We start from the raw sequence: 55,069 nt of genomic DNA, 5'->3' as shown, positions 1-55,069 counted from the left end.
CGTCGAGGACCGCGCCCGGGCGAGCCGCGAAAGTGTCCCAGACGGACGGTCCGCGGCCGCCCTCGGCCACCGCGCCTTCGACCTGGTAGGACGCGGTCGCCGCGCCCCACAGAAAGCCCGTCGGAAAGGTCATACTGGTGCCCCTTTCAGGATCCCCCGGACGATGTGGCGGCCCAGCAGCAGGAACAGCGCGATCACGGGCAGCACGCCCACGGTCGCCCCGGTGAGCATGAGCGCGTAATCGGTGTAGTAACCACTGGCCAGCTGCGACAGGGCGACCTGCACGGTCGGTGTTTCGTTCGGGTCGAGTACCACCAGCGGCCAGAAGTAGTCGTTCCACGCGGCCATGAACGTCAGCATCGCGAGCACCGCGGCCGCCGGGCGCAACGCGGGCACGGCCACGTGCCAGTAGGTACGCAGGATTGAACAGCCGTCGACGGTCGCCGCGTCGACCAGCTCGGCGCTGATCGCGTTCTCGCACGCCTGGCGCATCCAGAACACGCTGAACGCGCTCAGCAGCCCCGGCACGATCACCGCTTCGAGCCGCCCGTACCAGCCGAGCTCGCCGACCACCAGGTAGAGCGGGATGACGCCGAGCTGCGCCGGCACCATCGCCGAGCCGACGACCAGCAGGAACAGCGTGTTGCGCCCGCGGAACCGCAGCCGCGCGAAGGCGAACCCGGCCAGGCTCGCGAGCACGACGTTGGACACCATGACGGTGCCCGCGACGATCAGCGAGTTGCCCAGCGCCAGCCAGAAGTCGACGGTGTCGAAGACGCGCCGGACGTTCTCGACGAGGTGCCCGCCCGGCAGCAGCAGCGGCGACGTCTCCCCGATCGCCGCATTGTCCCTTGTGGACACGACGAACGACCAGTACAGCGGGAAGATCGACGCGCCGAGGACGCCCACCAGCACCGCGTAGACCCAGCCGCCGGGGCGCCTCACGACGACCTCACGAACCGGCGCACCAGCCGGTAGTTCACGAGGGCGAACAGCGCGCAGACCACGAACATCACCCAGGTCAGCGCGGCCGCGTAGCCGGCGTCGAAGTGCGTGAACCCCTTCTCGTACAGGTACATCACGAGCGTCTGGAACTGGCGGTCGTTGCCGCCGGTCCCGCCCGACCCGCCGGTGTCGAACAGCTGCGGCTCGGCGAACAGCTGCAGGCCGTTGACCGTGCCGGCGATGGCGGTGAAGGCCAAGGCGGGCCGGATGCCCGGCACGGTGATCGACCAGAACGTCCGCCAGCGCGAAGCCCCGTCCAGCGCGGCGGCTTCGTAGAGGTCGCCCGGGACGGCCTGCATCGCGGCCAGGTAGATCAGCGCGTTGTAGCCGGTCCAGCGCCAGAGCACCATCGACGCCACCGCGAAGTGCGACGTCCAGCTCGACGCCTGCCAGTTGACCGGCGCGACGCCGAACCAGCCCAGCACCTCGTTGACGACGCCGTAGTCGCGGCTGAACAGCTGCCCGAACACCAGCCCGATCGCGACGACGGACACGACGTTCGGCAGCAGGATCCCGGTGCGCCACCAGGTCGCGCCGCGCAGCGGGCGGTCGAGCAGCGCCGCGATGCCCAGCGCCAGCAGGAACTCCGGGACGGCGGCCAGCACGAAGATGCCGACGGTGTTGGCGAGCGCGTTCCAGAAGTTCGGGTCCGCGAGCAGGTCGCCGTAGTTCGCCAGGCCGAGGTAGCCCTGGTCGCCTTCCAGCAGGTTCCAGTCGTGCAGCGACACCCACGCCGTGTAGAGCAACGGGAAGGCGCCGAAGACGACGAACAGGGCGAAGAAGGGCGCGACGAACAGCAGCGGCGTGGCCTTGCGGTCGAAACGGGCGAGCCGGTGCTGCACGCGCGCTACTTCAGGGCGGCTTGCGCCTGCTGGACGGCTTCCGTCCAGGCCCGGTCGACGCCGTCGGTCTTGTCTTCGATCCGCCCGAGGGCGCGGCCGTACTCCGGCCGGACGTCGGCGTCGCGCAGGCCGCGGTAGTTGGGCCGGAGCTGGTCCGCCGACGCGGCGAAGATCCGCCCGATCGGCGCGTCCCCGAAGTACGGGTCGGTGTGCGCGACGACCTGCGGGTCCGCGTACACCGACGGCTCGCTGGGCAGGATGCCGTCGGAGAGGAAGAGCTTCTTCTGCTGCTCCGGCGCGGTCAGCCAGCGCGCGAGCTCGTACGCCTCCTTCGGGTGCTCGCCCTGCTTCGGCACGGTCAGGAACGAGCCGCCCTGGTTGCCGCTCTTGCCGGGCACGGTCGTGACGTCCCACTTGCCCTTGTTGCCGTCGCCGCCGGCTTCCTTGATCTGGCTGAGCATCCACGCCGGGCAGGCGACGGTCGCGAAGGAGCCCTGCTTGATCGCGACGTTCCAGGCCTGCGTGAAGGTGGTCGCGGCCGCCGTCTCCCCCTTCGCGGCGATACCGCCCGCGAGGAAGAACGCAGTGCGCACGCTGGGATTGCGGTCGCCGATGAAGGAGTCGTCGGCCGCGGAGAAGTAGTTCTCCGGCGACTGGTTGAGCATCGCCGTGTAGACGGTCCCGGCGGAGTCCGCGAACTTCACGCCCGGCGTCTTCGCCGTGAACCGGTCGGCCGCGGCGGCGTAGGCGTCCCAGTCCGGGATCAGCTTCGCGACCTCGTCACGGTCGGTCGGCAGGCCCGCGGCCTGGAAGAGGTCGCGCCGGTAGCAGAGCGCGAGACTGCCCATGTCGGTGCCGAGGCCGAGGACGAACGCGCCGTCGGTGCCCTGCGCCCACTTCCAGGGCGCCCACTGCTTCTCGAGGTCCCGCGCGCCGAAGGAGGCGAGGTCGACGAACTTGTCCTTCGCCTTCCGGTACTGCGGGATGTACTGCTCTTCGATCGCGACGACGTCGGCGGCACCGTGGCCGGTGGCGAGCTGCGTCGCGAGGCCCTTGTGGTGGGTGTCGAAATCGGTGACGCGGTTCTGCACCGTGATCTCGGGGTGCAGCTTCTGGTACTCGGCGATCAGGGGCGCGTAGCCGAATTCGCCGAAGGTGGCGATGGTGAGCTTCGTCGGGCCGCCGGAGTCAGCGGGACTGCAGGCGGCGAGCGGGATCAACGCGGCGACCGCTACGGCGGTCCGGCGGACGATCGTGCGCAACGGGCTTCCTCAGATCACACCGGCCCGCACGGCGTAGGCGACCGCGTGCGGCCGGTTGCGCAGGTTGAGCCGGTTGGTCATGGCGTAGATGACGTTCTTCACGGTCCGCTCCGAGTAGCAGAGCTTGCCCGCGATCTCGGCAGTGTCCCAGCCTTCGGCCATCAGGCGAAGCACATCCACCTCGCGCGGCGTCAGCGCCGCGGTGGTGCCCTCGTGGGCCAGGGCGTCGACCTGGTCGCGCAGTGACGTCGTGCGCCCCCGTGCGGCGGCCAGCACGCTGTCGGTGAGCCGGTCGAGCGCGGTCCGCGGCAGCACGACCGAGACGTGGCAGTCGGCGAGCAGGCCGAGGTGCCCCGGGTCGACGTGCCCGGCGACCAGCACGATCGCGGCCGGCGACTCGGCGGAGGCGGCCCGCAGCGCGGCGATCGCCTCGCGGTCGACCTGCCCGACGGCGAACACGAGCACGGCCGCCTCGGCCCGCCGGGCGCGGGGGACGACCAGCAGCTCCGGCCGGGACTTCAGATGATTGGTCAGCCCCGTCAGCGCGATCGGGTCCGACGCCCACGCCGCCACTCGAACCTGGTCCATCGCGACCCCTCCCCACTGTCCGTGTTCCGGTGGTGCCAGTCTGCTGAGGTCGCCTTCACGAATTCTCTAACCGCGGTGCAGGCCTTCTTCACATCGTGAAGCCGGGCCGTCGACTACCGTCGTGGGGCACACCGACGACTGAAGGGACCGATGAACCACCGACGTCCGGCCGCCTTGGGGGTGGCGCTCTGCATCGCTGTCGTGAGTTCCCTGGTCACGGGCTGCCAATCGGACACCGTGGCCGGGCTGGCGATCCCCCGGTCACCGGTTCCTCCTCCGCCTTCACCTTCCCGGACGGCCGCACCTTCTTCCCCGGCGCCGACGTCGAGCCTGACCCGGCCCGGTGACTGCGCGTCGCTGGTCAACGGCCTCGACGTCCGCGGCCAGGTCGCGCAGCTGGTCGTCGTGGGGGTGTCCGGCGACAACCCGGGCACCACGGTGTCCATGGTGCGCGACAACCAGGTCGGCGGGATCTTCATCGGTGGTAACGCAACAGCGTTGTTGAAAGATCGCTCCCTCGACGCCGTCCAGGCCGCGGCCAAGCTGCCGGTGGCCGTGTCGGTCGACGAAGAGGGCGGCCGCGTCCAGCGCATCGACGACCTCGACGGCGAGATCCCGTCGGCCCGTGAGATGGCCGCGACGAAGACTCCCGCCCAGGTCCGCACGCTGGCCGCCGACCGTGGCCGCCAGCTGCGCGCTCGCGGCGTGACGGTCGACTTCGCCCCGGACACCGACGTCACCGACGCCCCGGACGACGACGTCATCGGCGACCGCTCCTTCAGCCCGGACCCGAACCGCGTGAAGACCTACGCCGCGGCGTTCGCGGCGGGCCTGCGCGACGGCGGGGTCCAGCCGGTGCTGAAGCACTTCCCCGGCCACGGCCACGGCTCGGGCGACTCGCACAAGGGCACGGTCGTCACCCCGCCGCTCGCGCAGCTGCGGACGGTGGACCTGGTGCCGTACCGGAACCTCGCCGACTACGGCCCGGTCTCGGTGATGGTCGGCCACCTCGACGTGCCCGACCTGACCGGCGGCGTCCCGGCGTCGATCTCGCCGGCCGCCTACCAGCTGCTGCGCACCGAGTTCAAGTTCACCGGGCTGGTCCTGACCGACGACCTCGGCGCGATGAAGGCGATCACGGCCCAGTACTCGCTGCCGGACGCCGTGCTGAAGGCGTTGCAGGCCGGGGCGGACGAGGCGCTGTGGTCGTCCGGCGGCCGCGTGGACGAGGTGCTGAACCGGCTCGTGAAGGCCGTCCAGTCCGGCGAGCTGCCGAAGGCGCGGGTGCAGGAGTCGGTGACGCGGGTGCTGCGCAGCAAGGGCGCGTGCGGCTGATCGTCCCTAGACTCCTCGGCGGAACGCCACCTACCTGAGGAGCGGAATGGCAAACCTGGGCGGCACTTTCAGCCTCGGCGGGGAAGTCCCGGTGACCCGGATGGGGTACGGGGCCATGCAGCTGGCCGGCCCCGGTGTCTGGGGACCGCCGCGTGACCACGACACCGCGGTCGCCGTGCTGCGCGAGGCCGTCGAAAGCGGCGTCACCCACATCGACACCAGCGACTACTACGGCCCGCACACCGTGAACGCGCTGATCAAGGAAGCCCTGCACCCGTACCCGGACGCGCTGACGATCGTCACCAAGGTCGGGGCGCGGCGGACGCCCGACAAGGCGTGGCCGCCCGCGTTGTCCGCCGACGAGCTGACCCAGGCCGTGCACGACAACCTCCGGAACCTCGGCGTCGAGGCCATCGACGTGGTGAACCTGCGCCTGGGCAACACCGCCGGCGACTACCCGGTGCGGATGTCGCTCGCCGAGCCCTTCGGCGTGCTCGCCGAGCTGCGGCAGCAGGGCCTGATCAAGCACCTCGGCGTCAGCCACGTCACCGCGGAACAGCTCGACGAGGCCAAGGCGATCGCGCCCGTCGTCTGCGTGCAGAACCAGTACAACCTGGCGCACCGCGAAAACGACGACCTCGTCGACAAGTGCGCCGCCGACGGCATCGCCTTCGTGCCGTACTTCCCGCTCGGCGGCTTCAGCCCGTTGCAGTCGGGCATCCTCGACGACTGCGCCGCCCGCGTCGGCGCGACGCCGATGCAGGTCGCGCTCGCGTGGTTGCTGCGGCGGTCGCCGTCGATGCTGCTCATCCCCGGGACGTCGTCGCTCGAGCACCTGCGCGAGAACCTCGCCGCGGCTTCGCTGGAACTGCCGGCCGACGTCCTGGCCGACCTCGACCGGATCGGGGCCGCCTGATGGCCGAGTGGGGCGACCTGGTCGCTTACATCAGGCAGGCGTACCGGGTGGTGCGCGACGAACCCGACGAGATCCGCATCCGGCTGAGCTTCGGCGACGACCCCGACACCGAGCAGCGGGCCCAGATCATGGTGATCGCCCACGAGATCCTCGACCAGCAGGAGGACTGGGTCCAGATCGCGACGCCGTTCGCCCGCCACGACGAGGTCGACCTCCTCGACGTGCTGACCGAGGTCGGCAACTCGACGGTCGTGGGCGGGCTGGCGGTGATGGGCGACCACCTCGTGCTGCGCCACTCGCTGCCGCTGATCCACCTGGACATCAACGAGTTCATCGACCCCCTCGAGCTGGTGGCGGGCGCGGCGGAGCTGCTGGAGCAGCAGTTCACCGGCCGCGACGACTACTGAGGGGGACAACCGCGACGGCGGCGGCCACGGTCACCCCGGCGGCGACGCCGAAGGCCGTGGTCGCCGAGCCGCTGCTCAGGTAGAGGCCGCCGAACAGGGCGACCCCCAGGGTGCCGCCGAGCTGCTGCACGGCGTTGAGCAGCCCGGCGGCCGAGCCCGTCTCGTGCGGCCGCACGCGCTGCAGCGCGGCGGTGAAGAACGGGACCGTGAACGTTCCCATCCCGAGTCCGCACAACGCCAGCGCCGGGGTCACCCCGCCGGCGACCGCGAGGATCCCGGCCAGCAGCAGGCCCAGTCCGGCGAACATCACGCGGGAGCCGAACTTCGGCACCAGCCAGGACCCGGCGACCCACGACGACACTGCGAGCCCGGCCGAAAGCGGCAGCAGCGTCAGGCTCGCGGTGCGGACGTCGACGCCCTCGCCGAGCTGCAGCCGCATCGGGACGAGGAGCATCAGCCCGGTCATCACCGCGAAGTACAGCAGTGACCCGGCGAGCGCGGCCGGGAACCCGCGGTGGGCGAACAGGCTCGGCTCGACCAGCGGCGCCGCCGTCCGGCGCTGCTGGAACCCGAACCCGACGAGCAGCGCGGCACCGGCCGCGAGCAGCGGCCACGCCGTCCCGCCCGGGCTGATCAGCGGGTAGACGAGCAGCCCGGCGCCGGCGGCGACGAGCAGAGTGCCGGTGAGGTCGAGCTTCGGGCGCGTGGCGGCCTTGTCCTCGGGCAGGAACCGCGCGGCGAGCAGGACGGCGAGGCCGAGCGGGACGTTCACCAGGAACACCGCCCGCCACGACAGCGCCTGCGTCAGCAGGCCGCCGACCAATGGCCCGGCGACCGCGGACAGGCCCATCACCGGGCCGATGCTGCCGAGCGCCTTCGCGAGTTCGGCGCCGTCGAAAAGCGCCCGGATGAGCCCGATCGTCTGCGGGATGATCAGCGCCGCGGCCGCGCCCTGCAGCGCGCGGGCGCCGATCAGCAGGGCCGCCTCCGGCGCGGCCGCGCAGGCCAGCGACGCGAGCACGAAGGCCGTCACGCCGATCTTGAACGTCTTCGCCCGGCCGAACACGTCCCCGAGCCGGCCGCCGGTGATCAGGAGGGCCGCGAACGGCAGCGTGTAAGCCGCGCTGAACCACGGGATGTCGGCGGCCGGTCCGGGCAGGCCGTCGTGGATCACCGGGCCGGCGACCTGGACGATCGTGGCGTCGAGCAGGTTCATCGCTTCGGCGGTGAGCAGCACGGCGAGCGCGGCCCAGCGGGGCCGGTAGCGGGTCGTGGTCGGCATGAGGTGCCCCCCTTTCGTCGGCACCGACCTTGTCCCGCCTCCGGCTTGGACTTCCACTTCTCGCGGACGGCTGGCTGATTTCTTCCACGCCGTACGCTTTGATGAGGGATATGACCATCCTCGACGACGTCGATCGCGCGGTGATCCACGCGCTGCATCTCGACGGGCGAGCGCCGTTCACGAAGATCGGGGACGTCCTCGGCGTCTCGACGCAGACGGTGGCGCGGCGCTACCGCCGGCTACGCGCCGAAGCGTCGCTTCGCGTCGTCGGCTTGCCGGACCCGCAACGCGCCGGGCAGGCCGAGTGGATGGTCCGGCTGACGGCGACCCCGAACACCGCGCGCGACGTCGCGCTCGCCCTCGCGCGGCGCGCCGACACCGCGTGGGTCAAGCTCGTGTCGGGCGGCACCGAGATCTGCGTGAACGTGTCCATGCCGGCCGCGAGCGACCATTCGCTGCTGCTGCGGGACATCCCGCGCTCCGCGAGCATCACGGCCGTGTCGGCGCACCAGCTGCTGCACCGCTACCTCGGCGGCCCGACGGCGTGGCTCGGGCGCGCGAACGCCCTCGACGCTTCGCAGGTCGCGGCGTTGACCCCGGAGTTCTCCGGCGACGGCAAGCCGCTGACCGGCGACGACGACGCGCTGATGGCCGCGTTGCAGCGCGACGGCCGCGCGAGCCTGGCCGAGCTGGCGACGGCCACCGGCTGGTCCGCGGCGACCGTCGCGCGCCGGCTGGCCGACCTCCAAGCCGGCGGCACGGTGTTCTTCGACCTCGAAATCGACCCGGCCCCGCTGGGCGCCATCACCCACGCGCTGCTGTGGATGTCGGTCGCCCCCGCCCACCTCGACGCCGTGGCCCGGGAGCTGGCCACCCACCCGGAGCTGGCGCTCGTCGCGGCGACGACCGGGCCGGCCAACCTGGTCGCGCACGCGCTCTGCCCCGACGCGGCGGCCCTGCACCACTACCTGACCCGGCGGCTGGGGGCGCTCGACGCCGTCCGCACCCTGGAGACGGCGCCGGTCCTCCGGACGATCAAAGCGGCCGCGTCCCGCTGAAACGCCGCCTTTCCCGTGAAAGCTCCGTCAGCGCGTCTGCGGGATCCGCACCCTGGCGGCCGGGGACAGCTGCACGATGCGCTGCAACCGGGCCCGGCCCAGCCGGTGGAGCATCTCCCCGAGCTCCTCCGGCGCGATACTGCTTTCGAGGTCGAGCCGCGTCACCTTGACGACGTGGTCGATCTCCGCGGCGGGGAGCCGCCCCACGAACTCCCCCGCCAGCCACACTCCGACTTCTTCGACGACGTGGTCCGCCCGGTGGCTCCGTACGGTCATCGCTCTCTCGCTCTCCTCGTTCCGGATCGCCTTCGCCCTGGTCGAGGCCGGAAAATTCCGGTCTGACGCAGGTCGGACGAACCCGCCCGCGACCCATGACGCGGAAACCCCGAAATTAGGGGCGGAAAAGCTTTCCGTGTCCGGACCGGTGAGTACCGTGACGATCAGCTTTCACTCACATGGGCTGTTCGCCGCCCCAAGTTGTCGGCCGATCGGGTGGAAAACCGGAGAACAGTGCCGGTGCCGCGTCCGCGTCTGGACTCTGGAGACGTCCGGTAGTGCGGGCGTTCCCTTGCGGGACGCGGAAACGGAGACGCGATCCATGGCCCGGTACGACCGGACCGACCTCGGGGCCTACAGCCTGGGGTTGCTCGACGCCGTCGACACGGCACGGGTGGAGCGGCACCTTTCGGCGTGCCCGGACTGCCGGCAGGAGGTCCGGGAGTTCGAGGCCGTCCGCTCGATGCTCGACCACCTCGGCCGCGCGGAGTCCACTTAGGACGGATCGCGGAAACTGTCGGTGCCCGCCGGTACCGTGCGCGCCGTGACCGACTTCCTGACCACCACCCGCCACGCCTACTCGATCGTCGCCGAGAGCTACGCCCGGCTCTCGCCACCGATAGCCGAAGACGTCCAGGACCGCGCGCTGCTGACGGCGTTCGCCGACCTCGTCCGCGAGGACGGCGGCGGCCCGGTCGCCGACCTCGGCTGCGGAACCGGCCGCGTGACGGCGTACCTCGCCTCGGCGGGGCTCGAAGTGGCGGGCATCGACCTGTCGCCGGAGATGCTCGCCGTGGCCCGCCGCGACCACCCTGAACTGCGGTTTTCCGAGGGGTCCCTGCTCGGGCTGGACCTGCCGGACGGTGGTCTCGCGGGCGCGGTGGCCTGGTACTCGATCATCCACACGCCGCCGGCCCGGTTGCCGGAGGTGTGCGCGGAGCTGTTCCGGGTGCTGCGCCCGGGCGGCCACCTGCAGCTGGCGTTCCAGGTCGGCGACGAGCGGCAGCACCTGACCGGCTGGCAGGGCCACGACGGCCTCTCGCTGGACGCCTACCGGCAGCCGGTGGAGCGGGTGAGCGAGCAGGTGGCCGGCGCCGGGTTCGAGATCCTGACCCAGGCGCTGCGCGACCCGGAGGCGCGGGTGCCGCACGGGCGGGTGCTGGCGCGGAAACCGTCCGGAGACTCCGCGGCGGAGTAGCGCCGGCACCGAAGGTTCGCGCAAGTCCGGTGCCCGAGGCGCCGCTTTCGGCGGCGATGGCCGAATTCCGCGCGCGACCGGGCACCGAAACCCGCCGCCGAAGGCTCACGAGTCCGGTGCCCGAGGCGCCGCATACGGCGGCGATGGCGGCCGAGTTCCACGCGACCGGGCGCCGAAGGTTCACGCGGGTCCGGCACCCGGAGCACCGCATTCGGTGGCGGCGACCGGATTCCGCACGCCCGAGCGCCGGAACCCCGTCGCCGGAACCCCGTCGCCGCACGGTTCAACTCGGGAGTCGTTCGCGCACACCCCTTGCCCGCTCCGCCCGAATCCTTGACTGGACTAGACCAATCTGCTCTAGTGACCGGTGTCACCCTCGTTCCGGCCGGTCGAGCACACCCCCTCCGACACCGGGCGCCCCCGCGTCCGGACTCCGTCGTGGCCGAAGGAGTGAGCCAGTCTTGAGAAGACGTCTTGTCGCGGTCCTGTCAACATTCGCCGCCGCCGCCGCACTCGTGCTCGGCGTGCCCGCCGCCACCGGTCAGGTCCCGCAGGCGGCCGCCGCCGCCTGCAGCGGGCCCAACTGGGTCGCGGGCCAGTGGTACGACGTGGGCGCGGTCGTCAAGTACACCAACGGCAGCTACTACCGCGCCAAGAACGCCAACCCGGGCTACGACCCCATCATCAGCACCTGGTACTGGGAGCCCTACAGCTGCGACGGCGGCGGCGGAACCACCTGCAACGCCCCGAACTGGGTCGCGGGCCAGTGGTACGACGTCGGTGCGATCGTGAAGTACACCAACGGCAGCTACTACCGCGCCAAGAACGCCAACCCGGGCTACGACCCGATCATCAGCACCTGGTACTGGGAGCCCTACTCCTGCGGCGGCGGCACCGACCCGGGCAACCCGGGCAACCCCGGCTCGTTCGTCATCAGCGAGGCGCAGTTCAACCAGATCTTCCCCGGCCGCAACGGCTTCTACACCTACAGCGGCCTGACCGCGGCCCTCTCCGCCTACCCCGGCTTCGCCAACACGGGCAGCGACACGGTCAAGAAGCAGGAAGCCGCGGCGTTCCTCGCCAACGTCAACCACGAAACCGGCGGGCTGGTCTACATCGTCGAGCAGAACACGGCGAACTACCCGCACTACTGCGACTACGGCCAGCCCTACGGCTGCCCCGCCGGCCAGGCCGCGTACTACGGCCGCGGCCCGATCCAGCTCAGCTGGAACTTCAACTACAAGGCCGCCGGTGACGCACTCGGCATCGACCTGCTCGGCAACCCCTGGCAGGTCGAGCAGAACGCGGCCGTCGCGTGGAAGACCGGCCTCTGGTACTGGAACACCCAGAGCGGCCCCGGCACGATGACCCCGCACAACGCGATCGTCAACGGCCGCGGCTTCGGTGAGACCATCCGCAGCATCAACGGCTCCATCGAGTGCAACGGCGGCAACCCGGCGCAGGTCCAGAGCCGCGTCGACAAGTACCGCCAGATCACGTCCATCCTCGGCGTCGACCCCGGCGCCAACCTCTACTGCTGACCTGAAGCGAGCGGCTCACCTTCCCGACCGGTGAGCCGCTCGCCCAGCAGGCGGCTCACCTCCCCGAGGTGGTCGTTCAGGTAGAAGTGGCCGCCCGGGAACGACTTCAGCTCGAAGCGGCCGGACGTGTGCGCCGCCCACCGCCCCGCCTCCGCTTCGGTGACCGTCGGGTCGCGGTCGCCGATCAGCGCGAAGACCGGGCAGCCCACGTCGGGGCCGGGCCGGTAGCGGTAGGCCTCAGCCGCCTTGTAGTCGTTGCGCAGCACCGGCAGCACCATGCGGACGAGCTGCGGGTGCTCCAGCACCCGGACGTCGGTGCCGCCCAGCTGCCGGACATCGGCGAGCAGCTCGTCGTCCCCCCGCTCGTGGACCCGCCCCACGCGGGACGCCGACGGCGCGCGGCGCGCGGACACGAACAACCCCAGCAGCCCGGTCTCGAGCCGCCGCGCGACCTCGAAGGCCAGGCTGGCGCCCATGCTGTGCCCGAAGAACGCCACCGGTCCGGCACCCTCGGCGGCGAGGACGTCCGCCAGCCGGTCGGCGAGCAGGAACAGGTCGTCCACCAGCGGTTCGGCGTGCCGGTCCTGCCGGCCCGGGTACTGCACGGCCAGCACGTCGACCGCGGGCGCCAGCGTGGCCGAGAGCGGGTGGAAGTAGCTCGCCGCGCCGCCGGCGTGCGGGAAGCACACGAGCCGCGGCGCGCCGGGCGCCGCCGGGTGGAAACGCCGGAGCCACCCCACGGAGTCCGTCATACCGCTGAATGTCCCAGGCCCGCGCGGACCGGGTCGACGCCTGTCGTGCGGAAGCCGGGCGGGCCCCGGTGCCGGGACCCGCCCGTTCCCTCCCTCCTCAGGGGGTCACTCCGCCCGCCACAGCGCGGGAACGGCCGGGGGTTCCCAGCCCGGCTGGGCGGTGTGCCCCTGCAAGCACACGTAGCCCCGGCCGCCGTAGGTGACCCGGGCACCGGCCGCGTAGGCCGTGCCCGCCGCCCAGGTGGTGCCCCCGGGCGGCGGGGAGGTGGGCGGCGCCGACGTCGTGGACGTCGGGTTCTGCGGGACGTTCAGCACGAAGTCGAACGCGGCTTCCTTCGCGGAGCCGTTGTCCCGCACGGTCATCAGCAGCCGCGCGTCGAAGATCGTGTCGGTGTTGTTGCGCGGCTCGTTCGGGAAGTAGAGCTGGGTGGTCAGGATCGGCCGGCCGGGCGCCTGGACCTTGACGTGGATGTGCCGGGTGCGGCCGGGGTAGAGGCCGGGCACGATCGTCGAGAGGCGGAACGCGCCCTGGGCGTCGGTGTACTGGTGGCCGCGGAACGCGTAGCCGGCGCTGTCGTACGCGCCGTTGACGTCGGCCTGCCAGAAGTCCAGCAGCACGCGGCCCACCGGCAGGCAGGCCCGCCCGAACACGTAGCCGGACACCGTCAGGCGCGTGCCCGGGGTGCCGGGCGTGACCAGGTCGGTCCGTTCCGGCGAGTTCGGCTTGAAGTAGGGGCCTTCGGTCTGCTCGATCGTCGGTTCGTCGCCGTCGTGGCACGCCGGGGTCAGTTCGGGGGCGGCGCCGGTGGCGGCGGTGGTGCGGGCGAGCGCCGGCCCGCCGATCAGGGCGACCGGCGCGGCGACGCCCGCGGCCAGCGCGGCGCGCAGCACCGTCTTGCGGCTGAGCTTGGTGTCCTCGTCCATGCCTGCTCCTCGTGGGGGCGTCGGGAATCCCCTCGAACGTAGGCAGCGCACCGGGTGCGCGACGATGGACTGGGCCGGTCAGTCGTGGTGATTCTCCCCGCCGCGGCGGAAGTCGCCCGGGCTCAGCCCGGTCTCGCGGCGGAAGAACCGGCAGAAGTAGGCCGGGTCGGCGAACCCGACGCGGGTCGCGACCTGGCGCACGGTGAGGTCCGTCCGGAGCAGGAACCGCTGGGCTTCCCGCGTCCGCGCCTCGCGCAGCAGCTGCGCGGCGGTGCGGCCGGTCGCGGCCTTCACGGCCTCGGTGAGGTGGCCCGGCGTGACGCCGATGCGCGCGGCGTGCGCGGACACCGACCACAGCCCGAGGTCCGGGCGGCCGGTGAGCCGGGCGAACTCCGCCGCCACCGTCCCGGCGGGCGCGGGCGGCGGCCCCAGCAGCCGTCCGGCCCGCGCGACCAGGACGTGGAGCAGCGCCCGCAGGACCGACTCTTCGCCGTGGCGGAGCTCCTCCACGAGGTCCGCGACCAGCCGCGTGACGCCGGCGTCGGCGTCCGGGTCCAGCTCCAGCAGCGGCTGTTCGCTCAGCCGTCGCAGCAGTTCGCGGTCGGCCGGGTGGTCGAGGAGGAACTCGTCGGTGAACAGGACGACGTGACCGGTCAGGCCGCGCACATCGGCCCACTGGTGCACCTGCCCCGGCGCGATGACGCCGAGGTGCGGCGGACGCAGCGGCCGGCGCGTCAGGTCGACGACGTGCGCGCCGGTGCCGCCGGTGACGTGCACCAGCTCGTGGAAGGTGTGCCGGTGCGGGAACTCCGCGCGCGAGAGCGGCCCGATCGCGTCGAACGTGCCGACGGCGAGCGGCGGCGCGTGCGGGGCCGGCACCTCCAGCCGGTGCATCGGCAGCTCCCCCGCCCGCGGTGGCGGGCAGGGCGTCCCGGGCGGAACGGTCGTACCGCGCATGACGTCGTCCCTTCGCCGTCCGGGCGAAAAGTCTAGACCAATGCACGGGCGGTTCGCCGCTTTTGCCCCGATGATCGCAATCCGATGGTCGGGTCCCTGACGCACGAAAACGGGGCCGGTCCACAGTGGACCGGCCCCGTTCCGGGTACTGACTGGTACTTATGCGCGGCTGCGACGCCGGTTCACCAGCAGCATCAGCGCGCCGCCACCGAGCAGCAGGCCGCCGACGGTGAACGGAACCGCGGCGTCGACACCGGTGTTGGCGAGCTCGCCGCCCCCGCCGTTCGAGCCGGCCGGAGTGGTGCTCGGCGCGGTGGTCGGGACGCCGGCCTCGGTCCAGCTGGCGGGCGCGTTCGCGGTCACCTCGGTCTTCTCCGAGTCGGCGACGATCAGCGACTGCGCCGGCTTCTTCGCGTAGTTGTCGGCGACGAACAGGCGTCCGGTGTCCAGCTCGCCGGTGGCCTTGAGGGTGAAGGCGCCCTTGCCCGGCGTGGTGCCCGCCGGGACGTCGACGAACAGCTTGCTGCCGTCCTTGACGTCGGTGCCCTTCAGCTCCTTGCCGTCGGCGTCGGTGATCTTGACGCCCTCGGGCAGCTGGCTGGTCAGCGAGGTGACGTCCCCGCTGGTGGCGACGCTGTACGGGCCGATCTTGCCACCGGCCGTGCCCTCGGTCTTGTCCGCGGCGATGTTCAGCGTCGGCTTCGGCTGCTCGCCGATGCCCTTGTTCTGGTCACCGGTGAAGTACGCGTAGAGCGCGGCGACGTCGGCGTTGGCGTCGGCCGAGTTCTCCTCGGCCAGCGGCTTGGTGGCGTCCAGGTTCACGCCGTCGCTGAAGTGCCACACGGCGGCCTGCGTCGCGGCGATGGCCTCGCGCTCGGAGACGCCGTCGTGGACCTCGACGCCGGCCTTCTTCAGCGCCTTGCCCAGCGCGTCCAGGCCGGTGCCCGGGTAGCCGTTGTGCAGCACCCAGTTGATCTTCGCGCTGTTGGCCGTGAACGGCCCCTCGGCGGGGTACTTGTTCCAGGGGCGCTCGACCATGTCGACGTCGGTGCGCAGGCCGACGGTGATCTGCACGCAGTAGAGCTTCAGCGTGCTGCCGTTCGACAGCTTCATCTCGAACAGTTCGGCGATGTAGTCGCCGCCCTTGCCGAGGTTGAGGCGGTAGCCGACCGTGCCGGCGTGCTCGTCGACGCGGCCGCGCGCGGCGCCATCGTCGGCGAGAGCGGCCGGAGAACCGATCATGACCGCGGCGGCCGCGGCGAGAGCCGCGATCCCGCCACGCACAAGAGTGGACCTGACCTGCATAAATCTCCTATCCGAGCCCGAACCACGACGGGGTAACCGCACACCCCCGCAGGCGGTCACCGATTCGGGTGAGCGATCACCCGGTCAAGCGAGACGGGAGCTTACACGGACCCAACAAGCGCTACGCGAGGTGTCCCCATTAACTCGAAAGAGTTGGAGAATCGTGTAAATCGGTCAGTCAAAAAGTGCAATTGACGATTTATCGCGCGGTCACTTCACCGACGGCCGGACGCAACCCGGAGGCCATCCGCCCGATGACGGCGGCGTACTCCGCCTTCAGTCGCGGCTTGTCCACATCGGACGCCTCGGCCAGCGCCATCCCGGCCGTGCCGAGCATGCCGAACACCAGGCGGGTCGTGGTCTCGAGCGGCTGGTCGTCGATGTCGCCGCCGTCCACCAGGGCCTTGATCAGCTGCTCGACGAGCCCGTACGCGTACTGCTCCTCGGCCGCCTGCCAGCGCAGCCAGCCGAGCGCGAGCGGCGCTTCCCGCCAGACGAGCTTGCCGTAGCCGGGGTCGCAGCAGTGGTCGAGGAAGACGTCGAGCGCCGCGAAGGCCGCCGACCAGGGATCCGTCCCCCGCGCCGCCGCGGCCGCGGACAGCTCCATCGCCTCGGTCTCGAGCTGCGCGAAGACCGCCTCGAACAACGCCGTCTTGCTGGCGAAGTGGTGGTAGATCGCGCCGCGCGTGGCCTGGATGTCGCCGGCGATCTCTTCCAGCGACGTCCCGGCGAAGCCGTGTTCGGCGAACCGGCGCGTGGCCGCCGCCAGCAGAGCGGCCCGGGTGGCCTCGGAGTACTGCTCCCGCCGGCTCTTGAGGGTCGACATGCGCAAAGCATAGGACATACACTGCGTATGTCACCGACACGGCGCATGTGGGGGTTGCCATGACCGACGTAGACGAACTGCTGTTCAACCCGTTCGAGCCCGGCTTCTTCGAAAACCCGTACGCGCAGTACAAGAAGCTGCGCGACGGTGACCCGGCGCAGGAGCACCCACTGGGCTTCTGGTTCGTCTCGCGCTACGAAGACGTCTCGGCGCTGCTTCGCGCCGGCCTGTCCGTGGAGGTCACGAACCTGGCGGAGTCGCCGTTCGAGTACTTCGCCGCCGATGAAGACGCCGGCGCGCTCAACCGGTCGATGCTCGACCGCGACCCGCCCGACCACACGCGGCTGCGCTCGCTGGTGACGAAGGTGTTCACCCGCCGCGCGATCGCGGCGCTGGAGCCGAAGATCGCCGGTCTCGTCGACGCGGCGCTGGACCGCATGGCCGAGAAGGGCGAGTCGGACCTGGTCGAGGAGCTGGCGTTCCCGCTCCCGTTCGCGGTGATCTCCGAAATGCTGGGCATGCCCCCGACGGACCACTCCCGCGTCCGCGAGCTGAGCGGAACCCTGGTGCGCTCCCTGGAGATCGTCGCCGACGAGGAAACGGCCCGCGCGATCATGGCGGCGGACGCGGAGCTGACGGCGATCACGCGCGAGGTGATCGAGTGGAAGCGTCACAATCCCGCGGACGACTTGCTGACGGCCTTGATCGCAGCGGAACACGACGGCCAGGTCCTGGACGGCGACGAGCTGGTGGCCCAGGTGGTGTTGCTGTACGTAGCGGGCCACGAAACAACGGTCAACCTGATCGCGAACGGCGTCAACGCACTGCTGCGGAATCCGTCGCAGCTGACCCTGCTCCGAGACCGACCGGACCTGGCGTCGAACGCGGTGGAGGAGTTCCTGAGGTACGACTCCCCGGTCCAGCAAACCCGCCGCGTGACGACGTCCCCGTACGCGGTGGCGGGTCGCGAGATCCCCCCGGGGACGTTCGTGCTGGCGTGCTTGGGCTCGGCGAACCGGGACGAGAGGTTCTTCGGCCCGGACGCTTCGGAGCTGCGGCTGGACCGCCCGGAGGCACGTCACCAGGTGTCGTTCGGGGCGGGTCCGCACCATTGCCTGGGCGCGGCGTTGGCCCGGCTGGAGGGTCAGGTGGCGGTGAGCCGGCTGGTGCAGCGGTTCCCCGAGTTGGGTTTCGCGGGCAAGCTGGAGTGGAACGGCCGCATCAACCTGCGCGGGCCGTCGAAGTTCCCGGTAACGGTGCACCCGACGGCATGACTGACAACGGCCGCCAGAAAGGTCGCACGTCGAACACGAAGAGTAGCTCGTACGATACGAATAGCGCCTCGAAGCGCCCCCTGATCCACTTCCTCAGAGTTGCCGAATTCAACAACCTGATCGCACTGAGTGACGCCCAGTACGTCGCGCCCCGAGTGCAACTCGACCGTGGAGCCGCAAAAGTGCAGCTAACGGCCACAATGCCGCGAACACCCGAACTGTACGGGTAACAGCAAGGGCGGGATTCGTCACTCAGTGCGACAGGGGCCAGACGAGCGAATACCATCGAAATCCGCCCGGCCGGTGGCACACTGAAGGAAGCCGCTGCACGTGCAGCAGCTTCAGCGGCAAGCCCATACGGGAGGCGGTGATCAATTTTGCCCGGCAGATCTGAATCAGTTTATCCGGCGACTGGATCACCGTTGCTCGACCGACGGTCACACTTGTATCTCGCCGTAACGAGCACGCCGAGCCGCACGACTGTGCAGTCGTCGGCGGCGCTCGAATTCGATCTTCACGATTCTGGATCGATGACAGCGCCGGAGCCTCGGCGAATCCGCCACCCGGCCCGTGCGGCGGCGATTCGACCGCATGCATCGGGGTGGTGGGTTGAGTTGCGTGTCCTGGCTGTGATCCTGATAGCAGCGGTCACCTGGGCCACATTTTTCAATATCACCAAGAGCGCCCAGAGCTTGAACGGCTACAACCTGACCGCCGCGATCATCGTTGCCGTCGCCGTTGGCGCTCAGCGGATCTCCGCCGTCCAGCGCTGGCTGACCGCGCCGAAGAGCAAGCGTCAGGAGTTGATCGAGGGCGTCGCCCAGCGAACTCTCGTCAACCTGTGCCGCAACTGCGTTGTCACCGATACGCTCCTGGAACTACGGGTCCATATTTGGGAAGTTCCACTGTGGTACCGGAAAATATTTCCCTATAGGTTTCGCGTTTGGTGGAAACATCTTCCGGTCTGGGACAGGTTGACCCGAGTTGCAATTCGCCCAGCCTTGAAACGAACCGCAGCGGTAGGACTGATGAAGCATGCACCGTCAGGCGTGAAGTTCCGCAAGGGACGAGGACTCGTTGGCGTGTGCATCGCCAACAATATCCGCGCCGAGATTCTGATCTTGGATGCGAACGACGAGACGTACCAGCAGGCACTGGCCGCAGGCAGCGAAGAAGAGTGGCAAGAAAAAGGCGTCGATATCACCAAGAACTTGTCCTTGGAGGACGCGAAGCGACTCGCGGCGCTGTACGGGTTCGTCATCGCACGCGTTCTCCAGGACGGCACCTCGGGCGAAGCGACCGGCTGCGTGACCATAAGCGTGACGAACGCCAATGACCCAGACTTCGACTTCTCTCGAAACGAGCGATTCAAGGAGGCTTTGGTCGACTGCGCGATGACCGTTTCACTTGCATAGAAAGCTGAATGACATTCAACGAACGAAAGGAGCACCATGGTTCGGATCGAAAAGATGCTACCGGGCGAGGCCGAGGGCAACGTGAGGCCTGAGGATTACGGCTTCGGGGTGATCAAGGTCGAGGAGCCGACCGGCCCGGAAGCAGCCGAGCGCATCGGCAAGTTGTACGAGGAAGCCAAAGAGCAAACCGGTGTCGCCGACCCGCAGATCGAGCACTATCTCGGCGAACTGGCAGCCGGCCAGGCGCGGAAGCCACGCCGTCGTCTCCGAGGACGTCTACACAGGATCGAGAAGGCGGCCAAGCGCTCGTAACCCTGATGGGCTAATGTGCCCGTGCTATGACGAACCAAGTGGACCAGTCACGGTGGTCATTTGGGGGGCGGACTGGCCCTGACCTGCAGACTCACACCTCGAGTACGACCATCAGCGCGTCCACTTCCCACCCACACGCCTGCCTCGACACCGGTCCGGTTCGGACACTGCTGGCCAAGCACACCCACGAGGTGCGCCCGAGGCGCCGCTTCGGTTCGGCGGATCTGGTGATCGACCCGAACGTCTTCGACCCGACGCTGACGAGCGTCTCACCATTCCTTTTGCAGTCGTTGCAGTTTCAGGTCGGCGAACGCGTTCTCGACATGTTCTGCGGCAGCGGCGCCTTCGCAATCAACGCCGCACTCCGCGGGGCAAAGGTGGTCGCCGTCGACGCGTACCCCGAACCCGTTGCCTGTGCGCGTGCCAACGCCGCGCTGAACAACGTCACTGACGCCGTCGAAATTCGCCTGGGAACCTTCGGCGAGAGCCTGCGTCCAGACGAACGCTTCGACGTGATCGTCGCCAACCCGCCGCTTCTTCCGATCACTCCGTACGACACGTTGTCGGCGGCGGTCATGGACACTGACCTGCTCGCGACGTCATCGTTCATCGCCGGGCTTCCGACGCACCTGGCCGACCGCGGCCGGTGCTACCTCGTGACATCGAGTGTCTCCGAGCGGATCGGCTTCGATGTCGACCGGCAGTGCCGGGCCGTGGGACTCGAATCAAGCGTGATCGCAAAGTTGGAGCGTGGGTACGAGTCCTACCGCATTCACGAGTTGAGGCTCGACCCGAGCCCGCCTCGTTGAGGCTATCTGCACAGGAGTCCATCTTTGCTTGGGCCTGGTGGTGCCCCCGACGGGGTTCGAACCCGCACTGTGTCGATTTTAAGTCGACTGCCTCTGCCGGTTGGGCTACGGGGGCACCGCACACTCTAGGTGATGGCCGCTAGTGCAGCGTCCACGACTGGTTCGCCGCGCCCGTGCAGGTCCAGATCTGCAGCGGTGTTCCGTCCGCTGAGCTCGGGCCCGTCGCGTCCAGGCACTTGCCCGAGGCCGGGTTCACCAGCTGGCTTCCCGAGGCCGTCCACTGCTGGGCGCCCGTTCCGTTGCAGTCGTACAGCTGCACCCGGGACCCGTTCGCCGTGCCCGCCGAAGCCACGTCCAGGCACTTGCCAAGCGCTCGCAAAGTACCCGAGGAAGCAGTCCACTGCTGCGCACCAGTCCCGTTGCACGTGTACAGATCGACCGTCGTCCCGTTGGCGGTCGAAGCACCCGCCACGTCCACGCACTTGCCGCCGTAGCCCGTGATCGTGCCGCCGCCGGCGGGGGGCGGAGTCGTCGTGCCGCCCGTGATCGCGTTGAAGATACGAGAGTACGCATAGCCCGTCGCGCGGTCGTAGTCCTGCAACTCCCAGAATGACAGCTCCGCCACCCCGTTCGACGCCGCGAACGTCTCCAGCTGCTGCGCGTCCGACTGGCTGAACTGGGCGCCGTCGTCGTTGCGGCCCGCGATTGGGGTCAGGCCCATCATCGCGTACGCCGCCGAGGTCGAGATTCCGTACAGGCTCGACAGCTGGGACGCCGATGCGCGCGCCGCCGAGAGGGCGTCGCTCAGGACTGGCTGGCCGTCGTAGAAGTCCATCACCATCAGGTTGACCACGCTGACCTTGACGCCCTTGTTCTTCGCGTCGCGCAGGAGATCCAGCTCGTTCGACGGGATGCCCGTCGGGTCGACCGCCAGCGTGTAGTCGACCTGGACCGCGCCGTTCTGCTGCTGCAGCGCCGCCAGCGCGGAGTTGCGGCGCTGGTTCGACGCCGTGTCGTTCAGGACGCCGCCTTCGATGTCGAAGTCCAGGCGGGGCGTGCCGTAGGTGTTGACGACGTTGGCGTACGCCGCGGTCAGGCTCGACGTGTTCGTGCAGGTCTGGGCCAGCTCGCCGCCCTCCGCGCCGCCGAACGACGGGATGACGTTGCCGCCCGCCGACTGCAGTGCGGTGATCTGGGACTTGAACGAGCCGACGCCGGTGCCGTTCGCCTCCCACACCGGCGTGCAGCCGGACTGCGGGGTCAGGAACGCCAGCGTGAAGAACTTCGTGCCGGTCGCGTTCATGTCCGCGGCCATCTGGCCGGCGTCGCCGTCGCTGATCTGCAGGTACGGCGCCGCGTAGTGGGCGGGGAAGGCGGGCGTGGCCGCGGCGGCGGTGGACGGTGTCAGGGCGAGCGCGGCGACGACGGGCAGCGCCGCTACGAGTGCCGCTTTGGTACGGGAAAAGGGCATGGCAAAGCTCCAAGGGGGACCGTGGGGAAAGGAGCCGGAGCGGACTTATTCCGCGTTGTGAAGAAAGGGTTTACCCGCTCACCGGCCCAGTTGTCCAGACCATGTCGCTCACCGGCACACAGCCGGATTTTTCCCCGCAATAACCCCAAAAAGCCCTTATCCGCCGCTTTTCCCGGACGACTCGTCGGCGCGGCGGTACTCCAGCCAGCGCTGCCCCACGAGATCCCAGACGCGCTGGTAGTCGTCGAACTTCGCGCGGATCACCTCGACGTCGAGCTGCTCCGGCGGCGTCGACGCGACGTAGAAACCGAGGTCGTCGCGCAGCCGGTAGAACCGCGACTGCACCTCTTCCATCAGCACCCACAGCGACCGCCAGGCGAAGAACGGCTCCAGCGCGCTCACCACGGTGACGATCGCGACGAGCGCGAACGCCGTCCCGGTCCACCCGTCGAGGTTCTGCAGCCCGAGGATGATCGTCGACGTCGCCGAAAGCGCCAGCGCCACCAGCCGGATCGACACCGCCCGGCGCCGGAAGCGGGACTTCCGGTTTCGCGCGTACTCGTTGGCCTTCTCGATCCGGGCCAGGACGTCCTGGGCGAGCTCGAGCGGCGACAGTCCCGGCGTCGGCGGGTCGGACTGGATCGGCGGTTTCACCGGCCGAGAATACCGGCCGGGCACGCAAAAGAGCCCCGGTCACCAGGACCGGGGCTCTCCGCGAAAGAACGTCAGGACTTCGAGACGCGCGCGAACTCGTCCTTCGGGTTGTTGATCTGCCCGAGCGAGATCACCTCACGCCGGAACAGCCCACCGAGGATCCAGTCGAACAGGATGCGGATCTTGCGGTTCCACGTCGGCATCGCCTTGAGGTGGTACGCGCGGTGGAACAGCCACGCCGGGAAGCCCTTGATCTTCAGGTTCAGCGCGTCGGCCACGCCCTTGTGCAGGCCGAGGCTCGCGACCGCGCCGAGGTTCTTGTGGAAGTAGTCCTTCGGCTTGCCGCCGCGGATCACCTTGATGATGTTCTTCGCCAGCAGCCTCGCCTGGCGAACCGCGTGCTGCGCGTTCGGCGGGCACGTGGCCGTCGGGTCCTCTTCGGTGCGCGAGAGGTCCGGGATCGCGGCGTTGTCGCCCGCGGTCCACACGTCCGGGTGACCGACGACCTGCATCGCGGCCGTCGCCTCGAGGCGGCCGCGCTTGTCGAGCGGCAGGTCCGAGTTGGCCAGCACCGGGTTGGCCTTCACGCCGGCGGTCCAGATGAGCGTGTCGGTGTCGAACTCCGTGCCGTCCGAAAGCACGACGTGGCCGTTCTCGAACGACTTCGCCGCCGTCGACAGGTAGACCTCGATGCCGCGCTTCTCCAGCTGCTCGACCGTGTACACGCCGAGCGTCTCGCGGACCTCGGGCAGGATGCGCCCGGCGGCCTCGACGAGCACCCAGCGGACGTCGGCCGGCTGGATGTTCGGGTAGTAGTTCTCGACCGCGAACCGGGTCATGTCCTCGAGCTCGGCCAGCGCTTCGATGCCGGCGAACCCGCCGCCGACGACGGTGAACGTCAGCAGGCGCTTGCGCAGCTCGGGGTCCAGCGTGCTGGCGGCCTCGTCGAGCTTGGTCATGATGTGGTTGCGGAGGTAGATCGCCTCGCCGATGGTCTTGAAGGCGATGCCCTGCTCGACCAGGCCCGGGATCGGCAGGATGCGCGCGACGGCGCCGAGCGCGACGACCAGGACGTCGTAGCCGAGCTGCTCGATGTGGCCGTCGGCGGCTTCGACCGTGACGGACTTCTTGTCGTTCTCGATCTTGGTGACGCGCGCGGTAAGCACGTGGCAGCGCTTGAGCACGCGCCGCAGCGGCACGACCACGTGCCGGGGCTCGATCGCGCCGGCCGCGGCCTCCGGGAGGAACGGCGCGTAGGTCATGTGGGGCTGCGGGTCAACGACGGTCACGGAGGCCTCGTTGGCCCGGAGCATCTTCTGGAGGCCGTACGCCGTGTAGAGCCCGACGTACCCACCACCGAGGACGAGGATCCGAGTCGGTTCCGACTTCGACTTCGCAGCAGCCATGTCCTCATGGTGACACCTTCCGGAGCGCCTCGCTCGGGGACCCCATCTCGCTGTGACCAGCGTCGCTGCGGTTTCCGTAACGATTCAGTTCGGCGCAGTCACCGAGGCCGCGGCCCGGAAGACGCCGGCCACCATGGCGTGGGTCACGAGCCGAGTCTGGACATTCCGCGGCGACACGTGATAACAGCCGAAAAGGCGCAGGTCGTCCAGTTCCACGACCGCGCCGTGCGCGAACGCCGGACGCGGCCGCGGCACCGGCCAGCCCGCCTCGGCGAGCACGGGCAGTAACGCCTGCCACCCGAAGGCGCCGAGCACGACGATCGCCCGCAGTGTCGGACGTAACAGCACCAGTTCCTCGGCGAGCCACGGACGGCACGTGTCGCGCTCGGCCGGCGTCGGCTTGTTCTCCGGCGGCGCGCAGCGCACGGGCGAGACGAGCCGGGTGCGGTACAGCTCGAGGCCGTCCCCGATCCGCTCGGACGTCGGCTGCGACGCGAGCCCCACCTCGTGCAGGACGCGGAAGAGGAAGTCACCCGAAGGGTCGCCGGTGAACATCCGGCCGGTGCGGTTGGCACCGTGCGCCGAGGGCGCGAGCCCGACGACGGCGATCGACGCGTCCGGCGGCCCGAAGCCCGGCACCGGCCGCGCCCAGTACTCCTCGCCGCGGAAGGCCGCCTTGGTGCCCACGACACCCTCGCGCCAGGTCACGAGGCGCGGGCAGGCGCGGCACCCGGCCACGGCGGCGTCCAGCTCGGCCAGTGACCTCATCGCAGCGCCACCCGGGACAGCCGGTCGGCCAGCCGCGTCGTCTCGGGCAGCCGGTAGCGCGGGGCCAGCGCCAGGGTCAGCCGGCAGGCGTGGGCCAGGGCGATCCGGTGCCCGGCCGAGACGTACACCGGCTTGACGCCGTCCTGGGTCCGCAGCACCGCGCCGACCTCCTCGCCGGCGTCGACCAGCGGCTCCGCCGAGCCCCGGGACGGCCCCGGCTCGGCGTGCGAGCCGACGAACCGCGTCTTGCCGACGCCGAAGGCGGGCAGCCCGGTCAGCACGCCGAGATGGCACGCGAGGCCGAAGCGCCGCGGGTGGGCGAGGCCGTGGCCGTCGCAGACCAGGACGTCCGGCTCGCGGTCCAGCCGCTCGAGCGCGGCCAGCAGCGGCGGCAGCTCGCGGAAGGCGAACAGGCCCGGTTCGTACGGGAAGACGGCCCGCGCGCGGTGCGTCCGCTGCTCGACCACGGTGAGCCCGGTGGTCTCGAGGGTGACGACGGCCGCGGCGATCCCGTCGGCACCGTCGTAGGCGACGTCGAGACCGGTCACCGTCGGCGGCAGCTCCGCGAGGTCGTCGACGAGGTCGACCAGGCCGCGCAGCCGTTCCTGCACGGCGAGCGCGTCCTCGGCCGTCTTCGGCCAGTCCCCGGTGTGCACCAAGTCACCCTGCCACAACTAGGTTGGGTCCATGGCGGACACGACCCCCGAAGAGGCCCCCGAGAAGAAGGCTCCGGAAGCGACGGAGATCCCGGCCGAGCCGACCGACGACATCGTCACGACCCAGCACACGATCACCGTGAAGCGGAAGAAGCTCGCGTACACGGCGAAGGCGGGCCGGATCGTCCTCCGCAAGGAGATCGTCAAGGACGGCAAGTCGGAGGGGCACAAGGCGAAGGCGGAGGTGTTCCTCACCTCCTACACCCTCGACGACGCCGACCCGGGCACGCGGCCGGTGACGTTCGCCTTCAACGGCGGCCCCGGCTCGTCGAGCATCTGGCTACACATGGGCCTGCTGGGCCCGCGCCGGGTGCTCTCGGGTGACGTCGACGACCTCGTGCCGCCGCCCTACGGGCTGGCCGACAACCCCGAGACGCTGCTGGCGCACAGCGACCTCGTGTTCATCGACCCGGTGTCGACCGGCTACTCGCGCGCGTCCGACGGCGGCGAGACCAAGGACTTCCACGGCTTCAAGGGCGACATCGAGTCGGTCGGCGAGATCATCCGGCTGTGGGTGTCACGCCACCAGCGCTGGCTGTCGCCGAAGTTCCTGGCCGGCGAGTCGTACGGCACGCTGCGCGCCGCCGGGCTGGCCGCGCACCTGCAGGAGCGGCACGGGCTCTACCTCAACGGCCTGCTGCTGATCTCGTCGGTGCTCGACCTCGGCACGCTGCGGTTCACCGAGGGCAACGACCTGCCGTACTCGCTGTACGTGCCGACGTACGCGGCGATCGCGCACTACCACGGCCTGCACGGCGACCGGCCGCTCGACGACGTCCTGGCCGACGCCGAGGACTTCGCCGCGAAGGACCTGCCGTACGTGCTTTCGCGCGGCGCGCGGCTGTCCACGCAGGACCGCGCGGAGGCGGTCGCCACGCTGGCGTCGCTGACCGGGCTCAGCGAGTCCTATGTGGACCGGGTGAACCTGCGGATCGAACACGTGCGGTTCTTCACCGAGCTGCTGCGCGACCGCGGCCTGACGGTCGGCCGGATGGACGGCCGCTTCACGACCTGGGAGCCCGACGGCGGCCGCGAGCACATGAGCGACGACCCGTCGATCTCGCGCGTGATCGGCGCGTACGCGGCGTCGTTCAACCACTACGTGCGGGCCGAGCTCGGGTACGAGAACGACCTGCCGTACGAGCTCATCCACGAGGACACGTTCAAGGCGTGGTCGTACTCGGACTTCGAGGGCCGCTCGGTGTCGGTGGTCGACTCGGTGAGCGCGGCGATGCGCGCGAACCCGCACCTGCAGGTCCACGTGGCGTTCGGCCACTACGACGGCGCGACGGCCTACTTCGCGGCCGAGCACGTGCTGGCCCACCTGCAGATCCCGGAGGAGCTGCGCGACAACATCGACACGGCGTACTACCCGGCCGGGCACATGATGTACGTCCACGAGCCGACCCGGGTGCAGCAGGCGAAGGACCTCGCGAAGTTCGTCAAGAAGGCCTCGAACCGCTGAGCCTCACCGGTCCCTGGAGAGGCCCGGCTCCAGGGACCGGTGGAGTTCGTCGTCGCTCCGGCACCTTCAGCGGGGTTCCGGTGGAGACCAGTCGACGGCGGTCCCGCGCGGCAGCGGGTCGCCGTACCGGCCGGGTGGCAGTGGCCGGCGGCCCCGGACGTACGCGACCAGCTCCGTGACCACGACCAGCGCGACGTACGCGACCAGCCACGGCCCGTACGCCGGCGGCAGCCGGTGCGTGACGACGTCCAGGAGCGGCGGGACCGCCGCGAAGGACGGTGACGCCGCGTGGAGGTTCTCCGCCAGCAGGCCGCGGTAGACCGCGAACGAAGCCTCGTCCTCGGCGAGCACCGGAGCCCGCAGGAAGCTGGTCAGGATCGCGCCCGCGCAGAGCGCGCTCACCCCGAGCAGCGTCAGCCAACCGGCGGCGCGGGCCGCCGGGAGCAGGGAAACCGCGAGGGCCGCGCCGCCGCCGTAGGCCAGCACGGCGGACGCGACGAACCAGCCGTCGAGAGGCTTCGCCGGCGGGCCGGGCCACGGGCTCGTGTGCTTCGCCAGCTCCCGCTGCCGGGACCTGGCCGCCCGCCACATCGTCAGCTGGGCGACGAAGCACACGACGTACGCGGGCAGGCTCGCGGTCGCGCCGAAGAGCTGGGCGTGGGCGATCCCGGCGACGAGCGCGAGGACCCCGAACAGCAGGAACCACGGCAGGACGCGGATCGTGCCGGCGTTGCGCGTGGCCAGCAGCGCGCCGATGTACGGGGTCGGCCTCGCCACGGGCCGGCCGCGGCTCGCCAGCCAGCGCAGACTTGATTCGTGCTCGGTCATCCGGTTTCCCCGTAGTAGCCGCCGGCGGGCAACGCGGGCGCCCGGCGCCGCTGGACGAACCACGCGACGGCGTGCGTGGCCACCGCGAGCGCGACGTAACCGAGGAACCACGGGCGGCCCGGCAGGTCCTCCGACACGAGGTCGGGGACCACCGGCACCGCGAAGACCGACGGCGGGGCGAGGAGCACGTCTTCCCGCCGCGTCACGGCGTCGACCGCCAGCGAGCCTTCGTCCTCGGCGAGGACGGGCCGCCGGAGCACGCCGGTCAGGATCACCGCGTCCACGACCGCGCCGAGCGCGAGCAGGCCGAGCCAGAACAGCGCCCAGACCGAACCCCGGGCCGCCAGCGCGACACCGAGGACGGCACCGCCGCCGAAGGTGATCAGGAGGGCGATGAGGTACCAGCCGCTCACCACCTCCGGCCACGGCGGGGGCGGCCGGTCCAGGCGCCGGTCCCCCAGCTGCACCGCCGCCCGCCGATCGCCGGCGCGGACGTGGAGCCACGCCCGCAGCGAAGCCCACGCGGCGATCAAGGAGCAGAACCCGCCGTCGGGCAGGTCGCCGTGGTCCACTCCGGGCAGGAGCCGCAGCATCTGGTAGCCGAAGATCCCGAGGAACGTCACCGCGCCCAGGACGAAGACGACGGTGAAGGCCTCAGGCGCCGGCTTCCCGCCGCGGACGCTCAGCCGCGCGGTCAGCACCGTGGTCGGCTCGGCGACCCGGACGCCGCGGCGGCCGAGCCACTTGGCCGCCACCCGCTCTTCCGCCGACACCACGATCATCAGGCCGCACCCCTCCCCTGTCGCGCACTACACGCGCGAGGTGCCGAAAGGGTTTACCGGCCGTAGAAGCCCGGCGGCAGCCGCCGGTACCGGCGGCGGACCAGCAGCCAGCCGGTCAGCTGCAGCCCCAGCACGACGACCAGGTAGGCGAGCGCGAACCACTCCAGCGGGCCGGGCTCCAGCCAGTCGACCACCGGTAGCGACGCCACCACCAGCACGTACGGCGCCGGCGACGCGAACCGATACGCGTCCTCCGCGCGCAGCAGCCCGTCGACCAGGTGGGATGCCGCGTCCTCCGCGATGACCGGGGCGCGCAGCACCCGGCCCAGCACCAGTGCCGTCGCTCCCGCACCGGCCGCCAGCGCGAACGTGTGCGCCGCGACCGCGATCGCCGCCGGGTACCGCGTGGGGACAGCCGGCTCGGTCATGAACGCGGCCGCGCACAACGCCGCGCCGCCGACGAACGTGACGGCCGTCGAGGCCAGGTACCAGCCTCCGACGAGCTTCGCCGTCGCGTTCAAGGGCGGCGGAGACGTACCCGCCCACCGCTCGGCCACCTGCTCGCGGCGTTGCGCGTGCCGCCAGCGAACCACCTGGTAAGCCGCGCAGAGCACGATGAGGAAGGCGGCCTTCCCCGGCAGCTCGACCGACTCGAGCTACACCCAGCAGAACGGCCACAGCGCCAGCAGCACGATCCCGTAGCCCGGCCCCCGGGTCCGGGCGTCGCGCGCGCCGAGGCGCAGGGCCAGCACGCGGGTCGGCAGCCAGACCAGCACCCCCCGCCGGGCCAGCCACATCCGCGCGACGCCCACCTCCGCGAGCGTCGGCTCGCCCGGCAACCTCGGGTCCACCGGCAACGCCGGCTCACGCACATCCACCCCGGAATCCCCCCTCGATCCCGGTGTACACGCGGAACGCCCCGGGAAGGTGGGCTTCCCGGGGCGTTCCCTGAACCTTTCTTTACTTCAGGTACTGCGACCCGTGGGTCACCGCCGCGTAGGCGTCGACGGCGCCGTGGCCGTAGAAGCCGTTGAACGACGGGTCACCCACGCACGTCGCCGTGAACTCCGGCCCGCGGCCTTCGTCCAGGTAGTCCACCGTGCGCGGCACCGGGCAGGCGATCTGGGACGCCGTGCCCTCGAGCACGCGCTGGACCTTGTCCGGGTCCAGGCCGAACTCGCCGTGGGTCTTCTTGCCGTACTGGGAAACGATCAGCGCCGACACGCCCGTCGCGTGCGGCGTCGCCATCGACGTGCCCTGGAGCCACTGGTAGTAGCCGACCCGGCCGTCGGCCGCCGTCGCCTTCTGGACGCCGAGCGCGACCCCTTCCGGCGTCACGTTGCCCGCCGCGTCGATGTTGCCCTCGGCGACACCCACGTTCTTCGGGTACGTCGACAGGATCTCGTTCTCGACCGTGCGGAACCACGGGGTGCCGAAACCGTCGCGGAAGTACCCGCCCGGCCCGGAAACCGAGATCTGCTCGGTGCCGTAGTTCGAGTAGTCCGCCTTCGCCTGCGACGGCCCGAACGCGCTGACGCCGATCGTGTGATTGCCCTCGACCGGCAGGCTCAGGCAGGAGCTGTTGTCGACCTGACGCGGGTGCGTCGTGTTCGCCGGGTAGTCCGGGCTCGTGGTGTCCGGCTGCGGCGCGCCGAGGTCGGTGTGCTGGTTGCCCAGCGCGACGACCATGGTGACGCCCTTGCGGTGCGCGTAGTTCAGCGCCCGCTGGGTCGCCTCGATGATCGTGCGCTGCTCGGCCTGCTCCGCGGCCGAGTCGGCCGGGTTCGCCTGGCAGTTGTACAGCCACGGGTCGGTGTAGAACGACATGTTGACGACGTCGATGCCGGCGTCGCCGGCGTAGGTCAGCGCGTCGACGGTCGGCTGCAGGAAGAAGTAGCCCGAGTCCTGGCCGGCGCGGATGTTGACCAGCGTCACGTTCGGTGCGACACCGGAGACGCCGAAGCCGTTGGCCGCGGCGGCGATGGTGCCGGCGACGTGCGTGCCGTGGCCGCCGTCGTCGTGGTTGGCCGGGTCGACGCAGCCGCGGAACTCGCACGGGCCGTCGACCTCGACGCCGTTGACGTCGAACGGGATGTCCTTGGTGAAGTTGCGCGAGTCGGCCGCGTCGAAGTTCGGCGCGATGTCCGGGTGCGTGCCGTCGATGCCGGTGTCGATGACGCCGACCTTGACCTGCTTGCTGCCCGGCTGCTTGGTGCGCGAGAGGTCCGAGCGGACGGACTTGAGGCCCCAGAGCTGGTCGTCCAGCGGGTCCATCCCGACGGCCTTGTTCGCGGCGGCCTTCTTCGACGCCGTGCCGCGGCCTTCCTTCTCGGCGTTGTCGCTCTTGGCCTTCTTGCCGTTCTTCGGCAGCGAGCCGATGACCTGGGCCTTGGCCGCGCCGAACACGGCCCGGTTCGCCGAGACGCGCTCGGTGAACCCGGTGGCCGGTGCGCTGGCCTTGACGAGGCCGACGGCGGTGTTCGTCTCCAGCACGGTGCCACCCGCGGCCTTGATCGCCTGCTGGACGGCGCCGATGCTCTGCGTGTCCTTGGCGAGCACGGTGAATTCGGTGGCCGGGCCGGACAGCGCGGGCTGCGCCGACGCGACCGGGACCGCGACGGCCGAGATCGCCCCGAACAGCGGGACGGCCATGGCCGCGGCGAGAAGCCTGGGTCTCTTCACGATTCTCCTCCTCGGGAAAGCGGTTCCTGCACCGTATAGATCGGACATTGTGCTTACAACGGCCAAACGTACGTTACGGAACAACCGACTTCTGCTCCGCGAAGTGACAAGCTGACAAATGCCCGTCCGTCCTCGGCACCAGCTCCGGGACTTCGGTGGCGCACCGGTCCTGCGCCTTCCAGCAGCGCGTGCGGAACCGGCACCCGGACGGGGGATCCAGAGGACTCGGCACGTCCCCGGTCAGCCGGATCACCTGCCGCTGCCCGCGGACCGACGGGTCCGCCACCGGCACCGCGGACAGCAGCGCCTGGGTGTACGGGTGGGACGGTCGTTCGTAGATCTCCTCGTCCGTCCCGATCTCGACGATCTTGCCGAGGTACATCACGGCGACCCGGTTGGACAGGTGCCGCACCACCGAAAGGTCGTGCGCGATGAACACGTAGGACAGCCCGAACTCGTCCTGGAGGTCGCCGAGCAGGTTCATCACCTGCGCCTGGATCGAGACGTCCAATGCGGACACCGGCTCGTCGCAGATGATCACCTTGGGCCGCAGGGCGAGCGCCCGCGCGATGCCGATGCGCTGGCGCTGGCCGCCGGAGAACTGGTGCGGGTAGCGGTTGAGGTGCTCGGGGTTGAGCCCGACGACCTCCAGCAGCTCCTGCACCTTCTTCGCGCGTGATCCCTTGGGCGCCACGTCGGAGTGGATCTCGAACGGTTCGCCGACGATGTCGCCGACGGTCATCCGCGGGTTCAGCGACGTGTACGGGTCCTGCAGCACGATCTGGATCTCGCGTCGCAGCTTCCGCAGTTCGGTGCCGCGCATCGCGAAGATGTCGCGGCCTTCGAACTTCGCGCTGCCGCCGGTCGGCTCCTCGAGGCGCATCAGCACCTGGGCGAGCGTCGACTTGCCGCAGCCGGACTCGCCGACGACACCGAGCGTCTCGCCCGGCATCAGGTCGAAAGAGACGCCGTCGACCGCCTTGACCTGGCCGATCGTGCGCTTGAACAGGATGCCGGTGCGCACCGGGAAGTACTTCTGGAGGTCGGTGACGGAGAGAATGGGTTCCGCCGACGTGCTCTTCTCAGCGGAGGCGGAATCAGATACTGCCACGGGAGTTCACCACCTCTTCGGCGAAGTGGCACGCGCTGGTGCGGCCGAAGCCGATGCCGTGCGGGGCCGGGACTTCTTCGGAACACCGGGCTTCGGCGCGCTTGCAGCGCGGGTGGAACGGGCAGCCCGGCGGGATGTCGAGCAGGCTCGGCGGCAGTCCCTTGATGGTTTCCAGCGTCTGTCCCTTGAGGTCGAGCCGGGGCAGGGAGTCCATCAGCGCGGCGGTGTAGGGGTGCGCCGGCGCGCGGAACAGCTCGACGACGTCGGCCTGCTCGACGATCCGGCCCGCGTACATCACCGCGATCCGGTCGGCGACCTCGGCGACGACGCCCAGGTCGTGGGTGATGAGCACGAGCCCCATCTTGCGTTCGGCCTGGATCTCGGCGAGCAGGTCCATGATCTGGGCCTGGACGGTGACGTCGAGCGCCGTGGTCGGCTCGTCGGCGATGAGCAGGTCCGGGTCGAGCGCCAGGGACATCGCGATCATCGCGCGCTGGCGCATGCCGCCGGAGAACTGGTGCGGGTAGTCCCGGATCCGCCGGTCCGCGGCCGGGATGCGGACGATGTCGAGCAGCTCGATCGCGCGCCGCCGGGCGTCCTTCTTGGACATGCCGAGCCGGACGCGCAGCTGCTCCTCGATCTGGAACCCCACGGTGAACACGGGGTTCAGCGCGGACAGCGCGTCCTGGAAGATCATCGCGACCTCGCTGCCGCGCACCTCGCGGCGGCGTTCCTCGGACGCGGTGAGCAGGTCTTCGCCGCGCCAGCGCACCGCGCCGGCGGTGATCACGCCGGGCGGCATGTCCAGGATGCCCATCACGGTCTGCGCCGTGACGCTCTTCCCGGACCCGGATTCCCCGAGCACGGCCAGGGTTTCCCCGGCGTGCACGGAGTAGCCGACGCCGTTGAGCACCTTGGCCACGCCGTCGGAGGTGCGGAACTCGACGTGCAGATCCTCTACTTCGAGCAGGAGTTCGTTGTCGGACAAGGGGATCTACCTCGACTTCGGATCGAGCGCGTCGCGGATGCCGTCACCCAGCATCACGAAGGCCAGCACGGTCAGGGTGACGAAGGCGCCGGGGAACAGCAGCATGTGCGGGTCGACGCGGAAGTAGTCCCGCGAGTCGCTGATCATCACGCCCCACGAGATCACCGGCGGGCGCACGCCGATGCCGAGGTAGGCGAGCGTCGCCTCGGCGCCGATGAACGCGCCGAGCGCGATGGTCGCGTAGACCAGCACCGGCGCGACCGTGTTCGGCAGCAGGTGCCGGAAGATGATCCGCGGGGTGCTCGCGCCGAGGCCGCGCGCGGCCTTGACGTAGTCGAGCTGCTTGGCCACCAGCGTCGCCGAGCGCATGATGCGCATGGCCACCGGCCAGCTCAGCACCGCGATGGAGCAGACCACCTGGACGATGATCGTGACCGCGCCGGGGTTCGAGCCGGGTGCGTTGAACGTCGTCAGGATGACGATCGCGCCGAGCACGAACGGCAGGCCCGCGAAGATGTCGCCGAAGCGCGACAGGACGCTGTCGACGAACCGCCCGTAGTAGCCGGCGAAGATGCCGACGAGCGATCCGAAGAGGACGGTCAGCAGGGTCGAGAACACGCCGACCAGCAGGGACGCGCGGGCGCCGTAGATGGTGCGGGCGTAGACGTCGTAGCCCTGGTTGTCGTAGCCGAACCAGGCGTCCGCGGACGGGCCCTCGTTGGCGTGGGTGAGGTCGCTGAACCCCGCTTCCCGGGAGCTGAACAGGCCGGGCGCGATGGCGATCAGCACGATCAGCAGGATGATCACGGCCGAGATGACGAACGCCGGTTTGCGCCGCAGCTGGCGCCACGCGTCGTTCCAGAGGCTGCGGGGTTTCTGCGGGCCGGTGCCGGAGTCGTCGATGCGGGACAGCTCGGCCGCGTCGGCCCCGCCGCCACCCACCAGGTTCGGGTCAGTCATAGCGGATCCTCGGGTCGAGAACGGCGTACAGCAGGTCGACGATCAGGCTCATCAGCAGGTACACCAGCACCAGCAGGACGACCACGCCGACGACGGTCGCGCTCTCCCGGTTCTGGATGCCGCGGAAGATGAGCCCGCCGAGGCCGTTGATGTTGAACACGCCTTCGGTGACGATCGCGCCGCCCATCAGGGCGCCCAGGTCGGTGCCGAGGAACGTGAGCACCGGGATCACCGAGTTGCGCAGCAGGTGGACGCCGACGACGCGGCTCTGCGGCTGCCCCTTCGCGATGGCCGTGCGGACGTAGTCGGCGCGGCGGTTTTCGGCGATGCTCGTTCTCGACAGCCTCGCGACGTAGGCCATGGACAGGCTGCCCAGCGCGATGCCGGGCACGATCAGCTCGCCGACGCCGGGGTTGTCGGACACGCTGGCCTCGATCAGGCCGAGGCCGTTGCTGCCCAGCGCGAGCTGCAGCACGATCGCGGTGACGAACACCGGCAGCGAGATCAGGAACGTCGTCGAGACCAGGACGAGGTTGTCGAGGAAACCCTTGCCCCGCAGGCCGGTCAGCACGCCGGCGGTGAGCCCGATGAGGGCCTCGATGACCACGGCGATCACGGCCAGCCGCAGCGTGATCGGGTACGACGTCGCGATCAGCTCGCCGACCGAGGTGCCGTTGAAGGTCTCGCCCCAGTCGCCGGTGAACAGGCTCCCGAGGTACTTGAAGTACTGGACGAAGAGGTTGTCGTCGAGGTTGAACTTCTCCGTCATCTGGGCGATGTAGGCCTTCGGGCAGGCGGTCTGGCCGCACTTGCCCGAGAACGGGTCGCCGGGCACGGCCCAGACCAGGACGTAGATGAGGAAGGTGGTGCCGAAGAACACCGGGATCAGCTGGAGCAGCCGTCGCAGGACGTAGCGGATCATGACGAGTTCCTAGTGCGCGCCGGGCGTCGTGGGCGGGAAGGTGCTCCCGCCCACGACGCCGTGGTGGTGGTTGCGGCAGATCAGCGCGGCACCACTACTTCTTCAGGACCTCGATGGACGGGTAGTCCGGCATGCGCCGGAAGTCCAGGGCCGCGGACTTGAGGTTCTTCGACTTCGCCGCGACGCCCTTCTCGTCCCACGTCGGGATCGACGGCAGGTCCTTCGCGATCAGGTCCTCGGCCTGCTGGTACAGCTTGACCGCGGCGTCCTTGTCGGCGGTGGCGTCCGCCTGCGCGAGGAGCGCGTCGACCTGCGGGTTCGAGTAGTTCGAGTCGTTCGAGGAGCCGCCGGTCTTGTAGATCGGGTTGAGGAAGTCCTCGATGGACGGGTAGTCCGCGGACCAGTCGGAGCGGCCCATCCCGGTCAGCTTCTTGCCGGTGACGATGCTGCGCCACTGGCCGAAGTCGGTGGCCGGCACGAAGTCGCATTCGACGCCGAGGGTGTTCTTGATGCTGTTGCACGCCGCGACCAGCGGTTCCTTGCGGCCGCCGTCCGCGTTGGACGCGATGGTCAGCTTGCCCTTGAAGCCGGACTTCGCGAAGGCCTCCTTGGCCGCCGCCGGGTCGAACTTGCAGAACTGGCAGACACCGGAGCGGGCACCGGTGATGCCCTGGGCGACGTACCCGTCCAGCGGGACGTAGGTGTCGTTCATGACGGTCTTGGTGATCTGCGCGCGGTCGATCGACATCGAGATGGCCTTGCGCAGCTCGAGGTTGTCGTAGCCCGGCACGTAGTACGGCACGGCGATGGTGCTGACGCCGAGCAGGTTGCCGGTCACCAGGCGATCGCCCAGGTCGGCCTTGTACTTGCCGCCCGCGACCGCCGACGGCGGCAGCGCCTCCATGAAGTCGAGCCGCCCGCTCAGCAGGTCCTGGTAGGCGGTCTCCTGGCTGGAGTAGATCTTGATGTCGAGGTCCTTGAAGTGGACCTTGTCGTCACCCTTGTAGTCGTCGTTGCGGGTGAGCTTGATGTCCTGGTTCGGCGTCCGCGAGACGAACTTCATCGGGCCGTTGCCGATCGGGTGCTGCTCGAAACCCTTGGGGTCCTTGAAGAACGCGTCGGGCAGCGGCGCGAACGCCTGGTAGCCGACCTTGATGTCGAACACCGAGAACGGCGCGTCGAGCGTCACCTGGAACTCGTAGTCGCCCTTCTGCACCAGGCCGGACATCTTGTCGGTGGCCGGCTTGGCGTTCTCGTCCGCGGGGTGGACGTCCTTGTACCCCTGGATGTTCGAGTAGAAGTCGGTGTTGAGCTGCCCGTTCGGGGCGTAGGCGCCGTAGTTCCAGGCGTCGATGAAGTTGTGCGCCTTCACCTCGGTGCCGTCGTGGAACTTCCAGCCCTGCTTGATCTTGATGTCGTAGACCTTGGAGTCGGTCGTCGTGATCGAGTCGGCCATCAGGTTGAACGGCTTGGCGTCCGCCCCCTTGAAGCCGACCAGCGTCGCGAACATGACCTGGATCGCCTTGGTGCCGCCGAGGTCGTTGATGTTGGTCGGGACCAGCGCGTTCTGCGGCTCGGTGCCGTAGACGCTGACCGTGCCGTCCGGGTTCGTCTCGCCGGCGCCCGCGGAGCTGCCCGAACCGCCGCCGCAAGCGGCGAGCGCGAGCGCCAGCGAGGTCATCACCACCGTGGGTCCCCAGAACCTGCGCGAACGACGCATGTCCCCTCCATCTCCGTCTGTCCGAAAGGTGAGACGCACGCTATCGGGGGCGATGAAGCTGATCACAGGACTGCGGTGTTGCAAATCAGTGACGACCGTCGGGACCACCTGGTTGGAGCACAACCAAGGTAGGAAACCGGGTACTCCGGACGGCGTAGCGCGGACAGGTGGTCATCACGCGCTCACGGTGGGTTCGTGTTCGATTCCCGTTGCGGCACAACCTCTTTCGGATGTCCGAACGGGCCGGTGGGGTGGTTGTCAAGCCCCTCTCCTGGCCGGAACCGGAAAACCGGCGCGTCCGTCCGAACCGGATCAGGCGAGCGAGAGGGCGATGCCGTCCAGGATGTCGTGCTCGCTGACCACCAGCTCGGTCGGGCCGCCGCGGGCCGCGAGCTGCTCGGCGAGGGTCTGGACCACCACCGCGCCGCCGGCGATCACGTCGACGCGGCCCGGGTGGATCACCGGGTTCGCCGCGCGGGTGGCGTGGTTCTCGGCCAGCAGCTTCGTCGCGAGCCGGTCGATGTCCGCGGGGCCGAGCTTCGACAGGTGGACGCGGTCACTGTCGTACTCCGGCAGTCCGAGCGCGATCGCCGAGAGCGTGGTCACCGTGCCGGCGACACCCACCCACGTCTTCGCGCGGGCCACGTCGACGACGTCGAACGCCTCGGTCAGGACCTTGCCGGCCAGGTCGCGGGCGGCGGCGATCTCCTCGGCGGTCGGCGGGTCGCTCTTCAGCGCGCGCTCGGTGATCCGGACGCAGCCGATGTCGACGGACTTCGCCGCGATGACGTCGGCCTGCCTGCCGTCCCAGGTGCCGAGGACGAGCTCGGTCGAGCCGCCGCCGACGTCGGCCACGACGAACGGGCCGTCGTCCGGGTCCTGCTCCCCGACCGCGCCGGTGAAGGACAGCCGGGCTTCCTCGTCGCCGCTGATCACCTCGGCCTCGACGCCGAGGGTCTCGCGCGTCATGCGGAAGAAGTCGTCGCGGTTCTTCGCGTCGCGGGTGGCGGAGGTGGCGACCATCCGCACCTTCTCGACACCCTTGCGCCGGGCGGCGACCGTGTAGTCGGCGAGCGCGGCGCGGGTGCGTTCGAGCGCCTCGGGCGCGAGTTCGCCGGTGGCGTCGACACCCTGGCCGAGCCGGACGATCCGCATCTCGCGGTGCAGGTCGCGCAGGTCGACCGTGCCGTCATGGCGCGGCGTCAGCTCGGCGACGAGCAGGCGGATGGAGTTGGTCCCACAGTCGATCGCGGCAACACGAGGCATGCGATCACCCTAACCGGCGGGTGTTGTCGTCCCGACGGTCGTGGTCGTGGTCGTGGTCGTGACCGAGGTGGCCGTCTGACCGCAGGTCGGGGGCGGCGGTGTGGTTGTCGACTCCGGCGTGGTGGTCGTGGTCGGCGGGGTCGTCGTCGGCGGCGGGGTGGTCGTCGTGCTGATGACCGTCGTCGTCGTGGGTGTCGTCGTCGGCGGCTTCGTGCACGACGGCGGCGGGGTGGTCGTCGTCGGCGGCTTCGAAGTACCGGTCGTCGGTGGCGCGCTGGTCGGCGTCGTCGTCGGGACCGGGGGCGGCGGTACCGACGGCGCGGGCGGGCCGGCCGCCGCGTTCGGGGCGCCGATCGGGACCGTGCTGTCCGGCACCTGCATGATCCCGTTGCGGTAGGCCTCGGCCCAGAGGATCACGGTGTTCACGTACGTGTCGGAGTTGTTGTAGCGGTAGATCGCGCCGCGCAGCTGGTCCGGGTTCGCCAGGTCGAAGCCGCCGGAGCAGAGGTAGCGGCCGGTGGCCAGTGCCGCGTCGAAGATGTTGTTGGGGTCGGACTTGCCGTCTCTGTTGCCGTCGGAGGCGTAGGCGCGCCAGGTCGCCGGGATGAACTGGGTCGGGCCGACCGCGCGGTCCCACACCGGGTCCGTGTCGAGCTCGCCGTGATCGGTGTCCGGGATCGCGGCGAACGCGCCCTGGCCGTTGAGCTCCGGGCCGAGGATCGGCTCGCGGGTGGTGCCGTTCGCGTCGACGTAGCCGCCGCGCGCGTGGTTGGACTCGATCCGGCCGATGCTGGCGATCAGGGCCCAGTCGATGTGGCACGCGGCCTGCTCGCGGCCGAGGATGTCGGCGGCGTTCTTGTACGCGGCGAGCGCGCTGGCGGGGATGCCGAGGGGGCCGTCGGGGAGTTCGTAGGCCGGGAGCGGCAGCGGGGTGGGCGCGCCGGGGAGGGTGCCGTCGACGGCGATCTGCTGGATGGCGGCGTGCCCGGGGTCGTAGCCCTGGCCGAGCGCGGCGTCGCGGGTGTGGTCACCGGTGCCGCCGAGCCAGCCGAGCGTGACGCCGCCGGCCAGCAACGCCGGGATCACGGCCAGGATGCCGGTGATCAGGGGGTACGCCGTGCGGTGGCGGATCCCGAATCTTCGGGTGTGGCTCCCGACTGCGTCAGGCAGTCGCCGCACGCGCATAGCTCGAAGCCCTCCTGGCCGGATCGGTCACCCACCCTCGGGTGACAGCCTGCCGTACCCGGGGCGCGGTTTCACCCCTTCGGGAGTCTGGATCTCGCCGGACGGGGGTTTTCGCTCACCCAGCCCAGTTATCTGTTTACGCGGCGCGAGCGTTACTCGGCACAGTCTCCCGTGGGCCACCCGTTCGCCTTAAGCAGCTCCAGCGTCTCGTCACCGAACGGATTGACGCCCGGTCCGACCGCCAGCGAGTGGGCGACGTGCACGTGCAGGCACTTGACGCGGCCGGGCATCCCGCCGGCGGTGACCTGGTGGCCGAGCGGCTCGATCGCGTCGCGCTCGGCGAGGTAGGTCTCGTGGGTGCGCTGGTAGTGCGCGGCCAGCTCGGGATCGGTGGAGAGCCGCTCGGTCATCTCCTTCATGATCCCGGACGCCTCGATGGTGCCGATCATCGAGTTCAGCTTCGGGCAGGTCAGGTAGTAGAGCGTCGGGAACGGCGTCCCGTTCTCCAGCCGCGGGCTGGTCTGCACCACCGAAGGGTGGCCGCTCGGGCACCGCGCGGCCACCGCCCGCAGCGCTCGCGGCGGCCGTCCGAGCTGCTCCGCGATGATCTCGCGGTCGGCGTCGGTGACGGGCTCGAACCGGTGCTGCTGCGTGCTGTTCACGCGCACCAGGTTAGTTCAGCCGCCGGAGACCTGGTTCCAGAGGTTCTCGTACCAGGAGCCGTCCGGGACCTGCTGCTGTCCCGGCTGCGGGGCCGCGTCCGGGGCCTTGTCCTCGGGCAGCTGGACGATGTACGGCGTCTCGCCCGGCTTGACGTACCGCAGCCGGCGCCGGGCCTCGGCCTCGATCTGCGCCGGGTCGCTCAGCTCCGCCTTGCGGCCCTCGAGCTGGGCGACCGTCTGCTGCAGCTGGGCCTGCTGCGCCTGCTGTTCGCGGATCTCGGTCCGCTGGGCGAGGTACGTGCGCAGGGGCACGGCGATGGTGAACGCCAGCGCGCACACCACGATCGCCACCACCGCCGCGCGGCGGGTGGTGGACATGCCGAGCACCTTCGCCGCACCGGACGCGCGCTTCGCCGCCAGGCTCCGGCGCAGCCGGGTCCGGGTCGTCTCCACGTCGCCGGTGCGGCGGCGCACCGCCTCGGGACGGCGGGCCGGCGCGGGCCGGTTGGCCCGCGTCGCCCCGCCGCCGCCTCGGCGGTTGCGCGTCGTCCTCCCCCGGTCCGCCATCGGCGATCAGCCCTCGGCGCTGAACCGCGGGAAGGCCAGCTCGCCGGCGTACCGGGCGGCGTCACCGAGGGTCTCCTCGATGCGCAGCAGCTGGTTGTACTTGGCGATCCGCTCGCCGCGGGCCGGGGCACCGGTCTTGATCTGGCCGACGCCGGTGGCGACCGCCAGGTCCGCGATGAACGTGTCCTCGGTCTCGCCGGAGCGGTGGCTCATCATCGACTTGTAGCCGAACGAGGTCGCCAGCGAGATCGCGTCGAGCGTCTCGGACAGGGTGCCGATCTGGTTGACCTTCACCAGCAGCGCGTTGGCGGCGCGGCGGGTGATGCCCTCCTCGAGGCGGTCCGGGTTGGTGACGAACAGGTCGTCGCCGACGATCTGGACCTTCTCGCCGATCTCGGCGGTCAGGGTGACCCAGCCGTCCCAGTCGTCCTCGCTCAGCGGGTCCTCGATGGAGACCATGGGGTAGTCGCGGATCAGCTCGGCGTAGTACGCGGACATCTGCTCCGCGCTCTTCTTGCTGCCCTCGAAGGTGTACGCGCCGTCGGCGAAGAACTCCGTCGCGGCGACGTCCAGCGCGAGCGCGACGTCGCGGCCCGGGGTGTAGCCGGCCTTCTCGATGGCCTGCAGGATCAGGTCGAGCGCCTCGCGGTTGTTCGCCAGGTTCGGCGCGAAGCCGCCTTCGTCGCCGAGACCGGTCGACAGGCCCCGGCCCTTCAGCACCGACTTCAGCGAGTGGTAGACCTCGGCGCCCCAGCGTAGGGCCTCGCGGAAGGTCTCCGCGCCGATCGGCGCGATCATGAACTCCTGGACGTCGACGTTGCTGTCCGCGTGCGAACCCCCGTTGAGGATGTTCAGCATCGGCACGGGCAGCACGTGCGCGTTCGGCCCGCCCAGGTAGCGGAACAGCTCCAGCTCGGCCGACTCGGCGGCGGCCTTCGCGACGGCCAGCGAGACGCCGAGGATGGCGTTCGCGCCGAGGCGGGACTTCGCCGGCGTGCCGTCGAGGTCGACCAGCTTCTGGTCGACGATCCGCTGGTCGACGGCTTCGATGCCGACCATCTCGGGGCCGATCTCGTCGAGCACCGCGGCGACCGCGCGCTCCACGCCCTTGCCGTTGTAGCGGCCGGTGTCGCCGTCACGGAGCTCGACAGCCTCGTGTTCGCCGGTGGACGCTCCCGACGGGACCGCGGCCCGCGCCAGGGTGCCGTCGTCGAGGGCCACCTCCACCTCGACGGTCGGGTTGCCACGCGAGTCCAGAATCTCGCGCGCGCCTACCTGCTCGATGAGAGCCACGCCATGCTCCTCGGTGCGTCGTGCCTGCGGTAACGCGCCCAGCCTAGCCGTCACCCGGGTTCACCCGTTGGAGGACTCACCGCCCGCGCGGATCGCCTGCCAACCCGGCGGCAGCTCCACGGTCTCGGACGTCTGCTGCCAGAACGTCCAGCTGTTGCCGCCGAGATCGGCGACGGTGAACACCCGCGCGCCGTAGGGCTGGTCCTGCGGCGGGTCGAGCTCGCCCTCGTCGCCGATCGCCGCCGCGATCCGCGCGTAGGCGTCGTCGACGTCCTCGACGTAGAGGATGTTGAGCTGGCCGACCGGCCCGTCCACGCCCTTGGCCTGCCAGTAGTCCGGCCCGACGCCGGCGATCTGGATCCGCGCGGCGCCCGCGCACAGGGTCGCCTGGAAGACCTCGCCGGCGCCGTCGCAGAACCGGACCTCCTCGGTGAACCCGAAGACCCTGGTCAGCCAGGCGAGCGCCGCCGTGGCGTCGGAGTAGTACAGGTAGGGCGCCAGGCCCCGGTACGGGCTGCTCATGGCGGCACAGTCCATCACGTCCCGTCCGGAGGCGTGTGCGCGGTACTGCGCCGATGGTCACCGATCCGGCCACAGTCACGGCCGAATGGCTCCGTAGCAGCGATCACGCGCCGCCCGAAGGGTTGGCCTACTTTTGGCCGGATTGGTAACGTGGGATGACCATGACGGACGCCGCAGCTGCTTCGCAGCCTCCCGAAGAGTCGCGGTTCCATGCCTTCCGCCAGGCCGAAGATCTCGTCACCCGCCGCCGTCCGCTGGACGCGTTGAAGGCGTTGCAGCCCCTGCTGGAATCGGAGACGGACAAGCCGTCGGTCCACCTCCTGGCCGGGCGCGCGTACTTCCACTCCGCCCAGCTGCGGCGCGCCGAGCAGGCGTTCACCCGGGTGCTGGAGCTGGACCCGACGGACCACTACGCCCGGTTCATCCTCGGCCGCACCCTCCAGCGGCTCGGCCGGTTCGTCGAGGCACTGGCCCAGATGCGGATGGCGTCGGCGATGAACCCGGTGCCGGAGTACCTCGAGGCGATCAGCGAGGTCAAAGCGCACATCGCGCTGCGCGAATCCTGATCGATCCGGCCACCAGGGCCGTTCGGCCCGCCGGAGATCAGACTTTCGGCCGATCGGGCCGGGCCCCTCGGCCGATCCGCGGCACCCCCTCTTCCGGCGAAGCTGGTTCCAGACCGAATCAGGGAGGAACCGGAAATGTCGATCTTCGCCACACTGGGTGCTTACGCCGGCTTGCTGCTGCTGGTGCTCATGGCTGTCACACCGCTGTTCGCCGACCGGGAGCTCTGACTCACGGCGCGACGCTCGCCTCCGCGTAGGCGTCCGCCGCGCTGAAGACGTCCTGGCCGTACGCGATTCCCGAGTTGTAGAACAAGATCGCGCGCCACCAGCCCGCCGGGGCGCCCAGGTCGTCGCCGCCCGAACACAGGTAGCGCGCCGCCGTGAACGACGCGTCGTCCACGTTCTGCGGGTCCGGGGTGCCGCCGTCGCCGTTGGCCCGCTCCTGGTACTTCTTCCACGTCGACGGCAGGAACTGCAGCGGCCCGATCGCGTGGTCCCACGACTTGTCGCCGTCGAGCTTGCCGCCGTCGGTGTCGTGCACCGCCGGGACGCCGGGCGAGCCGTCCAGCGGCGGGCCGACCACCGGCTTCGCGACGCGGCCGTCCGCGCCGATCGCCGAAAGGTCGAAGTCCCCGCGCCCGGCCTCGACCCGGCCGATGCCCGCGAGGGTCGCCCACGACAGGTGGCACGTCGGCTTCTGCCGCTGCATCCACATCTCCGCCCGCCCGTACGCGGCGAGCACGCGCCCTGGGAGGTGCGTCTTGTCCGCGACGCGCTTCGCCCACGCGTCCAGCTCGGCCTGGTCGGACACCGCCGGCCGGTCGACCGGCGCGGCGAGCCCGGCGCGCGGCGACTCGGCGCCCGGCTGCGGCCGCTGCTCCGGGATGGCCAGCGCCGGTTGCGCCGGCGGGGGCGCGGCCGGGGTGTCCGGGTTCCGGATGCCGATCGTGACGACCAGGACGACGCCGGTGACCACGAGCGCCAGCGCGAGGGCCGCCCGGCTCAGATAGCGCCGCGGCGGACCGCCCGGAGGCGACTGCGGGGGCGTGACGGTCGGCTGAGCGGTTTCGGCCACCCGATCAGGTTACGGAGCCACTCAAGAGTGAGGCTTATTCTGGTCAGCCCGGCGCTGCCCACGCGCAAACCGGAGGTCCACGCGAGAGCCGTGCGGCGGGCGACGGCTGAATAAGCCTCATCGGACCCTCGGTCGCCTGACCAGGGCAAGCGGAGGGTAAAAACAGGTCCGCTGCCAGCGACGTCACAAAATTCGTTATCGAGTCGACGCGCAAGGCCCTGACCTGCGGTTACCCTAACCTAACTTCCGCACTGAGTCCCATTTGTCCGTTTGCATCGTTTCGACGGGACGTACGCTCGCTGGACTTACAGGTGAGCCTTACCTAAAAACTTCCTGGTACCAGAAACTCAGGGAGGCGGAACCGGTGTTGTTCTCGAGCGCGCTGATCGGGCTGCGGGAAGGCCTGGAGGCCGCCCTGGTCGTCAGCATCCTCGTGGCCTTCCTCGTGAAGACCGAGCGCCGCCACGCGCTGCGCTGGGTGTGGCCGGGCGTCGGCGCCGCGGTGCTGCTGTCGGTCGCCGTCGGCGCGATCCTCACCTACACGACCGCCCAGCTGTCGTTCGAGCACCAGGAGCTGCTCGGCGGCAGCCTGTCGATCATCGCGGTCGTGTTCGTGACGGCGATGATCTTCTGGATGCGCAAGGCGTCCAAGAGCATCGCGGCCGAGCTGCGCGGGAAGATGGACGACGCGCTGGACGTCGGCCCGATGGCCGTGCTGCTGCTGTCGTTCCTCGCGGTCGGGCGTGAAGGCCTGGAGACCGCGGTCTTCTTCTACTCCGCCGTCCAGACCGCGCAGTCGGACACCGTGCAGCCGCTGATCGGCTTCGCCGTCGGCATCGTGGTGGCGGTGCTCCTGGCGTGGCTGCTCTACAAGGGCGCCGTCCGGTTCAACCTGGCGAAGTTCTTCACGATCACCGGCGTCCTGCTCGTGTTCGTCGCCGCGGGCGTGCTCGGCTACGGCCTGCACGACCTGCAGGAGGCCGCGTTCCTGCCGGGCATCGACACTCTCGCGTTCGACGCGTCTAACGCGCTGCCCGAGACGTCCTGGTACGGCGCCCTGCTCAAGGGCATCTTCAACTACTCGCAGCAGACGACCGTGCTGCAGGCCGTCGCGTGGGTCGCCTACGTCGTCATCGTGCTTCCCCTGTTCCTCAAGCCCAGCAAGAAGACCGCGCCGGCACCCGTCGCCGCGGCCGCCTCGAAGGAGTGACCGTGCGCAAGACCACCCCGCTGGCCGTCGTGGCCGGCGCCGCCGCCCTGGTGGCGCTGTCCGCCTGCGACAGCAAGAGCGACACCGCCGGTGCCGCGGCGGCAGGCGGCCCGATCAAGGTGTCGGCGTCCGACACCGCGTGCGAAGTCTCGGCGAACGCGGCCGCCGCGGGCAACCTGACCTTCGAGATCACCAACAAGGGCAGCAAGGTCACGGAGTTCTACCTCTACGCCGAAGGCGACCGGATCATGGGCGAGGTCGAGAACATCGCGCCCGGGCTGAACCGGCGGCTGATCGTCGAGGTCGCCGACGCCGGCAAGTACCAGACCGCGTGCAAGCCGGGCATGGCGGGCAACGGCATCCGCGGCGACTTCACCGTCACCGGCGGCGCGCCCAAGCAGAACGACGCGAACGCGCAGAAGGCCCAGGCGACCAAGAGCTACAACGACTACATCGCGAACAACACCGCCGCCCTCGAAGAGGAGACGGCCAAGTTCGTCGACCTCGTCAAGGCCGGCAAGGTCGACGAGGCGAAGGCCGCGTACGCGCGCACCCGCACCTACTACGAGCGCATCGAGCCGGTCGCCGAGAAGTTCGGCGACCTGGACCCGGCCATCGACGTCCGCGAGGCCGATCTCGAGCAGGGCCAGCAGTTCACCGGCTTCCACCGGCTCGAGAAGGACCTGTACGTGACCGGCCTGAAGCCGGACAGCTCGCAGATCGCGGACAAGCTGCTGACCGACGTCAAGGACCTCGTCGCGAAGTCGAAGACGCTGCAGCTGACCGCGCTCGACCTGGCCAACGGCGCCAAGGGCCTGCTCGACGAGGTCGCGACCGGCAAGATCACCGGCGAGGAAGAGACCTTCTCGCACACCGACCTGTGGGACTTCCAGGCCAACGTGGACGGCTCGAAGGGCGCGATCGCCTCACTGCGGCCGCTGCTGCAGGAGCGTGACGCCGCCCTGGTGTCCACTTTGGACAAGGAGTTCGCGAACGTCCAGGGTCTGCTGGACAAGACGCGCGTCGGTGACGGCTTCAAGTTCTACAACCAGCTGTCCCAGGACGAAATCAAGGCGTTCGCCTCGGCCGTCGACGCGCTGGGCGAGCCGCTGAGCAAGGTCGCGGAGGTCGTGTCGAAGTGACGTCGGCAGAGGGCACGCGGGTTTCGCGGCGGAAGCTCTTCGGCCTGGCGGGCGCGGGGGTCGCGCTCGCCGGGGCGGGGGCCGCCGCCGGGATCGGGATCGACAAGGCGACGGGCAGCGCCGAGGCGGCGGTGAACACCGTCGAGTTCGAGGGCGAGCACCAGGCCGGGATCGTCACGCCCGCGCAGGCGAACCTGCACTTCGCGGCCCTCGACGTCACCACCAAGGATCGCGAGAAGCTGCGGCAGCTGCTGAAGACGTGGACCGACGCGGCGCGCCGGATGACGGCGGGCCAGGAGGTCGTGCCGAACGGCGCGGTGGGCAGCGGCGACTACGCACCGCCCGGTGACACCGGCGAGGCGCTCGACCTGCCCGCGTCGCACCTGACGCTGACGATCGGCTTCGGCCCGTCGCTGTTCGACGGCCGGTTCGGCCTCGCGGGGAAGCGGCCGCCGCAGCTGATCGACCTGCCGCTGTTCCCGAAGGACAAGCTCGACCCGGCCCGCGGCGGCGGCGACCTGTGCATCCAGGCCTGCGCGGACGACCCGCAGGTGGCGGTGCACGCGGTCCGCAACCTGGTGCGGCTCGGCTTCGGCGTCACCGAGGTCCGCTGGTCGCAGCTCGGCTTCGGCCGCAGCTCGTCGACGTCGCGCGCGCAGCAGACGCCCCGGAACCTGTTCGGGTTCAAGGACGGCACGAACAACATCAAGTCCGAGGACACCGACTTCCTGCGCGACCAGGTGTGGGCCACGGCCGCCGACGGCCAGGCGTGGATGGCCGGCGGCTCGTACCTGGTGGCCCGCCGGATCCGCATGCACATCGAGACGTGGGACCGCGAAACCCTCGACGGCCAGCAGCGGATCGTCGGCCGCACGAAGGGCACCGGGGCCCCGCTGGGCCAGACCGCGGAGTTCGACGAGCTGGACCTCGACGTCGGCGGCGCGGGCGGCGAGAAGGTGATCGCCGAGGACGCGCACGTCCGGCTGGCGTCGCACCAGGCGCTGAACGGCGTGCGGATCCTGCGCCGCGGCTACAACTTCGTCGACGGCTCCGATGGCGTCGGCCACCTCGAAGCGGGGCTGTTCTTCCTGGCGTTCAACCGGGACACGCGGAAGCAGTACGTGCCGATGCAGCAGGCGCTGTCGGCGAAGGACGCGATGATGGAGTACGTCCAGCACACGGGTTCGGCGCACTTCGCCGTGCCGCCGGGCGTCTCGAAGACCGGCTACTGGGGCGACGGGCTGTTTGCCTAAAGCCTTTAGGCTAATCTACACTCTCTTTAGGCAAAGGAGGGTGTAGTGATGGTTCGTGCCGGATTGACCACGGACCGCGTGGTCCACGCGGGCGCCGAGCTGGCCGACGAGATCGGGTTCGAGGCGGTGACGCCGTCGGAGCTGGCGCGGCGGTTCGACGTCAAGGTCGCCAGCCTGTATTCGCACGTCAAGAACGCGCACGACCTGCGGACGCGGATCGCGCTGCTGGCACTGGACGAGCTCGCCGACCGGGCCGCCGCCGCGTTGGCCGGCCGGGCCGGGCGGGAAGCCTTGGTCGCCTTCGCCGGCGTCTACCGCGACTACGCCCGCGAGCACCCCGGCCGGTTCGCCGCGGCGCAGCTGCGGCTCGACCCGGAGACCGCGGCGGCGAGCGCGGGCGTGCGGCACGCGCAGCTGATGCGCGCGATCCTGCGCGGCTACGACCTGACCGGGCCGGACCAGACGCACGCCGTCCGGCTGCTCGGCAGCTTCTTCCGCGGGTTCGTCGCCCTCGAAGCCGACGGCGGCTTCGACCACAGCGCGCCCGCGGCGGCGGACAGCTGGGCCCGCCTCCTCGACGTCCTCGATTCCCTTCTCCGCGATTGGCCACGACCGTGATCACCACCCCGCTGACCGCCGGCATCGTCCGCGGCGCCCTCGAACTCGAAGACACTCCCCGCGGCCTGGTGCCGCACCGGCTGCCCGCCCGCGCACGGGCGCAGAACACCGACGAGCGGCTCGCGATGGCCGAGGCGCAGCCGGCCGGCGTCCGCCTGCGGTTCCGCACGACGGCTCGCGTGATCGAACTCGAGACCGTGCCGACCAAGATCGAGTACCCGGGCGCGCCGCCGCGTCCGGACGGCGTCTACGACCTGCTGGTCGACGGCAAGCTCGCGGCCCAGGCGACCGCGCCCGGCGGCGTGCGGTTCGCGGACCTGCCCGGGCACGACAAGGACGTCGAGATCTGGTTGCCGCACAACGAACTCACAGCGCTGGTCGCCCTGCGGACGGACGCGCCGGTCTCGCCGGCCGGGGCGGCGGGCCGGGTGTGGCTGCACCACGGCAGTTCGATCAGCCAGGGTTCGAACGCACTCAGCCCGTCGACGACGTGGACCGCGCTGACGGCGGCGTCCGCCGGGGTCGAGCTGGTCAACCTGGGGTTCAGCGGCAACGCGATGCTGGATCCGTTCGTGGCCCGGGCCATGCGGGACACCCCGGCCGACGTGGTCAGCGTCAAGATCGGCATCAACATCGTCAACGCCGACGTGATGCGCCCGCGCGCGTTCGGCCCGGCGGTGCACGGGTTCCTGGACACGATCCGCGACGGTCACCCGTCGGCGCCGCTGCTGGTCGTCTCGCCGTTGTACTGCCCGATCCACGAGCAGACACCCGGCCCCGGCGACTTCGACCACGCGGCGCTGGCGTCGGGGATCGTGCGGTTCCGGGCGACCGGCGTCCCGGGCCCCGACAAGCTGACGCTGGAGGTGATCCGCGCGGCGCTGGCGCAGATCGTCGCGCAGCGCGAGGACCCGGCCCTGCACTACCTGGACGGGCTTTCACTGTACGGCCCGGCGGACTACGCCGAGTTCCCGCTGCCGGACGAGCTGCACCCGGACGCGGCGGCGCACCGGCTGATCGCGTCGCGCTTCACGGAACTCGCTTTCGGCGGCCCGTTCGCTTGACTTCAACCTCCCTTGAAGTTGAATTCTGGGGAGCATGTTCACCGAAGCAGAGCTCGCGTACCTCGACGCCCAGCCCCTGGGCCGGCTCGCCACCCGGCAGCCGAACGGAACCCTGCAGGTCAACCCGGTCGGCTTCCGGTACAACCCGGACGAGAAGACGATCGACGTCACCGGCCACAACCTGCGCGGCAGCAAGAAGTTCCGCAACCTGACGGCCGACGACCACGTCGCATTCGTGGTCGACGACCTGCCGTCGACGAACCCGTGGCGCGTGCGCTGCCTGGAGATCCGCGGCCGCGCAGAGGGGCTGACCGGGGTGAACCTCCCGGACAACCACTTCGACGACGCCGTGATCCGGATCCGTCCGTCGCGGATCTTGGCGTTCGGGGTGGAGGACTGGGACCGGGAGCCGCTCGATCTGGTGGCGAACATCCGCGACGTGTGAGGTCGGAGGCGGGCGGCCGCCACGGGATCTGGGGGTTCCCGTGGCGGCCGCCGCCGGTCGGGTGGCTCCGGCTGGAGCGAGCTGAGCCGCGGCGGCCGGGCATCCGCGGCTACCCGATCCCGGCCCGCCCGCTGTGAGCGGAGGGGCATCTCGCGTGATTGGCCCGGCTCTCGCGTGACTGGGCGGGCATCTCGCGTGACTGGCGGGGCATCTCGCGTGATTGGGCGGGCATCTCGTGTGTGGAGTTGCCCCGGTGAGGCGGACACGGGGTTTTAGGCAGCTGAGGCTTGAGCGTAGTAGGTGGTTCTGGCTTCGGCCGGGGTGTTCTGGCCGATGGTGGAGTGCAACCTTGCGTGGTTGTAGTAGCGCAGATAGCGGAACACGTCCTGGCGGGCCTGGGCCCGGGTGCGCCAGATCGTGGTGCCGATTTCGGTCTTCAACGTGGCGAAGAAGGCTTCGGCGACGGCGTTGTCGTAGCAGGACCCGACCCGCCCGACCGATGGCCGGATCTGGTGTTCGGCGAGGGCGGTGCGGAACTGGCCGGAGGTGTATTGGACGCCGCGGTCGGTGTGAAACACCGCATCGGGCTGGATGAGGCCGCGGGCCGCAGCGAGGTCGATCGCGTCGCAGACCAGGTCGGTGCGCATATGGCTGGCCATGGCGTGGCCGACGATTTCGCGGGTGTGCAGGTCGATGACGGTGGCCAGGTAGAGCCAGCCTTGGAAGGTGGGCAGGCAGGTGATGTCCCCGACCAGCCTTGTCCCTGGGGCGGTGGCGGTGAAGTCGCGGCGGATCAGATCACCCACCGGGGTGACCGGGCCGGCCGCGGGCCGGGTGGTGACGCGGCGTTTGCGGCGGGTGATCCCGGCCAGACCGTGCTCGCGCATCAGCCGCTCCACCCGTTTGTGGTTGATCGTGTGGCCGCGGCGGTGCAGTTCCGCAGTCACCCGCGGAACGCCGTAGGCGCCACGGTGCTCGGCGTGGATGCTGGTGATCAACCTGACCAGTTCGACTTCAGCCTCCGCCCGCCGGGCCCGATCTGACTCGGCCGCGACCCACTCGTGGAAGCCTTGCCGGCGCAGCCCGAGGACCTGGCACAACCGCTGGACACCGAAGGTGGTGCGGTGTTCGGAGATGAACCGGTAGCGGTAGATCATCGATCCATCTCGCGCGCAAAATAGGCGGCCGCTTTCCGCAGGATCTCCTTCTCTTTCTGCAGCTCAGCGACCTGCTTCCGCAACCGCTGGACTTCATCGGTCACCGCCGGATCCTCCACCATCGGCCCGGCCGCAGTTTCCTGCTTGGCCACGTTCACCCACGACCGCAGGGTCTCGTGGTTGACCCCCAGTTCGCGGGCGATCTGCCGCAACGGACGATCACTCGAGTTCACCAACTCGATGGCGTCACGACGGAACTGCTCCGGGTACTTCGACCTGCGAGACACCAGGACATCCTCCCTCCAGACCACTGTCTGGAATCAAGGTGTCCGGCCCCAAGGGGCAACCCCATGTGATTGGCGGGGCATCACTCCGGTCGGCGTCGGAACGGCTGGGTCAGCGGCGGCCGCCCCGTGCGGTGTACGTCGCCGCGCCGGTGACCGCCAGGGTCAGGGCTGTCCAGGTTGCTGCTGGGGTGCCGGACGGCTGGAGCAGCCAGGCTGCGATCTGGCTTGTTGTCGAACCGTCGTGCGGGACGAAGGGTGCTATGGCCGCCCAGAGCAGCGGGAGCGTCCAGCCGAACTGGCCGCCCACGATCGTGGCCGCCAACCCCGCCAAGCCCAGCAGGCCCGCCGCGTCACGGGCGATGATCGATAAGTCGACAATGTTCGGGCCCAGTTCCTGGACCGCCAGGACCGTTCCCCCGGCCGCCACGCCGATCAGGGCCAGGTGCGCGAAGCGGCGGAGCGGCCACGGGATCGCCGCCGTGCGGTCGAGGTCCGGGTCCTGGCCGCTGAGCCCGATCGCCGCCACCGCGATCGCCGCCGTCAGGGTCAGCATGACCGGCAGGGGCGACCACGAGTCGCGCGCCAGGAACCACATGCCCGCCGTCGCCGTCAGCAGGGCGATGATCGCCGCCGGGACCTGGCGCGAACGCGCGTAGAGCGTCACCCACCTCATCGCAGCGCTCCCGGGACCAGCGTGTCCAGCGGGTCGCCCTGGCAGGTCAGGAGAACCTGCCGCACCGCGACGATCCGTGAGAACTGCTCATCCGCCGGGAGCGCGTGGAACTTCTGCCACGCCCGCTCGATCCGGCCGGACGACTGGCGGAACCAGCCGCCGCCGTACTCGGGCAGCCGCTTCAGCTCGCCGGTGAAGTACGCCGCCGCGATCACGCGACCGCCCAGGTCGGACAGATCGCCGTAGCTCGCCGGCTCGCAGGCGGGCAGCCCGGTGCCGGACAGCACCGCCGTCCGCAGCGTGCTCGCGTCCGCCGTCCGCAGGTCGTCGTTGGTCTGGAAGTCCAGGTAGACGACACCCGCATCACGGGAAGGCACGGTGTTGACGGCCGCCGGCACCGTCCGCTCCTCGATCCTGGTGGGCGCGCCGGGCAGCTTCGCCAGCATGGCCAGCGCCTCCCGCCCCGGCCCGGCCAACGCGGCCAGCCTGTCTTCGTGCGCCCGGCTGACGCAGATCGGGCCGTCGCAGAGCCTCTGGGCGGCGACGCTGTCGGGGGTCAGGAGCCCGTCCTCGGAATCCGGGAAGACCGGTAGCGCGATCGCCGCCCCGGCCACCACGGGCAGCAGGCCCAGGGCCCTGGCCCGCGCGGAATTCGCCGCCAGCACCAGGAAGCCCGTCGCCGCGAGGCCCGCGAACCACGCCGCCTGTCCGAGATCTACCGAAGCGGCGGTCGTCGTCAGCACACCCCGCGGCTCCGCGAGGACCGGCGTCAGCAACCCGAGTCGGCTGTACATCGCGGAAAACGCGCCCGACGCCCAGGCCAGCACCGACACGGCCAGTGTCAGCACGGCCAGCGCCGGCGCGGTCAGCGGGTGCGGCAGCAGCCGCCCGACCGCCAGCCCCACCCAGCTCCCCGCCACGACGGCGAGCAAGCCGACCAGGAGGACCGGCAGGAAGCTCGCCGACACGAACCCGCCGTGCCCGAGCACCTCCACCAGGCCGACGGCGAACACCAGCAGGAGCCCGAGCCCGCTCAACGCCCCCACCGCGCCGGCCAGCCTGATCGCCCGGTGCCAGCCCGGCCGCGACGTCGTGGACAGCAGCTCGACCATCCCGGAACGGCTGTCGCGCATGCCCTGGATCGCCCCGGCGCCGACGGTGATCGGCCACAGGAACACCAGCAGGAACCGCAGCCACAGCACGGTGGTCGTCGTGTTGCCCGTCCACGGCGCGGGCACCTTCCACCACGGCCCGGACAGCAGGAACAGGAAGCCGAGCGCCACCACGAGCAGCGCCAGCCCGGCCCAGGGCGCGATCGAGCGCCGCAGTTCGATGCGCAGGATCATCACCAGGCCCCCTGCCCCGGCTCGTGCTTCAGCAGCGCCGAGTAACCACGCTCGATCGGGCTGTCGCCCACGTGCTCCGCGGTGCCCGCCTCGGCCAGCTCACCCGGCGTCCCCTGGAACACCAGCTTGCCCTCGGCGAACAGGACGACGTCGGAGCACGCCGTCCCCACGTCCTCGACCAGGTGCGTCGAGATCAGCACGCACGAGTCCCGGCCGAGCTCCTGCACCAGCTCGCGGAACCGCACGCGCTGCGCCGGGTCGAGCCCGGCGGTCGGCTCGTCGAGCAGCAGGATGTCCGGGTCGTTGACGATCGCCTGCGCGATCCCGACCCGCCGAACCATGCCGCCCGACAGCGTCTTCATCCGGTCGTCCGCGCGGTCGGCCAGCCCGACCCGCTCGAGCGCGCGCTGCACCGCTCCCGGGATGTCCTCTTTGGACACTTCCTTGAGCCACGCCATGTACTCGACGAACTCCCGGGCGGTGAACCGCTTGTAGAACCCGAAGTTCTGCGGCAGGTAGCCGATCCGCCGGCGCAGGTCGCGCTGCCCGGTGTGCCCCCCGGCCGGCGCGCCGAGCAGCGACAGGCTCCCCGACGCGGGCCGGAGCACCGTCGCCAGCGCCCGGATCAGCGTCGTCTTGCCCGCGCCGTTGGGCCCGAGCAGGCCGTGCACCCCCTTGCCGAGCGACAGGTCCAGCCCGTCCACGGCCATTTTCCGCCGTCCGACCCGCACCTTCAGCCCTTCGGCCTGGATTTCCCAGGCGTAGGCCGTTGGCGCGACCTCGGCGGCCCCGACAGCACGCATGTCCGTCCTCCCTAGTTGCGCGCGCCGAGCCGGGTGAACGCGCCCTTGTGCAGGGCGACGACCACCGTCGTCAGCGCGAAGATCCCCGCCCACACCGGCACCGCGCCGGTACTGAGCGCAAACGTTTGCTCCTGGGCCGCCAGCGTGGGCAGCACCAGGCCCGCGACCCACACCGTGATCAGTGCGTACGCCGCCCGGGTGACGCCGATCAGCCCGCCCAGCGCGAGCGTCCCCGTGGTGAAGGCCAAGCTCGGCAGCAGCCAGAGCGCCAGAGCCGTACCGGTCAGCCAGCCGGCGACCCCGAGCACCGGCAGGACGACGACGAGCACCGCCAGCGTCCGCCGCGTGATGAGGTACAGCCCGGCCCGCGGGGTCGCGACGACGACCTCGTACGCCGGATCCAGCCCCCTCGCCCACGACGCCGCGACGCCGAGCACCGGCAGCACCGGCGCGAAGAGCTGCACCGCCGTCACGTCCAGCGCCGAGCGCCAGATCTGGTCGAACGCCACCGCGAGCAACGTGACCAGCACGATCATCCCCAGCCACGGCAGCATCACCGGCGTGACCCACGTGTCGAGCCACCGCCGCCGGCGCCGGTACGGAACCGGCTCGGGCGCCGGCGGCCCATGGGCCGGAACGGCCGAAAGCCGGATCTCGAAGCCGAGCCGGTTCCAGACGGCGTCCACCACCGGCTGGACGGGCGCGACTTCGGCGAGCCGCGCCCGGCACCCCCGGCACGTCTCCAGGTGCGCTTCGAGACCCCACAGCCGGTCGGCCGGGAGGTCGAAGCCCGCCACGTACTCGGCGATGAGCTCGTCCGACGCATGGGTCATGACAGTGCCTCCCGCATCGCGAACCGCGCCCGGCGAGCCCGGGTCTTGACGGTTCCTTCCGGCAGTCCCAGCAGGACGGCGGTCTCCCGGACGCTCAGCCCGTCGAGCACCATCGCCTGCAGCACCGCCCGCAGCTCGGGCGCGAGGTCGCGCAGCGCGTCACCGATCTCGTCACCGATCGTCGCCGCCAGGGCCACGTCCTCCGCCGCTGGCACCGGCGCGACGTCCAGAGCCACCTCCGACGGCAGTTCGGCGTGGTGCGCCCGGCGCCGGAACGCGTCGACCAGCCGGCGCGCCGCGATGGTCCACAGCCAGCCGACCGCGGTGCCGCCGGTCGCGGCCCCC

Annotated in this window: 61 protein-coding genes and 1 tRNA gene (2 of these 62 cut by a window edge); 20 read left to right on the top strand and 42 right to left on the bottom strand. The window is 70.4% G+C overall.

All coding sequences use genetic code 11. The features are described 5' to 3' along the window. The 5 genes in view from AA23TX_RS02485 to AA23TX_RS02465 are tightly spaced (at most 9 nt apart) and all read right to left on the bottom strand, a layout consistent with a single transcriptional unit that may run on beyond the window. Positions 1–133 carry the 5' portion of a GH1 family beta-glucosidase gene (locus AA23TX_RS02485; protein ID WP_155540974.1) on the bottom strand. The gene continues 1,232 nt to the left of window position 1, outside the view, so 133 of the gene's 1,365 nt are visible here — the first part of the coding sequence; the start codon lies at positions 131–133; its stop codon lies off the left edge, out of view. Then, positions 130–945 (bottom strand): carbohydrate ABC transporter permease, encoded by an 816-nt coding sequence (locus AA23TX_RS02480; protein WP_155540973.1) that lies wholly within the window; start codon positions 943–945, stop codon positions 130–132. The genes AA23TX_RS02485 and AA23TX_RS02480 overlap by 4 nt, the downstream gene beginning before the upstream one ends. Next, the gene (locus AA23TX_RS02475; protein WP_155540972.1) at positions 942–1,847 is read right to left on the bottom strand and encodes a carbohydrate ABC transporter permease; all 906 of its coding nucleotides are present in this window, start codon (positions 1,845–1,847) and stop codon (positions 942–944) included. Before AA23TX_RS02475 ends, AA23TX_RS02480 begins: the two co-directional genes overlap by 4 nt. Positions 1,848–1,852: 5 nt before the next feature. Then, positions 1,853–3,109, bottom strand: coding sequence for an ABC transporter substrate-binding protein (locus tag AA23TX_RS02470; RefSeq protein WP_155540971.1), 1,257 nt, complete (start codon positions 3,107–3,109; stop codon positions 1,853–1,855). Between the two features lie 9 nt (positions 3,110–3,118). Continuing rightward, on the bottom strand, positions 3,119–3,697 hold the full coding sequence (locus AA23TX_RS02465) for a helix-turn-helix transcriptional regulator (protein WP_155540970.1): 579 nt from the start codon (positions 3,695–3,697) through the stop codon (positions 3,119–3,121). 150 nt (positions 3,698–3,847) lie between these two features. On the opposite strand from AA23TX_RS02465, the gene AA23TX_RS02460 reads away from it, so the two are divergent. Genes AA23TX_RS02460 through AA23TX_RS02450 form a run of 3 tightly spaced genes read left to right on the top strand, consistent with a single transcriptional unit; the run spans position 3,848 to position 6,355 of the window. Further along, a complete protein-coding gene (locus AA23TX_RS02460; protein WP_155540969.1) occupies positions 3,848–5,032 on the top strand; it encodes a glycoside hydrolase family 3 N-terminal domain-containing protein in 1,185 nt (394 codons plus the stop codon). 46 nt (positions 5,033–5,078) lie between these two features. Then, entirely contained in the window at positions 5,079–5,948 is an 870-nt protein-coding gene (locus AA23TX_RS02455) for an oxidoreductase (protein WP_155540968.1), read from the top strand. Further along, the gene (locus AA23TX_RS02450) at positions 5,948–6,355 is read left to right on the top strand and encodes a type III secretion system chaperone family protein (protein WP_155540967.1); all 408 of its coding nucleotides are present in this window, start codon (positions 5,948–5,950) and stop codon (positions 6,353–6,355) included. Before AA23TX_RS02455 ends, AA23TX_RS02450 begins: the two co-directional genes overlap by 1 nt. On the opposite strand, the gene AA23TX_RS02445 is transcribed toward AA23TX_RS02450, so the two are convergent. After that, positions 6,333–7,637 (bottom strand): MFS transporter, encoded by a 1,305-nt coding sequence (locus tag AA23TX_RS02445; RefSeq protein WP_155540966.1) that lies wholly within the window; start codon positions 7,635–7,637, stop codon positions 6,333–6,335. The genes AA23TX_RS02450 and AA23TX_RS02445 overlap by 23 nt on opposite strands. A gap of 110 nt (positions 7,638–7,747) precedes the next feature. Between AA23TX_RS02445 and AA23TX_RS02440 the strand changes: the two genes are divergently transcribed. After that, positions 7,748–8,695 carry an Lrp/AsnC family transcriptional regulator gene (locus AA23TX_RS02440; protein ID WP_155540965.1) on the top strand — a complete coding sequence of 316 codons (948 nt, stop codon included), beginning with the start codon at positions 7,748–7,750 and terminating at the stop codon, positions 8,693–8,695. 27 nt (positions 8,696–8,722) lie between these two features. Here the strand turns inward: AA23TX_RS02440 and AA23TX_RS02435 are convergent, their stop codons facing one another. Beyond that, positions 8,723–8,971, bottom strand: a complete 249-nt coding sequence (locus AA23TX_RS02435; protein ID WP_155540964.1) for a hypothetical protein — start codon at positions 8,969–8,971, stop codon at positions 8,723–8,725. Between the two features lie 322 nt (positions 8,972–9,293). On the opposite strand from AA23TX_RS02435, the gene AA23TX_RS02430 reads away from it, so the two are divergent. The 3 genes from AA23TX_RS02430 to AA23TX_RS02420 all read left to right on the top strand — a co-directional run bounded on the left by AA23TX_RS02430 (position 9,294) and on the right by AA23TX_RS02420 (position 11,710). After that, positions 9,294–9,470: a zf-HC2 domain-containing protein gene (locus AA23TX_RS02430; RefSeq protein WP_155540963.1), complete on the top strand. Its 177-nt coding sequence runs from the start codon at positions 9,294–9,296 to the stop codon at positions 9,468–9,470. Positions 9,471–9,515: 45 nt separating this feature from the next. Continuing rightward, the gene (locus AA23TX_RS02425; RefSeq protein WP_155540962.1) at positions 9,516–10,169 is read left to right on the top strand and encodes a class I SAM-dependent methyltransferase; all 654 of its coding nucleotides are present in this window, start codon (positions 9,516–9,518) and stop codon (positions 10,167–10,169) included. 515 nt (positions 10,170–10,684) lie between these two features. Beyond that, the gene (locus tag AA23TX_RS02420) at positions 10,685–11,710 is read left to right on the top strand and encodes a chitinase (protein WP_155544204.1); all 1,026 of its coding nucleotides are present in this window, start codon (positions 10,685–10,687) and stop codon (positions 11,708–11,710) included. Here the strand turns inward: AA23TX_RS02420 and AA23TX_RS02415 are convergent. The 5 genes from AA23TX_RS02415 to AA23TX_RS02395 form a co-directional block, all read right to left on the bottom strand. Further along, positions 11,701–12,462, bottom strand: a complete 762-nt coding sequence (locus AA23TX_RS02415; protein ID WP_155540961.1) for a thioesterase II family protein — start codon at positions 12,460–12,462, stop codon at positions 11,701–11,703. The two genes, AA23TX_RS02420 and AA23TX_RS02415, sit on opposite strands and share 10 nt — an antisense overlap. 105 nt (positions 12,463–12,567) lie before the next feature. Further along, entirely contained in the window at positions 12,568–13,386 is an 819-nt protein-coding gene (locus tag AA23TX_RS02410) for a dioxygenase family protein (protein WP_155540960.1), read from the bottom strand. Positions 13,387–13,464: 78 nt separating this feature from the next. After that, a complete protein-coding gene (locus tag AA23TX_RS02405) occupies positions 13,465–14,343 on the bottom strand; it encodes a helix-turn-helix transcriptional regulator (protein WP_196425153.1) in 879 nt (292 codons plus the stop codon). 159 nt (positions 14,344–14,502) lie between these two features. Next, complete coding sequence (locus AA23TX_RS02400) at positions 14,503–15,648, bottom strand: thioester domain-containing protein (protein WP_155540959.1); 1,146 nt, start codon at positions 15,646–15,648, stop codon at positions 14,503–14,505. A 199-nt stretch (positions 15,649–15,847) separates the two neighbouring features. Continuing rightward, on the bottom strand, positions 15,848–16,474 hold the full coding sequence (locus AA23TX_RS02395) for a TetR/AcrR family transcriptional regulator (protein WP_155540958.1): 627 nt from the start codon (positions 16,472–16,474) through the stop codon (positions 15,848–15,850). 59 nt (positions 16,475–16,533) lie between these two features. On the opposite strand from AA23TX_RS02395, the gene AA23TX_RS02390 reads away from it, so the two are divergent. From AA23TX_RS02390 to AA23TX_RS02375, 4 genes are all read left to right on the top strand, one after another. Then, a complete protein-coding gene (locus AA23TX_RS02390) occupies positions 16,534–17,748 on the top strand; it encodes a cytochrome P450 (protein WP_155540957.1) in 1,215 nt (404 codons plus the stop codon). Positions 17,749–18,278: 530 nt separating this feature from the next. Next, positions 18,279–19,163 carry a hypothetical protein gene (locus AA23TX_RS02385; RefSeq protein ID WP_155540956.1) on the top strand — a complete coding sequence of 295 codons (885 nt, stop codon included), beginning with the start codon at positions 18,279–18,281 and terminating at the stop codon, positions 19,161–19,163. Between the two features lie 36 nt (positions 19,164–19,199). Next, positions 19,200–19,475 carry a hypothetical protein gene (locus AA23TX_RS02380; RefSeq protein ID WP_155540955.1) on the top strand — a complete coding sequence of 92 codons (276 nt, stop codon included), beginning with the start codon at positions 19,200–19,202 and terminating at the stop codon, positions 19,473–19,475. A 227-nt stretch (positions 19,476–19,702) separates the two neighbouring features. Beyond that, positions 19,703–20,284 carry a methyltransferase gene (locus AA23TX_RS02375; RefSeq protein ID WP_196425152.1) on the top strand — a complete coding sequence of 194 codons (582 nt, stop codon included), beginning with the start codon at positions 19,703–19,705 and terminating at the stop codon, positions 20,282–20,284. A 38-nt stretch (positions 20,285–20,322) separates the two neighbouring features. Here AA23TX_RS02375 and AA23TX_RS02370 read toward each other — a convergent pair. The 6 genes from AA23TX_RS02370 to AA23TX_RS02345 all read right to left on the bottom strand — a co-directional run bounded on the left by AA23TX_RS02370 (position 20,323) and on the right by AA23TX_RS02345 (position 25,239). Continuing rightward, positions 20,323–20,399 (bottom strand) — tRNA-Leu (locus tag AA23TX_RS02370). Between the two features lie 24 nt (positions 20,400–20,423). After that, on the bottom strand, positions 20,424–21,755 hold the full coding sequence (locus AA23TX_RS02365; protein WP_155540953.1) for a lectin: 1,332 nt from the start codon (positions 21,753–21,755) through the stop codon (positions 20,424–20,426). Positions 21,756–21,911: 156 nt separating this feature from the next. Then, on the bottom strand, positions 21,912–22,409 hold the full coding sequence (locus AA23TX_RS02360; protein WP_155540952.1) for an SLATT domain-containing protein: 498 nt from the start codon (positions 22,407–22,409) through the stop codon (positions 21,912–21,914). 71 nt (positions 22,410–22,480) lie between these two features. Further along, entirely contained in the window at positions 22,481–23,815 is a 1,335-nt protein-coding gene (locus AA23TX_RS02355) for an NAD(P)/FAD-dependent oxidoreductase (protein ID WP_155540951.1), read from the bottom strand. Positions 23,816–23,899: 84 nt separating this feature from the next. Beyond that, positions 23,900–24,583, bottom strand: coding sequence for a uracil-DNA glycosylase (locus AA23TX_RS02350; RefSeq protein WP_155540950.1), 684 nt, complete (start codon positions 24,581–24,583; stop codon positions 23,900–23,902). Beyond that, positions 24,580–25,239, bottom strand: a complete 660-nt coding sequence (locus tag AA23TX_RS02345) for an endonuclease V (protein WP_155540949.1) — start codon at positions 25,237–25,239, stop codon at positions 24,580–24,582. Before AA23TX_RS02345 ends, AA23TX_RS02350 begins: the two co-directional genes overlap by 4 nt. A 31-nt stretch (positions 25,240–25,270) precedes the next feature. Here AA23TX_RS02345 and AA23TX_RS02340 point away from each other — a divergent pair, with 31 nt between their 5' ends. Beyond that, positions 25,271–26,764 carry a S10 family peptidase gene (locus AA23TX_RS02340; RefSeq protein ID WP_155540948.1) on the top strand — a complete coding sequence of 498 codons (1,494 nt, stop codon included), beginning with the start codon at positions 25,271–25,273 and terminating at the stop codon, positions 26,762–26,764. Positions 26,765–26,830: 66 nt separating this feature from the next. On the opposite strand, the gene AA23TX_RS02335 is transcribed toward AA23TX_RS02340, so the two are convergent. The 16 genes from AA23TX_RS02335 to AA23TX_RS02260 all read right to left on the bottom strand — a co-directional run bounded on the left by AA23TX_RS02335 (position 26,831) and on the right by AA23TX_RS02260 (position 42,252). Then, positions 26,831–27,592 carry a hypothetical protein gene (locus AA23TX_RS02335; RefSeq protein WP_155540947.1) on the bottom strand — a complete coding sequence of 254 codons (762 nt, stop codon included), beginning with the start codon at positions 27,590–27,592 and terminating at the stop codon, positions 26,831–26,833. Next, on the bottom strand, positions 27,589–28,374 hold the full coding sequence (locus AA23TX_RS02330; RefSeq protein ID WP_155540946.1) for a hypothetical protein: 786 nt from the start codon (positions 28,372–28,374) through the stop codon (positions 27,589–27,591). The genes AA23TX_RS02335 and AA23TX_RS02330 overlap by 4 nt, the downstream gene beginning before the upstream one ends. A gap of 53 nt (positions 28,375–28,427) precedes the next feature. Beyond that, a complete protein-coding gene (locus AA23TX_RS02325) occupies positions 28,428–28,988 on the bottom strand; it encodes a hypothetical protein (RefSeq protein WP_155540945.1) in 561 nt (186 codons plus the stop codon). 42 nt (positions 28,989–29,030) lie between these two features. Further along, positions 29,031–29,252: a hypothetical protein gene (locus AA23TX_RS02320; protein WP_155540944.1), complete on the bottom strand. Its 222-nt coding sequence runs from the start codon at positions 29,250–29,252 to the stop codon at positions 29,031–29,033. An 82-nt stretch (positions 29,253–29,334) separates the two neighbouring features. After that, positions 29,335–31,026 (bottom strand): S8 family serine peptidase, encoded by a 1,692-nt coding sequence (locus AA23TX_RS02315; RefSeq protein WP_196425399.1) that lies wholly within the window; start codon positions 31,024–31,026, stop codon positions 29,335–29,337. Between the two features lie 103 nt (positions 31,027–31,129). Continuing rightward, a complete protein-coding gene (locus AA23TX_RS02310; RefSeq protein WP_155540942.1) occupies positions 31,130–32,167 on the bottom strand; it encodes an ABC transporter ATP-binding protein in 1,038 nt (345 codons plus the stop codon). Continuing rightward, on the bottom strand, positions 32,154–33,155 hold the full coding sequence (locus AA23TX_RS02305; RefSeq protein WP_155540941.1) for an ABC transporter ATP-binding protein: 1,002 nt from the start codon (positions 33,153–33,155) through the stop codon (positions 32,154–32,156). The genes AA23TX_RS02310 and AA23TX_RS02305 overlap by 14 nt, the downstream gene beginning before the upstream one ends. 6 nt (positions 33,156–33,161) lie before the next feature. Continuing rightward, entirely contained in the window at positions 33,162–34,115 is a 954-nt protein-coding gene (locus AA23TX_RS02300; RefSeq protein ID WP_155540940.1) for an ABC transporter permease, read from the bottom strand. Beyond that, positions 34,108–35,037: an ABC transporter permease gene (locus AA23TX_RS02295; RefSeq protein ID WP_155540939.1), complete on the bottom strand. Its 930-nt coding sequence runs from the start codon at positions 35,035–35,037 to the stop codon at positions 34,108–34,110. Before AA23TX_RS02295 ends, AA23TX_RS02300 begins: the two co-directional genes overlap by 8 nt. A 94-nt stretch (positions 35,038–35,131) precedes the next feature. Further along, complete coding sequence (locus AA23TX_RS02290) at positions 35,132–36,757, bottom strand: peptide ABC transporter substrate-binding protein (RefSeq protein ID WP_155540938.1); 1,626 nt, start codon at positions 36,755–36,757, stop codon at positions 35,132–35,134. A gap of 312 nt (positions 36,758–37,069) precedes the next feature. Next, the gene (locus tag AA23TX_RS02285) at positions 37,070–38,023 is read right to left on the bottom strand and encodes a Ppx/GppA phosphatase family protein (RefSeq protein WP_155540937.1); all 954 of its coding nucleotides are present in this window, start codon (positions 38,021–38,023) and stop codon (positions 37,070–37,072) included. Between the two features lie 9 nt (positions 38,024–38,032). Next, positions 38,033–39,208: a lytic transglycosylase domain-containing protein gene (locus tag AA23TX_RS02280; protein WP_155540936.1), complete on the bottom strand. Its 1,176-nt coding sequence runs from the start codon at positions 39,206–39,208 to the stop codon at positions 38,033–38,035. A gap of 152 nt (positions 39,209–39,360) precedes the next feature. After that, on the bottom strand, positions 39,361–39,870 hold the full coding sequence (locus tag AA23TX_RS02275) for a DUF501 domain-containing protein (RefSeq protein WP_155540935.1): 510 nt from the start codon (positions 39,868–39,870) through the stop codon (positions 39,361–39,363). Between the two features lie 15 nt (positions 39,871–39,885). Then, on the bottom strand, positions 39,886–40,437 hold the full coding sequence (locus AA23TX_RS02270; protein ID WP_230862309.1) for an FtsB family cell division protein: 552 nt from the start codon (positions 40,435–40,437) through the stop codon (positions 39,886–39,888). A gap of 6 nt (positions 40,438–40,443) precedes the next feature. Then, positions 40,444–41,730: a phosphopyruvate hydratase gene (gene eno, locus AA23TX_RS02265; RefSeq protein WP_155540934.1), complete on the bottom strand. Its 1,287-nt coding sequence runs from the start codon at positions 41,728–41,730 to the stop codon at positions 40,444–40,446. 60 nt (positions 41,731–41,790) lie between these two features. Then, a complete protein-coding gene (locus AA23TX_RS02260) occupies positions 41,791–42,252 on the bottom strand; it encodes a VOC family protein (RefSeq protein WP_155540933.1) in 462 nt (153 codons plus the stop codon). Positions 42,253–42,413: 161 nt separating this feature from the next. Between AA23TX_RS02260 and AA23TX_RS02255 the strand changes: the two genes are divergently transcribed. After that, a complete protein-coding gene (locus AA23TX_RS02255) occupies positions 42,414–42,818 on the top strand; it encodes a tetratricopeptide repeat protein (protein WP_196425151.1) in 405 nt (134 codons plus the stop codon). 229 nt (positions 42,819–43,047) lie between these two features. Here AA23TX_RS02255 and AA23TX_RS02250 read toward each other — a convergent pair whose 3' ends face one another. Further along, on the bottom strand, positions 43,048–43,794 hold the full coding sequence (locus tag AA23TX_RS02250; protein WP_155544201.1) for a lysozyme family protein: 747 nt from the start codon (positions 43,792–43,794) through the stop codon (positions 43,048–43,050). Between the two features lie 463 nt (positions 43,795–44,257). Between AA23TX_RS02250 and efeU the strand changes: the two genes are divergently transcribed. From efeU to AA23TX_RS02215, 7 genes are read left to right on the top strand one after another with little or no spacing between them, the layout of a single operon-like run. Continuing rightward, positions 44,258–45,103: an iron uptake transporter permease EfeU gene (gene efeU / locus AA23TX_RS02245; RefSeq protein WP_155540931.1), complete on the top strand. Its 846-nt coding sequence runs from the start codon at positions 44,258–44,260 to the stop codon at positions 45,101–45,103. Beyond that, on the top strand, positions 45,100–46,245 hold the full coding sequence (gene efeO, locus AA23TX_RS02240; protein WP_155540930.1) for an iron uptake system protein EfeO: 1,146 nt from the start codon (positions 45,100–45,102) through the stop codon (positions 46,243–46,245). The genes efeU and efeO overlap by 4 nt, the downstream gene beginning before the upstream one ends. Next, the gene (gene efeB, locus AA23TX_RS02235) at positions 46,242–47,498 is read left to right on the top strand and encodes an iron uptake transporter deferrochelatase/peroxidase subunit (RefSeq protein ID WP_155540929.1); all 1,257 of its coding nucleotides are present in this window, start codon (positions 46,242–46,244) and stop codon (positions 47,496–47,498) included. Before efeO ends, efeB begins: the two co-directional genes overlap by 4 nt. A gap of 48 nt (positions 47,499–47,546) precedes the next feature. Beyond that, positions 47,547–48,116: a TetR/AcrR family transcriptional regulator gene (locus AA23TX_RS02230; RefSeq protein WP_196425398.1), complete on the top strand. Its 570-nt coding sequence runs from the start codon at positions 47,547–47,549 to the stop codon at positions 48,114–48,116. Beyond that, positions 48,113–49,180, top strand: a complete 1,068-nt coding sequence (locus AA23TX_RS02225) for an SGNH/GDSL hydrolase family protein (RefSeq protein WP_155544199.1) — start codon at positions 48,113–48,115, stop codon at positions 49,178–49,180. The genes AA23TX_RS02230 and AA23TX_RS02225 overlap by 4 nt, the downstream gene beginning before the upstream one ends. A gap of 34 nt (positions 49,181–49,214) precedes the next feature. Continuing rightward, on the top strand, positions 49,215–49,625 hold the full coding sequence (locus AA23TX_RS02220) for a PPOX class F420-dependent oxidoreductase (RefSeq protein WP_155540928.1): 411 nt from the start codon (positions 49,215–49,217) through the stop codon (positions 49,623–49,625). After that, entirely contained in the window at positions 49,622–49,762 is a 141-nt protein-coding gene (locus tag AA23TX_RS02215; RefSeq protein ID WP_155540927.1) for a hypothetical protein, read from the top strand. The genes AA23TX_RS02220 and AA23TX_RS02215 overlap by 4 nt, the downstream gene beginning before the upstream one ends. Positions 49,763–49,897: 135 nt before the next feature. On the opposite strand, the gene AA23TX_RS02210 is transcribed toward AA23TX_RS02215, so the two are convergent. The 7 genes from AA23TX_RS02210 to AA23TX_RS02180 all read right to left on the bottom strand — a co-directional run. After that, positions 49,898–50,782: an IS3 family transposase gene (locus AA23TX_RS02210; RefSeq protein WP_155540926.1), complete on the bottom strand. Its 885-nt coding sequence runs from the start codon at positions 50,780–50,782 to the stop codon at positions 49,898–49,900. Then, positions 50,779–51,093 (bottom strand): transposase, encoded by a 315-nt coding sequence (locus AA23TX_RS02205; protein ID WP_155540925.1) that lies wholly within the window; start codon positions 51,091–51,093, stop codon positions 50,779–50,781. The genes AA23TX_RS02210 and AA23TX_RS02205 overlap by 4 nt, the downstream gene beginning before the upstream one ends. 85 nt (positions 51,094–51,178) lie before the next feature. After that, on the bottom strand, positions 51,179–51,742 hold the full coding sequence (locus tag AA23TX_RS02200) for a hypothetical protein (protein ID WP_155540924.1): 564 nt from the start codon (positions 51,740–51,742) through the stop codon (positions 51,179–51,181). Next, positions 51,739–53,088 (bottom strand): hypothetical protein, encoded by a 1,350-nt coding sequence (locus AA23TX_RS02195; protein WP_230862308.1) that lies wholly within the window; start codon positions 53,086–53,088, stop codon positions 51,739–51,741. The genes AA23TX_RS02200 and AA23TX_RS02195 overlap by 4 nt, the downstream gene beginning before the upstream one ends. After that, complete coding sequence (locus AA23TX_RS02190; protein WP_155540922.1) at positions 53,088–53,891, bottom strand: ABC transporter ATP-binding protein; 804 nt, start codon at positions 53,889–53,891, stop codon at positions 53,088–53,090. Before AA23TX_RS02190 ends, AA23TX_RS02195 begins: the two co-directional genes overlap by 1 nt. An 11-nt stretch (positions 53,892–53,902) precedes the next feature. Continuing rightward, positions 53,903–54,724, bottom strand: a complete 822-nt coding sequence (locus AA23TX_RS02185; protein ID WP_155540921.1) for a zf-HC2 domain-containing protein — start codon at positions 54,722–54,724, stop codon at positions 53,903–53,905. Further along, positions 54,721–55,069: the 3' portion of an RNA polymerase sigma factor gene (locus AA23TX_RS02180; protein WP_155540920.1), read on the bottom strand. 209 nt of this gene lie beyond the right edge of the window; only the last 349 of its 558 coding nucleotides appear in the window; its start codon lies off the right edge, out of view; the stop codon is at positions 54,721–54,723. The genes AA23TX_RS02185 and AA23TX_RS02180 overlap by 4 nt, the downstream gene beginning before the upstream one ends.

It is taken from the genome of Amycolatopsis camponoti, assembly GCF_902497555.1.
GTDB classification, from domain to species: domain Bacteria; phylum Actinomycetota; class Actinomycetes; order Mycobacteriales; family Pseudonocardiaceae; genus Amycolatopsis; species Amycolatopsis camponoti.
Note: the sequence above shows the minus strand (reverse complement) of the source record. Positions and strands in the feature narration are given on the sequence as shown.

Coding starts and splice junctions, on each gene's coding strand:
- AA23TX_RS02465 (WP_155540970.1), bottom strand. CDS start 3,697: ATGGACCAGGTTCGAGTGGCGGCGTGGGCGTCGGACCCGATCGCGCTG.
- AA23TX_RS02460 (WP_155540969.1), top strand. CDS start 3,848: ATGAACCACCGACGTCCGGCCGCCTTGGGGGTGGCGCTCTGCATCGCT.
- AA23TX_RS02455 (WP_155540968.1), top strand. CDS start 5,079: ATGGCAAACCTGGGCGGCACTTTCAGCCTCGGCGGGGAAGTCCCGGTG.
- AA23TX_RS02450 (WP_155540967.1), top strand. CDS start 5,948: ATGGCCGAGTGGGGCGACCTGGTCGCTTACATCAGGCAGGCGTACCGG.
- AA23TX_RS02445 (WP_155540966.1), bottom strand. CDS start 7,637: ATGCCGACCACGACCCGCTACCGGCCCCGCTGGGCCGCGCTCGCCGTG.
- AA23TX_RS02440 (WP_155540965.1), top strand. CDS start 7,748: ATGACCATCCTCGACGACGTCGATCGCGCGGTGATCCACGCGCTGCAT.
- AA23TX_RS02435 (WP_155540964.1), bottom strand. CDS start 8,971: ATGACCGTACGGAGCCACCGGGCGGACCACGTCGTCGAAGAAGTCGGA.
- AA23TX_RS02430 (WP_155540963.1), top strand. CDS start 9,294: ATGGCCCGGTACGACCGGACCGACCTCGGGGCCTACAGCCTGGGGTTG.
- AA23TX_RS02415 (WP_155540961.1), bottom strand. CDS start 12,462: ATGACGGACTCCGTGGGGTGGCTCCGGCGTTTCCACCCGGCGGCGCCC.
- AA23TX_RS02410 (WP_155540960.1), bottom strand. CDS start 13,386: ATGGACGAGGACACCAAGCTCAGCCGCAAGACGGTGCTGCGCGCCGCG.
- AA23TX_RS02405 (WP_196425153.1), bottom strand. CDS start 14,343: ATGCGCGGTACGACCGTTCCGCCCGGGACGCCCTGCCCGCCACCGCGG.
- AA23TX_RS02400 (WP_155540959.1), bottom strand. CDS start 15,648: ATGCAGGTCAGGTCCACTCTTGTGCGTGGCGGGATCGCGGCTCTCGCC.
- AA23TX_RS02395 (WP_155540958.1), bottom strand. CDS start 16,474: ATGTCGACCCTCAAGAGCCGGCGGGAGCAGTACTCCGAGGCCACCCGG.
- AA23TX_RS02390 (WP_155540957.1), top strand. CDS start 16,534: ATGACCGACGTAGACGAACTGCTGTTCAACCCGTTCGAGCCCGGCTTC.
- AA23TX_RS02385 (WP_155540956.1), top strand. CDS start 18,279: ATGACAGCGCCGGAGCCTCGGCGAATCCGCCACCCGGCCCGTGCGGCG.
- AA23TX_RS02380 (WP_155540955.1), top strand. CDS start 19,200: ATGGTTCGGATCGAAAAGATGCTACCGGGCGAGGCCGAGGGCAACGTG.
- AA23TX_RS02365 (WP_155540953.1), bottom strand. CDS start 21,755: ATGCCCTTTTCCCGTACCAAAGCGGCACTCGTAGCGGCGCTGCCCGTC.
- AA23TX_RS02355 (WP_155540951.1), bottom strand. CDS start 23,815: ATGGCTGCTGCGAAGTCGAAGTCGGAACCGACTCGGATCCTCGTCCTC.
- AA23TX_RS02350 (WP_155540950.1), bottom strand. CDS start 24,583: ATGAGGTCACTGGCCGAGCTGGACGCCGCCGTGGCCGGGTGCCGCGCC.
- AA23TX_RS02340 (WP_155540948.1), top strand. CDS start 25,271: ATGGCGGACACGACCCCCGAAGAGGCCCCCGAGAAGAAGGCTCCGGAA.
- AA23TX_RS02335 (WP_155540947.1), bottom strand. CDS start 27,592: ATGACCGAGCACGAATCAAGTCTGCGCTGGCTGGCGAGCCGCGGCCGG.
- AA23TX_RS02330 (WP_155540946.1), bottom strand. CDS start 28,374: ATGATCGTGGTGTCGGCGGAAGAGCGGGTGGCGGCCAAGTGGCTCGGC.
- AA23TX_RS02315 (WP_196425399.1), bottom strand. CDS start 31,026: ATGGCCGTCCCGCTGTTCGGGGCGATCTCGGCCGTCGCGGTCCCGGTC.
- AA23TX_RS02300 (WP_155540940.1), bottom strand. CDS start 34,115: ATGACTGACCCGAACCTGGTGGGTGGCGGCGGGGCCGACGCGGCCGAG.
- AA23TX_RS02295 (WP_155540939.1), bottom strand. CDS start 35,037: ATGATCCGCTACGTCCTGCGACGGCTGCTCCAGCTGATCCCGGTGTTC.
- AA23TX_RS02290 (WP_155540938.1), bottom strand. CDS start 36,757: ATGCGTCGTTCGCGCAGGTTCTGGGGACCCACGGTGGTGATGACCTCG.
- AA23TX_RS02285 (WP_155540937.1), bottom strand. CDS start 38,023: ATGCCTCGTGTTGCCGCGATCGACTGTGGGACCAACTCCATCCGCCTG.
- AA23TX_RS02280 (WP_155540936.1), bottom strand. CDS start 39,208: ATGCGCGTGCGGCGACTGCCTGACGCAGTCGGGAGCCACACCCGAAGA.
- AA23TX_RS02270 (WP_230862309.1), bottom strand. CDS start 40,437: ATGGCGGACCGGGGGAGGACGACGCGCAACCGCCGAGGCGGCGGCGGG.
- AA23TX_RS02260 (WP_155540933.1), bottom strand. CDS start 42,252: ATGAGCAGCCCGTACCGGGGCCTGGCGCCCTACCTGTACTACTCCGAC.
- AA23TX_RS02255 (WP_196425151.1), top strand. CDS start 42,414: ATGACGGACGCCGCAGCTGCTTCGCAGCCTCCCGAAGAGTCGCGGTTC.
- AA23TX_RS02230 (WP_196425398.1), top strand. CDS start 47,547: ATGGTTCGTGCCGGATTGACCACGGACCGCGTGGTCCACGCGGGCGCC.
- AA23TX_RS02220 (WP_155540928.1), top strand. CDS start 49,215: ATGTTCACCGAAGCAGAGCTCGCGTACCTCGACGCCCAGCCCCTGGGC.
- AA23TX_RS02210 (WP_155540926.1), bottom strand. CDS start 50,782: ATGATCTACCGCTACCGGTTCATCTCCGAACACCGCACCACCTTCGGT.
- AA23TX_RS02200 (WP_155540924.1), bottom strand. CDS start 51,742: ATGAGGTGGGTGACGCTCTACGCGCGTTCGCGCCAGGTCCCGGCGGCG.
- AA23TX_RS02195 (WP_230862308.1), bottom strand. CDS start 53,088: ATGATCCTGCGCATCGAACTGCGGCGCTCGATCGCGCCCTGGGCCGGG.
- AA23TX_RS02190 (WP_155540922.1), bottom strand. CDS start 53,891: ATGCGTGCTGTCGGGGCCGCCGAGGTCGCGCCAACGGCCTACGCCTGG.
- AA23TX_RS02185 (WP_155540921.1), bottom strand. CDS start 54,724: ATGACCCATGCGTCGGACGAGCTCATCGCCGAGTACGTGGCGGGCTTC.